Source organism: Enterococcus sp. DIV0240d (assembly GCF_051711245.1).
GTDB lineage: Bacteria > Bacillota > Bacilli > Lactobacillales > Enterococcaceae > Enterococcus_D > Enterococcus_D casseliflavus.
This window is the reverse complement of record NZ_JBIOMG010000001.1, coordinates 2,029,202-2,086,872: the sequence shown is the minus strand read 5'-3', so window position 1 is coordinate 2,086,872 and position 57,671 is coordinate 2,029,202. Positions and strand designations below refer to the sequence as shown.

Annotated in this window: 55 protein-coding genes and 1 riboswitch (1 of these 56 cut by a window edge); of the genes, 37 read left to right on the top strand and 18 right to left on the bottom strand. The window is 42.2% G+C overall.

The window, feature by feature from the left end:
• The 10 genes from ahpF to dat form a co-directional block, all read left to right on the top strand.
• A protein-coding gene (ahpF, locus tag IGJ25_RS09815) for an alkyl hydroperoxide reductase subunit F (RefSeq protein WP_438779268.1) crosses the window boundary here: on the top strand, window positions 1–179 show its 3' end. Its footprint begins 1,351 nt before the window's first position; the window shows 179 of its 1,530 coding nt (coding positions 1,352–1,530); its start codon lies beyond the left edge, outside the window; the stop codon is at window positions 177–179.
• Window positions 180–527: 348 nt separating this feature from the next.
• Entirely contained in the window at window positions 528–2,423 is a 1,896-nt protein-coding gene (locus tag IGJ25_RS09810; protein WP_225001385.1) for an endonuclease MutS2, read from the top strand.
• Window positions 2,424–2,710: 287 nt separating this feature from the next.
• A riboswitch (M-box (ykoK) riboswitch) is annotated at window positions 2,711–2,886 on the top strand.
• A 126-nt stretch (window positions 2,887–3,012) separates the two neighbouring features.
• Window positions 3,013–4,167 carry an FtsW/RodA/SpoVE family cell cycle protein gene (locus tag IGJ25_RS09805; RefSeq protein ID WP_034868647.1) on the top strand — a complete coding sequence of 385 codons (1,155 nt, stop codon included), beginning with the start codon at window positions 3,013–3,015 and terminating at the stop codon, window positions 4,165–4,167.
• Entirely contained in the window at window positions 4,145–5,338 is a 1,194-nt protein-coding gene (locus tag IGJ25_RS09800; RefSeq protein WP_225001384.1) for an FtsW/RodA/SpoVE family cell cycle protein, read from the top strand. The genes IGJ25_RS09805 and IGJ25_RS09800 overlap by 23 nt, the downstream gene beginning before the upstream one ends.
• Window positions 5,335–5,988 carry a phosphatase PAP2 family protein gene (locus IGJ25_RS09795; protein WP_225001383.1) on the top strand — a complete coding sequence of 218 codons (654 nt, stop codon included), beginning with the start codon at window positions 5,335–5,337 and terminating at the stop codon, window positions 5,986–5,988. Before IGJ25_RS09800 ends, IGJ25_RS09795 begins: the two co-directional genes overlap by 4 nt.
• Window position 5,989: 1 nt before the next feature.
• A complete protein-coding gene (locus IGJ25_RS09790) occupies window positions 5,990–6,913 on the top strand; it encodes an LCP family glycopolymer transferase (RefSeq protein WP_225001382.1) in 924 nt (307 codons plus the stop codon).
• Between the two features lie 211 nt (window positions 6,914–7,124).
• Window positions 7,125–7,541 carry a GNAT family N-acetyltransferase gene (locus IGJ25_RS09785; RefSeq protein WP_016609237.1) on the top strand — a complete coding sequence of 139 codons (417 nt, stop codon included), beginning with the start codon at window positions 7,125–7,127 and terminating at the stop codon, window positions 7,539–7,541.
• 76 nt (window positions 7,542–7,617) lie between these two features.
• Window positions 7,618–8,046 carry a hypothetical protein gene (locus tag IGJ25_RS09780; RefSeq protein ID WP_010748436.1) on the top strand — a complete coding sequence of 143 codons (429 nt, stop codon included), beginning with the start codon at window positions 7,618–7,620 and terminating at the stop codon, window positions 8,044–8,046.
• A 162-nt stretch (window positions 8,047–8,208) separates the two neighbouring features.
• Window positions 8,209–9,309, top strand: coding sequence for an AI-2E family transporter (locus IGJ25_RS09775; protein WP_010748435.1), 1,101 nt, complete (start codon window positions 8,209–8,211; stop codon window positions 9,307–9,309).
• Window positions 9,310–9,430: 121 nt separating this feature from the next.
• Window positions 9,431–10,288, top strand: coding sequence for a D-amino-acid transaminase (gene dat, locus IGJ25_RS09770; RefSeq protein ID WP_225001381.1), 858 nt, complete (start codon window positions 9,431–9,433; stop codon window positions 10,286–10,288).
• Window positions 10,289–10,384: 96 nt separating this feature from the next.
• On the opposite strand, the gene IGJ25_RS09765 is transcribed toward dat, so the two are convergent.
• Window positions 10,385–10,558, bottom strand: coding sequence for a hypothetical protein (locus tag IGJ25_RS09765; protein WP_005226215.1), 174 nt, complete (start codon window positions 10,556–10,558; stop codon window positions 10,385–10,387).
• A complete protein-coding gene (locus tag IGJ25_RS09760; RefSeq protein WP_167827418.1) occupies window positions 10,558–11,223 on the bottom strand; it encodes an NAD(P)H-dependent oxidoreductase in 666 nt (221 codons plus the stop codon). Before IGJ25_RS09760 ends, IGJ25_RS09765 begins: the two co-directional genes overlap by 1 nt.
• A 165-nt stretch (window positions 11,224–11,388) precedes the next feature.
• Here IGJ25_RS09760 and IGJ25_RS09755 point away from each other — a divergent pair, with 165 nt between their 5' ends.
• The 4 genes from IGJ25_RS09755 (at window position 11,389) to IGJ25_RS09740 (ending at window position 15,385) form a co-directional block, all read left to right on the top strand.
• Window positions 11,389–11,571 (top strand): hypothetical protein, encoded by a 183-nt coding sequence (locus IGJ25_RS09755; RefSeq protein ID WP_060791980.1) that lies wholly within the window; start codon window positions 11,389–11,391, stop codon window positions 11,569–11,571.
• Between the two features lie 171 nt (window positions 11,572–11,742).
• Window positions 11,743–12,528 (top strand): MurR/RpiR family transcriptional regulator, encoded by a 786-nt coding sequence (locus tag IGJ25_RS09750; protein WP_087627553.1) that lies wholly within the window; start codon window positions 11,743–11,745, stop codon window positions 12,526–12,528.
• Window positions 12,529–12,631: 103 nt separating this feature from the next.
• Complete coding sequence (gene malX / locus IGJ25_RS09745; protein WP_438779267.1) at window positions 12,632–14,194, top strand: maltose/glucose-specific PTS transporter subunit IIBC; 1,563 nt, start codon at window positions 12,632–12,634, stop codon at window positions 14,192–14,194.
• 30 nt (window positions 14,195–14,224) lie between these two features.
• Complete coding sequence (locus IGJ25_RS09740) at window positions 14,225–15,385, top strand: MalY/PatB family protein (protein ID WP_225001379.1); 1,161 nt, start codon at window positions 14,225–14,227, stop codon at window positions 15,383–15,385.
• A gap of 59 nt (window positions 15,386–15,444) precedes the next feature.
• On the opposite strand, the gene IGJ25_RS09735 is transcribed toward IGJ25_RS09740, so the two are convergent.
• Window positions 15,445–15,615 (bottom strand): hypothetical protein, encoded by a 171-nt coding sequence (locus tag IGJ25_RS09735; protein WP_010748430.1) that lies wholly within the window; start codon window positions 15,613–15,615, stop codon window positions 15,445–15,447.
• Window positions 15,616–15,800: 185 nt separating this feature from the next.
• A complete protein-coding gene (locus IGJ25_RS09730) occupies window positions 15,801–17,201 on the bottom strand; it encodes a C69 family dipeptidase (protein ID WP_225001378.1) in 1,401 nt (466 codons plus the stop codon).
• 165 nt (window positions 17,202–17,366) lie between these two features.
• Here IGJ25_RS09730 and IGJ25_RS09725 point away from each other — a divergent pair, with 165 nt between their 5' ends.
• From IGJ25_RS09725 to IGJ25_RS09715, 3 genes are all read left to right on the top strand, one after another.
• Window positions 17,367–17,786, top strand: coding sequence for a DUF4430 domain-containing protein (locus IGJ25_RS09725; protein ID WP_225001377.1), 420 nt, complete (start codon window positions 17,367–17,369; stop codon window positions 17,784–17,786).
• Window positions 17,770–18,315, top strand: a complete 546-nt coding sequence (locus tag IGJ25_RS09720) for a metal ABC transporter permease (protein WP_015509784.1) — start codon at window positions 17,770–17,772, stop codon at window positions 18,313–18,315. Before IGJ25_RS09725 ends, IGJ25_RS09720 begins: the two co-directional genes overlap by 17 nt.
• A gap of 169 nt (window positions 18,316–18,484) precedes the next feature.
• Complete coding sequence (locus IGJ25_RS09715; RefSeq protein WP_005226207.1) at window positions 18,485–18,856, top strand: hypothetical protein; 372 nt, start codon at window positions 18,485–18,487, stop codon at window positions 18,854–18,856.
• A gap of 88 nt (window positions 18,857–18,944) precedes the next feature.
• On the opposite strand, the gene IGJ25_RS09710 is transcribed toward IGJ25_RS09715, so the two are convergent.
• Both IGJ25_RS09710 and IGJ25_RS09705 read right to left on the bottom strand, forming a co-directional pair.
• Entirely contained in the window at window positions 18,945–19,217 is a 273-nt protein-coding gene (locus tag IGJ25_RS09710) for a hypothetical protein (protein ID WP_005226206.1), read from the bottom strand.
• A gap of 246 nt (window positions 19,218–19,463) precedes the next feature.
• On the bottom strand, window positions 19,464–20,651 hold the full coding sequence (locus IGJ25_RS09705; protein WP_438779266.1) for an IS110 family transposase: 1,188 nt from the start codon (window positions 20,649–20,651) through the stop codon (window positions 19,464–19,466).
• A gap of 321 nt (window positions 20,652–20,972) precedes the next feature.
• Between IGJ25_RS09705 and IGJ25_RS09700 the strand changes: the two genes are divergently transcribed.
• Entirely contained in the window at window positions 20,973–21,170 is a 198-nt protein-coding gene (locus tag IGJ25_RS09700; protein ID WP_185939950.1) for a hypothetical protein, read from the top strand.
• 36 nt (window positions 21,171–21,206) lie between these two features.
• On the opposite strand, the gene IGJ25_RS09695 is transcribed toward IGJ25_RS09700, so the two are convergent.
• Genes IGJ25_RS09695 through rsxC form a run of 3 tightly spaced genes read right to left on the bottom strand, consistent with a single transcriptional unit; the run spans window position 21,207 to window position 24,204 of the window.
• Window positions 21,207–21,779 (bottom strand): hypothetical protein, encoded by a 573-nt coding sequence (locus IGJ25_RS09695; protein WP_195961600.1) that lies wholly within the window; start codon window positions 21,777–21,779, stop codon window positions 21,207–21,209.
• Between the two features lie 24 nt (window positions 21,780–21,803).
• Window positions 21,804–22,874, bottom strand: coding sequence for an RnfABCDGE type electron transport complex subunit D (locus IGJ25_RS09690; protein WP_015509781.1), 1,071 nt, complete (start codon window positions 22,872–22,874; stop codon window positions 21,804–21,806).
• Complete coding sequence (gene rsxC / locus IGJ25_RS09685; protein WP_034857394.1) at window positions 22,867–24,204, bottom strand: electron transport complex subunit RsxC; 1,338 nt, start codon at window positions 24,202–24,204, stop codon at window positions 22,867–22,869. The genes IGJ25_RS09690 and rsxC overlap by 8 nt, the downstream gene beginning before the upstream one ends.
• Before the next feature lie 185 nt (window positions 24,205–24,389).
• Here rsxC and IGJ25_RS09680 point away from each other — a divergent pair, with 185 nt between their 5' ends.
• Complete coding sequence (locus IGJ25_RS09680; RefSeq protein WP_375359965.1) at window positions 24,390–26,324, top strand: heavy metal translocating P-type ATPase; 1,935 nt, start codon at window positions 24,390–24,392, stop codon at window positions 26,322–26,324.
• A 32-nt stretch (window positions 26,325–26,356) separates the two neighbouring features.
• Here IGJ25_RS09680 and IGJ25_RS09675 read toward each other — a convergent pair whose 3' ends face one another.
• On the bottom strand, window positions 26,357–26,800 hold the full coding sequence (locus IGJ25_RS09675; protein ID WP_016609260.1) for a hypothetical protein: 444 nt from the start codon (window positions 26,798–26,800) through the stop codon (window positions 26,357–26,359).
• 120 nt (window positions 26,801–26,920) lie between these two features.
• The gene (locus IGJ25_RS09670; RefSeq protein WP_005226199.1) at window positions 26,921–27,448 is read right to left on the bottom strand and encodes an HdeD family acid-resistance protein; all 528 of its coding nucleotides are present in this window, start codon (window positions 27,446–27,448) and stop codon (window positions 26,921–26,923) included.
• A gap of 137 nt (window positions 27,449–27,585) precedes the next feature.
• On the opposite strand from IGJ25_RS09670, the gene IGJ25_RS09665 reads away from it, so the two are divergent.
• Window positions 27,586–28,080: a hypothetical protein gene (locus tag IGJ25_RS09665; protein WP_005226198.1), complete on the top strand. Its 495-nt coding sequence runs from the start codon at window positions 27,586–27,588 to the stop codon at window positions 28,078–28,080.
• A 63-nt stretch (window positions 28,081–28,143) separates the two neighbouring features.
• Here IGJ25_RS09665 and IGJ25_RS09660 read toward each other — a convergent pair whose 3' ends face one another.
• Both IGJ25_RS09660 and IGJ25_RS09655 read right to left on the bottom strand, forming a co-directional pair.
• On the bottom strand, window positions 28,144–28,740 hold the full coding sequence (locus tag IGJ25_RS09660; protein ID WP_060791971.1) for a nitroreductase family protein: 597 nt from the start codon (window positions 28,738–28,740) through the stop codon (window positions 28,144–28,146).
• 112 nt (window positions 28,741–28,852) lie between these two features.
• Window positions 28,853–30,304 (bottom strand): NAD-dependent succinate-semialdehyde dehydrogenase, encoded by a 1,452-nt coding sequence (locus IGJ25_RS09655; RefSeq protein ID WP_225000875.1) that lies wholly within the window; start codon window positions 30,302–30,304, stop codon window positions 28,853–28,855.
• Between the two features lie 214 nt (window positions 30,305–30,518).
• Here IGJ25_RS09655 and lepB point away from each other — a divergent pair, with 214 nt between their 5' ends.
• The 6 genes from lepB to pheT all read left to right on the top strand — a co-directional run bounded on the left by lepB (window position 30,519) and on the right by pheT (window position 42,683).
• Window positions 30,519–31,067, top strand: coding sequence for a signal peptidase I (gene lepB, locus IGJ25_RS09650; RefSeq protein WP_005226195.1), 549 nt, complete (start codon window positions 30,519–30,521; stop codon window positions 31,065–31,067).
• A 120-nt stretch (window positions 31,068–31,187) separates the two neighbouring features.
• Window positions 31,188–34,805, top strand: coding sequence for a PD-(D/E)XK nuclease family protein (locus IGJ25_RS09645; RefSeq protein ID WP_225000874.1), 3,618 nt, complete (start codon window positions 31,188–31,190; stop codon window positions 34,803–34,805).
• Window positions 34,798–38,475 (top strand): helicase-exonuclease AddAB subunit AddA, encoded by a 3,678-nt coding sequence (gene addA / locus IGJ25_RS09640; RefSeq protein ID WP_249850214.1) that lies wholly within the window; start codon window positions 34,798–34,800, stop codon window positions 38,473–38,475. The genes IGJ25_RS09645 and addA overlap by 8 nt, the downstream gene beginning before the upstream one ends.
• Window positions 38,476–38,542: 67 nt before the next feature.
• Complete coding sequence (locus tag IGJ25_RS09635) at window positions 38,543–38,863, top strand: winged helix-turn-helix transcriptional regulator (protein ID WP_005226192.1); 321 nt, start codon at window positions 38,543–38,545, stop codon at window positions 38,861–38,863.
• Window positions 38,864–39,215: 352 nt separating this feature from the next.
• A complete protein-coding gene (gene pheS, locus IGJ25_RS09630; protein WP_005226191.1) occupies window positions 39,216–40,262 on the top strand; it encodes a phenylalanine--tRNA ligase subunit alpha in 1,047 nt (348 codons plus the stop codon).
• Window positions 40,263–42,683 carry a phenylalanine--tRNA ligase subunit beta gene (gene pheT / locus IGJ25_RS09625; protein WP_225000872.1) on the top strand — a complete coding sequence of 807 codons (2,421 nt, stop codon included), beginning with the start codon at window positions 40,263–40,265 and terminating at the stop codon, window positions 42,681–42,683.
• A gap of 402 nt (window positions 42,684–43,085) precedes the next feature.
• On the opposite strand, the gene trpS is transcribed toward pheT, so the two are convergent.
• The gene (gene trpS, locus IGJ25_RS09620) at window positions 43,086–44,093 is read right to left on the bottom strand and encodes a tryptophan--tRNA ligase (protein WP_005236112.1); all 1,008 of its coding nucleotides are present in this window, start codon (window positions 44,091–44,093) and stop codon (window positions 43,086–43,088) included.
• Between the two features lie 267 nt (window positions 44,094–44,360).
• Here trpS and IGJ25_RS09615 point away from each other — a divergent pair, with 267 nt between their 5' ends.
• The 8 genes from IGJ25_RS09615 (at window position 44,361) to cbpB (ending at window position 50,780) form a co-directional block, all read left to right on the top strand.
• On the top strand, window positions 44,361–45,098 hold the full coding sequence (locus tag IGJ25_RS09615; protein WP_005226188.1) for an amino acid ABC transporter ATP-binding protein: 738 nt from the start codon (window positions 44,361–44,363) through the stop codon (window positions 45,096–45,098).
• Between the two features lie 18 nt (window positions 45,099–45,116).
• Window positions 45,117–45,926, top strand: coding sequence for a transporter substrate-binding domain-containing protein (locus IGJ25_RS09610; protein ID WP_005226187.1), 810 nt, complete (start codon window positions 45,117–45,119; stop codon window positions 45,924–45,926).
• Between the two features lie 11 nt (window positions 45,927–45,937).
• Window positions 45,938–46,585: an amino acid ABC transporter permease gene (locus IGJ25_RS09605; RefSeq protein WP_005226186.1), complete on the top strand. Its 648-nt coding sequence runs from the start codon at window positions 45,938–45,940 to the stop codon at window positions 46,583–46,585.
• Between the two features lie 17 nt (window positions 46,586–46,602).
• Window positions 46,603–47,259, top strand: a complete 657-nt coding sequence (locus IGJ25_RS09600) for an amino acid ABC transporter permease (protein ID WP_005226185.1) — start codon at window positions 46,603–46,605, stop codon at window positions 47,257–47,259.
• Between the two features lie 230 nt (window positions 47,260–47,489).
• On the top strand, window positions 47,490–48,305 hold the full coding sequence (gene racE / locus IGJ25_RS09595; RefSeq protein ID WP_010748417.1) for a glutamate racemase: 816 nt from the start codon (window positions 47,490–47,492) through the stop codon (window positions 48,303–48,305).
• Window positions 48,306–49,658, top strand: a complete 1,353-nt coding sequence (gene rph / locus IGJ25_RS09590) for a ribonuclease PH (protein WP_010748416.1) — start codon at window positions 48,306–48,308, stop codon at window positions 49,656–49,658.
• Window positions 49,655–50,167 (top strand): metallophosphoesterase, encoded by a 513-nt coding sequence (locus IGJ25_RS09585; protein ID WP_005226182.1) that lies wholly within the window; start codon window positions 49,655–49,657, stop codon window positions 50,165–50,167. The genes rph and IGJ25_RS09585 overlap by 4 nt, the downstream gene beginning before the upstream one ends.
• Before the next feature lie 109 nt (window positions 50,168–50,276).
• Window positions 50,277–50,780, top strand: a complete 504-nt coding sequence (gene cbpB / locus IGJ25_RS09580; RefSeq protein WP_010748415.1) for a cyclic-di-AMP-binding protein CbpB — start codon at window positions 50,277–50,279, stop codon at window positions 50,778–50,780.
• 35 nt (window positions 50,781–50,815) lie between these two features.
• On the opposite strand, the gene IGJ25_RS09575 is transcribed toward cbpB, so the two are convergent.
• Together IGJ25_RS09575 and fabI are read right to left on the bottom strand one after the other, a co-directional pair.
• Window positions 50,816–51,733, bottom strand: coding sequence for a mechanosensitive ion channel family protein (locus tag IGJ25_RS09575; RefSeq protein WP_438779265.1), 918 nt, complete (start codon window positions 51,731–51,733; stop codon window positions 50,816–50,818).
• Between the two features lie 147 nt (window positions 51,734–51,880).
• On the bottom strand, window positions 51,881–52,636 hold the full coding sequence (fabI, locus tag IGJ25_RS09570; RefSeq protein WP_005226179.1) for an enoyl-ACP reductase FabI: 756 nt from the start codon (window positions 52,634–52,636) through the stop codon (window positions 51,881–51,883).
• Between the two features lie 206 nt (window positions 52,637–52,842).
• On the opposite strand from fabI, the gene fabZ reads away from it, so the two are divergent.
• On the top strand, window positions 52,843–53,283 hold the full coding sequence (gene fabZ / locus IGJ25_RS09565) for a 3-hydroxyacyl-ACP dehydratase FabZ (protein WP_005226178.1): 441 nt from the start codon (window positions 52,843–52,845) through the stop codon (window positions 53,281–53,283).
• 50 nt (window positions 53,284–53,333) lie between these two features.
• Here fabZ and IGJ25_RS09560 read toward each other — a convergent pair whose 3' ends face one another.
• On the bottom strand, window positions 53,334–54,083 hold the full coding sequence (locus IGJ25_RS09560; RefSeq protein WP_225000869.1) for a peptidylprolyl isomerase: 750 nt from the start codon (window positions 54,081–54,083) through the stop codon (window positions 53,334–53,336).
• A gap of 182 nt (window positions 54,084–54,265) precedes the next feature.
• On the opposite strand from IGJ25_RS09560, the gene IGJ25_RS09555 reads away from it, so the two are divergent.
• Together IGJ25_RS09555 and IGJ25_RS09550 are read left to right on the top strand one after the other, a co-directional pair.
• Window positions 54,266–55,357 (top strand): DUF871 domain-containing protein, encoded by a 1,092-nt coding sequence (locus IGJ25_RS09555; RefSeq protein WP_060791964.1) that lies wholly within the window; start codon window positions 54,266–54,268, stop codon window positions 55,355–55,357.
• A 178-nt stretch (window positions 55,358–55,535) separates the two neighbouring features.
• The gene (locus tag IGJ25_RS09550; RefSeq protein WP_010748411.1) at window positions 55,536–56,486 is read left to right on the top strand and encodes an alpha/beta hydrolase; all 951 of its coding nucleotides are present in this window, start codon (window positions 55,536–55,538) and stop codon (window positions 56,484–56,486) included.
• Between the two features lie 50 nt (window positions 56,487–56,536).
• Here the strand turns inward: IGJ25_RS09550 and gap are convergent, their stop codons facing one another.
• On the bottom strand, window positions 56,537–57,547 hold the full coding sequence (gene gap, locus IGJ25_RS09545) for a type I glyceraldehyde-3-phosphate dehydrogenase (protein WP_005226174.1): 1,011 nt from the start codon (window positions 57,545–57,547) through the stop codon (window positions 56,537–56,539).
• Between the last annotated feature and the right edge of the window lie 124 nt (window positions 57,548–57,671).

Sequence of the window (57,671 nt, the reverse complement as noted above, 5' to 3'; positions counted from 1 at the left end):
ATCGCATCGTTTTAAACGAACGCAATGAGATCGTCGTAGACAAACACGGCGCAACCAATATTGAAGGGGTCTTTGCAGCAGGGGATTGTACCGATAGTGTATACAAACAGATCATCACTTCAATGGGTTCAGGTGCGACTGCAGCATTAGGTGCCTTTGATCACCTGATTCGCTCGTAAGCGCCTTGCATCATTTAAAATCAAAAAACGTCTCAGGGGCTTCTAGGAGCTGCTGAGCGTTTTTTCTTTTTGTAAGGGCAGTTTGGGTGCAGTTGACAGAAGGACAGCTTCTATATTACAATGAAAAAAACTCGTTCAAAAAAGAAAGAGGTATATTGATGAGTGTCGTAGGTATCTAATCAGCCAATTAAAACAAATAAGCAAAAACAGACTGTTTATTTGTTGTGCCTGTAGATACCGATAAAAATCGTTATTGATGAATCAGGTGATGGGAGACTATCGCTTTTTTTGTACACTTTTTTGGACGGGGATCTGATCGGAATCCTCAGGCACAAGAAAGGATAACTCATGAAGATACCTCAAGCAACTGAATTTGAACAAATTAAAGAACAAGTAAGTAAAAAAATAATCAGCGATTACGGCAAGGCGCGCTTTGCGAATGAAAAACCAGCAGCGACGATCCACTCTGCCCAAAAACGAGTGACAGAGACCACTGAAGCGATGGCGCTATTAGCCGCTGGTCGTCAAGTGCCTTTTATGGGGCTGCAGCATGTCTTACACCATACGGAGAAAATTGAAAAAGGATTTGTTTTAGAACCACAGGAACTTATCGAATATGGAGACTTTTTACGGTCTTTTCGAATCATCCGTCAATTGTTCGAAAAGAATCAATCGATTGCCCCAAGATTACATCAATATGCACAAGGGTTAGAAGACTTTTCTGAAATCGCCGAAATGATTTTCCAAAAGATTCGCAATGGTCAGGTTGATAGTAATGCCAGCCGAGAATTGCGGAAAATTCGCGGTACGATCGAAAAATATGAAGCTGATCTGAAAAAAGTTTTTGCAAAGTTTTTTAAGGAAAGTCGCTATTTACAAGAAAATCGTGTCATCAAAAAGAACGACCGATATACGTTACCTGTGCGTGCTGAATTTCAACAGCAATTTAACGGAACGATCATCGAACGTTCCAATAAACGAGCGACTGTCTTTATTGAACCGGAGGCAGCTGCCCGTTTAAATGATCGATTGATCTTGGCACAAGCAGAAGAAACAGCCGCTCAATACCAAGTGTTGTCAGAGTTGACAGGGGCGATCGCCGAACAAATGAACGCCGTGTTTGCCTGTCTTGACATTTTAGTTGTGCTGGATATTATTTTTGCTCGGGGAAAATATTGTCGAGAAATTAATGGGCAGCCGATAACTATGACTGAGAAAGAAGTTTTGCTTCTTGATCAAGTCCGCCATCCTTTGCTGGGGCGTGATGCGGTTCCTCTTTCTTTAAAACTTGGCGAAGAAAACCGCTGCATGGTCATCACTGGACCCAATGCTGGAGGCAAGACCGTCGTCTTAAAAACCGTTGGACTTGTTTGCGCCATGGCTCATTATGGCTTATTTCCAGCGCACAATGGCAAAAGCATTGTTCCGTTTTTAAAAAGTCTTTGGATGGATATTGGCGATCAACAAAGTCTAGAAAATTCTTTAAGTACCTTCTCTGGGCACATGTCGAACATTGCTCAGATTATGAAGAATGCTACCCGACACAGTATTGTTTTATTGGATGAAATCGGCAGCGGCACTGAGCCTAATGAAGGGGCTGCTTTGGCGATCGCCATCATGGAATCCATCTATCGCTCAGGAGCTTTAATGATCGCAACAACGCATTATGGTGAAATCAAGCAGTTTGCCGTCGATCATCAAGATTTCGAAACAGCGGCAATGGCTTTTGATGCCAAAACCTTGACACCAAAATATCGTTTGCTGACGAATGCAGTCGGTGATAGTAATGCGTTTTGGATTGCCGAAAAGATGGCGATCCCCGCTGACGTAGTCCAAACAGCAAAGGAATATTTAAAGCATAAAACCTATTCTTTTGAGAAGCAGCCTTTTGAAAAGGGGAAGAAACAACCCCCTCAACAAGAAGCCAAGATAGATCTTATTTTTCAAAAAGGAGACTTGGTCTTTTCAACAGAACATAACCAGCGCGGGCTTCTTTATGAGTATCTGGAACAAGGACAAGCGAAAATTTCAATAGAGAAACAATTTTTTGTCGTTGCCGCTCGTCGCTTGCAACTCCTCACAAAGCGAGAGGTGCTCTATCCCGCAGGTTATGATCTTGATCAGCTATTCGTTGAGTTTGCGCAGCGCAAGTTTACTCGAGATATTGAACGGGGATCTAAAAAAGCGCAGAAGCAGTTACGAAAAGCAGCGCAAGAACGGCAAACCAATCGACCCGTGGATTGATAGATCAAGAAAACTTTCATTCGATAGACCAAAATCAAGCAAGCAGTCCTTTTTCAGCACCTAGAAAAAGGACTGCTTTTTTAAAATGCTCGTTTTTTTAATAACGTGTTTTATCGATGCTGTTCCTTTGTTTGGATGATTATTTTGGTTGTTTTTTCTTTATAGAGCAGAAAATATTCGAAATATCTAAATTCTTTAAGAAAAGTTAAAGAAAAATAAAAATAACAGAGAATTGGTTGTATCTTTATTCGAGGAAGGGTACCATTCATATTGGATTGAAAAATAACATATAACCTTGTTAGGTGAGGCTCCTATACAAACACAAGCTATTGCGCAGAAACGTCGAAAGACGCCAATGTGTAAAACAGGAATTGTCGGATTAAGGCTTTTCATAAAATAGCTAAGAGAGCAAATGACTTTCTTTACGTTGTATAGTGCTAAAACTCGGACGATGAGATTGCTGCTAAAGTCTGACGTCCTAAGAGAAGTGAGACTTTTTTGCTTTTCTTTCTGATGGATGACGAAGCTCATAGTGCAAAATAACTGGTACCGTCTGAACACCTACTCCAAGGCAAGAGGAGTGGAAGCAATGATAGAAAAAAAGAAGATCGATTGGCTGCTGATCATAGCTTATTTGCTATTGAGCCTTATCGGTCTTTTAATGATTTATAGTGCAAGTTCATACCGTTTATTAACGAGAGATCAACCACCAGCGTCGCTATTTATCCGTCAATTGGTCTTTTTGTTACTTAGCTGGGTTCTTTTATTCATTATTCAGCGGACGCGAAGAGAGATTTTGCTTAGCAAATACTTAGCGATCGGTCTGCTAGCATTTGGGATCTTTACCTTGCTCTTAGCTCGTTTGCCCTTTTTCGGTGTCTCTGTTAATGGGGCACAACGCTGGGTCTCGATCGCAGGGATTCAATTTCAACCATCAGAGATTGTGAATGTAGGGATGGTCTTGTACCTTGCTCATTACTTTCAAACTGCAAAAACCACCTTGCAGGAAATGAAACGTCCGCTTTTCGTTTTGTTTTTGTGCTGTGTGTTGATCCTGTTTCAACCGAAAATAGCCGGTGTGATGATTTTGCTTTTTTTAGCATTTGTCATGATAACTACGGTACAAGTCCCCGTGAAGCTGACGGCTCTTTTATTTGGTGGCTTAGTGATCAGTCTATTCTTGGCTGCCCTGTTGATCATGTTTTTAGGCGACAATGATTTATTGCCTCATATTTTTATGCACGTATATAACCGAATTCGCCTAGTAGGTGATCCATTCTCCGACCCTTACAATCAGGGGTTCCAAATGATCCATTCTTACTATGCTTTATTTAATGGAGGGCTTACTGGTCTCGGTTTAGGAAACAGTATTACGAAAAAAGGCTTTTTACCAGTTGCGGAAACCGATTTTATTTTTTCCGTTTTAGTAGAAGAGCTTGGCTTGCTTTTCGGGATTTTTGTTATTGGCTTATTATTCGTAATCATCTTACGTTTATTTATTCGTTCCGCAGCTATTGAAAACCCTCAGATTGGATTGATATTGCTAGGAACAAGTACATTACTTTTGTTGCAAACAAGTATCAATATAGCCAGTATTTTAGGGTTGATGCCGATGACGGGGGTACCGTTGCCATTTATCAGCTATGGTGGCTCCAGTTACTTTATTCTTTCATTTGCCTTTAGTATGTGCCTGAAATTAGAGCGAGAGGAGGGCAAACGAAATGAAGTTCCTCAAACGACATGATGCAAACTATGCCTTGCTGCTACCCGTTTTTTTGCTTTTTTTGCTAAGCATTTGGGTCCAGCATCAAGCTTCTGTAATGGATGGTAATGACCCTTCTGTGATCGTTTTTCGACAGATCGTTTTTTGTGTTCTATCCGCCATCGTGCTCTTCGTTACAAGTTTGATCCCAACCAATCTGCTCTTACGCTTTTCGGGTCTTTTGTATGTATTGGCGCTAGGTTTGATGGCTTCTCTTCATTGGTTCTACGATCAAACGATGTTTGAGCAGACTTCTACCAAACGCTGGATCAGAATCGGCGACTTTACCATTCAGCCCTCAGAGTTTATGAAAGTGGCCTTTATGCTTTTTATGGTCTATCTCACCTTAGTGTATGAAAAACGAAAAGCCGAACGGACCATTAAATCTGATTTGATCTACGTCATTAAGATCTTGCTTTATAGTATACCGACATTTCTATTGATGTTTATGCAACGGGACTTTGGTACGAGTTTAGTGTTTATTGTGATGTTAGGGGCTTTATTTATTATCTCGGGTGTTCATTGGAAAATTTTGACCGTAGTGATCGGTTTGATTGCAGCCCTCGGCGCTATTTTATTGCTGCTCGTGTTTACGGAATGGGGTAATCGTGTCTTGTTTCGACTTCATTTCTCGCAGTATCAATTAGACCGAGTGCGAGCTTGGGCAGATCCCCTAGCGTACCAAGACTCTATCGCGTTCCAACAAGTTCGCAGTATGTGGGCGATTGGCTCAGGAGGCTTATTGGGAGCGCCTGACACCCATACGACAGTGTACGTGCCGGTTCGTGAATCAGATATGATTTTTACAGTTATTGGTGAAACCTATGGCTTTTTAGGAAGTACCTTAGTGATCTTCTTGTATTTTTATCTCATCTATCAAATCATCTTCGCCGCGTTAAAAACGAATAACAAGGCGTCGGTCTATATCGCCATCACGTACGTTTTTGGCTTAGTCTTTCAGATCTTTGAAAATATCGGAGCGGCGATTGGGTTGCTGCCATTAACGGGAATTCCTCTGCCGTTCTTAAGCCAAGGAGGAACCTCGTTGATTGCGATCAGTATTGCGATGGGAATTATTTTCGGGTTAGAAAAATTCCCGACTAAAGCGAAGAAACGATCGTACGCATTAAAAGAAAGTAGGGGATTAACATGAGCAAGACAGCAAAACAAGGGGTGATAGGTGGACTGCTTTGTAGCTGTTTCGCATGGTTGTTTTTCCTTGTAGCATTAGAGCCGCAGTGGTTCCAAACGCTGGATACCCTGTTTTCCCACGTGCCTCAATGGCGGACGGCTACAGTAGAAGCGATTTTTGTTCCGCTTGCTAGCACGGCAACGATCGTCCCGATAGCGGCTATTCATTTTTTATTGGCAGCAATTTTGTTTCTTCGGAAGAAACGGATCGAGAGTTTTTGGTTGATGGGAAATATGATCATAATCAGTGGTGTTGGCCAAGTGATCAAGAAATTCGTTGATCGCCCAAGACCGGAGTTTGCTGACAGTATGGAACGGGCGTCCGCCAGTTTTCCAAGTGGCCATACACTATTAGCGACCACGCTAATTATTTCTCTCCTCTTTTTCTTCGCACAAACAGCGCCTGGCCAAAGAGGCAAACGTCTTATTAGCCAAAAACTAGCTATGTTTTTGGGATTGGTTTATTTACTGCTTATTATGATGAGCCGCTTGCTATTTGGGGTTCACTATCCTAGTGACTTGTTAGCGAGTATCTTGTTGGCAAGTGGAATCAGTTTTATCACATCTGCTTTTGTATTTTCGTTCAAAAAAAGTGTGCGTAGGGGGAAGTAAAATGAGTACAGCGAAAAAACTGATAATTGTCTTCTTAGTACTGTTGATGGGCATCGTATCCGCCGGAACCGCCTATGCTATTAGGGTGTATTTTCAAGTAGAGGATGTCGTGGAGTCTATCCATCGACCGATCGAAGGGCGAGAAGAGGCGGAGGTTATCGAAAACGCCGAGCCCTTAAGTCTTCTCTTGTTAGGGATCGCCAATGACTCTCGTCGCAAAACGGATTACCGGGCAAACACGATCATGGTAGCGACGTTGAATCCTGCTACACGCAAAACGACCCTCACAAGTATTCCTCGAGATGCTTATGTGGAGATCGTTGGGCAAGGTTATCAGGATAAGATCAATCATGCCCATTCATTCGGTGGCGCAAAAATGATGATCGAAACTGTCGAACAATACTTGGATATACCGATTCATCATTATTTCTCCTTAAACATGGATGGGATGGCAGATCTTGTCGATGCGATTGGTGGAATCACGGTTGAAAATGAGTTTGCTTTTACGGCAGAAAAAATCGATTATCCAGAGGGAACGCTCGAATTAGATGGCTGGGAGGCACTTCAATATACTCGTATGCGCAAAGATGACCCCGAAGGTGACTATGGACGCCAACGTCGTCAGCGAGAAGTGACAGAGATTTTGGCGAATGAATTAGTTTCTCTATCAAGCGTGATGCAGATTCAGGATCTGTTAACGATTATTGGGGAAAATGGTGAAACAGATTTAACGTTTTCTCAGATGAGTCAACTATTCACCCAATATCAATCGGCACTCGTTACTGTCGAATCTTACCAAATGGCGGGTACTGGGTTCACTGGCGATGGCTTTAGAGGTGAATACGGTATCTCTTATCAAGAAGTGTCGCCTGAAGAACAACAAGCGACGAGTCAGCGTTTAAAAAGCGAATTAATGCTTGATTAAGTAATCCTTAGGTTTAATTAGTAACAACACCACTTCCTCTTTGTTCCTCTAGTAAATCGTGATTAGAGTTGACAGCTGCTTTTCCTCAGGATACTCTTTAGTCAAGCAAAGCAATTCGGCTTGAAGGGTAGCAAGAGCCTGTTCGGAAAAGGACTGTTAACTCTTTATTTGTTGCTGCATCGTTTGGGTAAAAGTAACGAGGAGGAAAAGAATGACTATCATCTTTAAAGATCAATTACCAGAGGATTCAAATCAGATTCTCGCTTTATATAAATGTGTTGGCTGGGTCGCCTATACGAAAGAGCCAGAGCGACTATTAAACGGCCTAGCTCAGTCACAGGTGATCACTGCCTATGTTGAAGAGCAGCTAGTCGGACTTATTCGATGTATAACCGATGGACAAACCATTCTTTATATTCAGGATCTATTAGTAGCGCCAGCGTTCCAACGTCAAAAAATTGGCCAGCGATTGCTCAAAAAAATGCTGGCGAGATATCCATCGATTCGACAAAAGGTTTTGATCACGGACAACACAGAGAAAACGCGCCGTTTTTATGAGTCTTGCGGCTTTTCCTCTGTAGAAACACAGCAAATTGCAGCATTTATTTATTCACCTAAAAACGAGTGAATAGCCAGAAACCCCATAGCTAGTTGAAAATGGTCAATTTATTAACGGTTTTATGTTTGATGAAGGAGTGGGAGAAATGAAGCTGCGATTTGCGTTATTTGTGTTAAGTTTAGTGATAGGTGTTGGCGCATGTGGAGGAAGCATGCTGGCGTTTATGAGTATTGAGCCATTAAGGAAAGGACAGTCATTTGCTGGGTTGGAATCGTCCATGCTCCAAGGAACGCCATTTACAACATTTTTGATTCCCGGGGTGTTTTTGCTAATTGTGTTAGGACTGGGCAATTTATTGGCAGCTATCCGATTGTGGCGCAACCAAGGGTATCATGGCGAATTGCTTTTAGGCATCTGTTTAATTATCTGGATCATTGTTCAAGTGATTTTATTAAGGGGCGGGAATGTTTTGCATCTGATTTTCTTAGTGTTAGGTTTACTCCAGCTCGGTGTGGCAGCTTACTGTATCAAACACTTGCAACTCTCGGTTCCTTTTTCTGCTCATCAAAATTGATTAGGCAGAAGGGTTTTATGGGGGAAATAATTAAATTACTCAAAAGTTTCCTATGAAAAACGTGGATTTTTGAAAAAATATTCGCAAAAGGATCATTCGCTTAAAAAATTATGATAAACTGAAAGAAGTGAACGTATTTTCTAGAATCAGGAGGATCAATTATTGGAGTTTCTTAAAAAATCAAAAATTTTTGCAGGTCTGGTGATCGTCTGCCTTTTAGGGATCGCCGTCTGGATCTATTCAAATATACTGTTTGTTTTTCGACCATTAGAAGCAATCTTTTCTAGTGTCTTTTTACCTGTACTGATATCCATTTTTATTTTTTATATCTTTTTGCCTTTCTTTAATTGGGTAAAAAGAAGGACGAAAAAGAAAAGCATTGCGCTGTATGCGACACTGTTGTTGATCGTTTTTGCAGCCTATTTGATCATTCAGGTGATTGGACCCGCATTAGCCTATGAGATGGGACGCTTTATCAATCAAATACCCGTTATCATCAATTTGGTGATCGATAACATCGATCATTCCTATTTGGAGGAACTTTTCGGTCCTTTCATTGATTCGATCGATATTTCGCAAGCGAGCAATTTCGCCTTGCAGTTTATTACAGGGGCAACGAATAGTCTAACGAGTTTGATCTCCATCGTTTCTCACTCAGCGATCGTCTTGTTTACGATCCCACTGCTCTTAGTCTATATGTTTAAAGACGGTGAGAAAGTGCCAGACTTTTTAGCAAACAAAACACCGAAAAAGTACCAAGGTTTGATGCGTCAGTTATGCAGTGATTTCCACCAAGCAGCGTCTGCTTATATTGGCGGGAAATTGCTTGTATGTTCGTACGTTGCCGTTTCCAGTTATTTGATTTTTTCTTTGCTAGGTTTGCAGAATGCGTTGCTTTTAGGCCTGATTTGCGGTGTCTTGGATATCATCCCATACTTCGGACCATTTATCGGAGCGGCACCCGCATTTCTATTTGCTTTAAGTTTAGATATCCGTACTGCCATTTTATTGGTAGTGGGCATCACGATCATTCAATTGGGTGAATCGTATCTAGTTTCACCTCTAGTAATGAATAAAGTGTTGCATATCCATCCGATTATTGCGGTGTTCTTATTATTGATCGCAGGCAACTTGCTGGGATTTGTTGGTATGATCGTTGCACTTCCAGTGTATTCGATCATAATGGCGATGTCTGGCACGCTACTCCGTTTTTTCCAGGAACGCAAACTAGAACGTTCTGTGATCGATAAGGAGTCATTGTAACAATAAAACTTGCTGTTGAAGAAATCTTCATCAGCAAGTTTTTTGTTTTAGATGACACATAGCACGGTACAAAGACTCATGCTATACTGATTGAAACGAAAACGACGATAGGAGTGAGGAAATGAAGGTTTTGTGGAATGATCAGATCGTTGATCGAGAGGTAGTGAGAATTGATATCGAAGACCGTGGCTATCAGTATGGTGATGGGATCTATGAAGTTATCCGAATATATAATGGCCACTGTTTTATGTTAGCGGAGCATATGGCTCGATTGGAAAGCAGTGCACAAAAAATTAAGCTAACGTTACCCTATTCGATTCCCCAATTGACTGAAAACCTAAAGTTACTCATAAAGACTGAAGGAATCACAGAAGGAGAAATCTATCTTCAGATCACCCGAGGAATCGCTTCTCCGAGAAATCACGAGTTTCCACCAGCTGGATCGGTCAAAGGGGTGGTGACGGCAAATGTGATCCCCTTTGAACGACCAGATGAAATGCAGCAATCAGGGCTTTCGGCAACCGTTCTTCCTGATGAACGCTGGTTGCATTGTGATATCAAATCATTGAGTTTGTTAGGGAATCTTTTGGCGCTGGATCAAGCGATCGAAGCTGGCTTCGATGATGCGATACTGCAACGAGATGGCTTTTTTACAGAAGCATCTGCATCCAATCTCTGGTTTATCATTGATGGGATCGTCTATACTCATCCGGATGGGCGTTTGGTGTTACCGGGAATCACGAAATTGAAGGTCCTTCAGTTGTGTCGCCAATTAGAAATTCCCTATCGAGAAGAACCCGTCCCGATTGAGGCACTACGCAACACGCAAGAGTGTTTCTTGACCAACTCAGTTTGGGAAATCGTTCCGATCGTTGCCATTGATGGGAAACCCGTTGGCACTGGCGTATTGGGTTCAATCACGAAACAATTGCAAGCAGCGTATATCGCTGCCACAAAGAATAAAAGCGATTCATTGTGATTATGCAATAGAAACCACCTAAAAAAGCTTTGGCAACACCCAGTATTTTTAAGGCTGGGTGGGACCAAAGCTTTTTCTTGCGTTGAAAATTATTTCTTACCATTCACTAGGGTTCCACAACTTCCCGTCAAGTTCTCCTTGTTTCAATTCGATGCGGGTTTCTTGCTGCTGCAACAACTGTCCCAGCTCTTGCAAAAATGCTTTTTCATGGTAATCAGTGGTTTCTTGAATGGATTGTTCTATCAGCGGTGTTAGCCAATCATGCCCCATCAAAGCACCTCCAATTCAGCTAAAGCATCTTCTAATTCGTTCAATGTTTCATGGTTTTCCTGCAACAGGGATAGCAAAGGAGAAAGCTGCGGTTTTTTAGAAACCAAATGTGCCAGTTTCTCAGCAAACCATTGTTGCTTTTGGTCAAACGTAAAGGGAGCGGGCATCGATAATAATTGCTGATAGGCAATGACAAAGGCACGCTTTTCTTTTTCCGTTTTATACATCAGTTGGTCAAGGACAACGATGGGTAACACGGTCATTTGGTGTTTTTTTGCCATCAGTACGAGTGGATGCAAAATTTCGTTAAAGGTCGTATTTTCTCGACCACCTAACTGAAATTCTTTGGCAGCAACACCAGTAGAAACGGCGAAACTGATTTCTTTTCCCATCAAAGCAGGCGCGCAATTTTCCCAAACCGTATCGATCCAAGCTTTCATTTTTGCTGGAACACTGTACCAATATAAGGGGAATTGTAAAACCAAACGGTCACAGTTTTGCAGCAGCGCCTGTTCATCGGCAAGGGAAAAGTCAGAAAAATCATCAAGAAAGTGTATGGTGACATTAGAAAGTTTGGCACTTTCACTGAAAAAACGTTGGGAAAGAGAGTTGTGGAAATCTGGGTGGCTAGCCACCACTAAGGTTTTTATCATGAGATTGATCATCCTTTCCTACTACATGTACCATATTTTACCAGAAAGGGAAACTAGTCTGCTTTGCTTTTCGTAGTGTTGGTCCTCTTTTAGTTTGATTTAAGGTACCTCGTCTATATTCATTGTTAAGGAAGTGTCAGTAACAACTTACACGTGAAGGAAATGGGGGAATAGAGGATGGAACCAAACGATCCCTTGATCAAAGGTCTAGCAAATGTAGTAATGTTCGCCGCCAATACAATGGAATATGTCGAAAATAAACTTGTCAGTTGCCGACAACGAATATCTGGAAAGCAACCCTCAAAAGAAAGTGACTATGGCAATGGGCAAGAGTTTACAGAATTGACTGCGCAAAAATGATAGATAGAGAGAAAATAGAAGAAGTGGCTCACCTTTTACCTGGTGAGTCACTTTTTTGCTGTCAAGTTCTTCATCATCAGTTGGTACTTTTCTTGATGGAAGGTATAATGAGTAAATGAAGCATAGTGGAGAGGAGAAGAATAAAGAAACAGTAGAGAGGAGAAGCAGGTGATGAACCATTTATACAAACGAATCCAATACAAAATCCCTGAGCTAAACCGAGTAGAACGAACCGTCCTTAACTATTGTTTGAGAGCGCCTGAGAAAGTTTCGGAAATGACGGCCGATGAGTTAGCTTCTCAAACCTATACTAGTCAAGCAACGATCAGTCGAATGGCGAAAAAGCTTGGCTTTACGGGTTTTCAAGAATTCAAATTTTCATTGAAAAGTTATCAAAGCCTTGAAAGAAACGAGTCTGCTACCCAAGCCTCTCTTGGCTTATCCCCACTGATCAAGCAAATGATTGACCAGCTGACGACATCCTTATCAATGATTGAAGAAGCTGACTTTCAGCGTGCCGTGGAAATGCTGCAGCAAGCACAACGAATCGAATTTTTCGCTTTAGGGCAAAGTGCGCCGGTCGCATTATCTGCAAGTCGAAAATTGCGTTTTTTAGGTAAAACAGTGGGTGCATCAACGGATTGGGATGAATTGACAACCATCGCGAACCAACTATCAAAAAATGATTTAGCTCTTTTTATTAGTCATAGTGGAGAAACGATCGGGATGCTAAATTATGCTACTCGTTTGAAACAAAGAGGCGTGCCGATTTTAGCCTGTATTGGTCAACCAAAAAGCACGTTAGAAAAGCTTGCCACCTTCTCTTTTCCTGTTGAAATGACAGCGATTTATCATCATGAAGTCGATTTGAGCCCGCGGATCTCCTTAGCGGCGTTACTGGATATTTTAATTATTCAATACGCCAATCAAATCGAAGCAGGACTTGATCCTGAATGACCATTCCATTTTGTGAATGGTCATTCTTCTTTGGGGAACTGTATTGTAAGCCTTCTTGATATCGTTTACATTTTAAGAGATAAAAGTGTTAGGAGGAAATGATATGCAAAAAGGAAAGAAAGCAAGCTGGATGGAAATTTTTCAAGGACTTGGGAAAACATTTATGTTGCCAGTCGCTTTACTCGCATTCATGGGTTTATTTTTAGGGATTGGTAGTTCATTTTCATCTTCTTCAACGATCGACGTTTTCCCATTTTTAGGTGCCCCTTGGCTCCAAGTGGTTTTTCGTTTCATGTCAACGATCGGTGGGTTTGCCTTTAGTTACTTACCCGTCATGTTTGCGATGGCGATTCCTTTAGGTCTAGCAAGAAAAGAGAAGGGAGTTGCGGCATTTTCAGGCTTTGTGGGCTATGTCGTGATGCATTTATCCATCAATTTTTATTTGCAAGAAACGAATCAATTAGCTGCTGCAGATCAACTACGAGAAGCAGGGCAAGAGATCGTTTTTGGCATTCAAACATTATCAATGGGTGTTCTAGGAGGTATTATCGCAGGATTGATCGTTTATAAATTGCATATGCGCTTCTACCATTTTCAATTGCCAGATAGTTTTGCATTCTTTTCAGGAGCACGTTTTGTTCCAATCATCACCTCGCTTACTTTAGCTATGGTCGGGGTGATCATTCCGATGATTTGGCCGTTGTTTGCTATGATCATCACAGGAATCGGACATTTGATCCAACAAGCTGGTCCTTTCGGTCCGTTCTTATTTGGTTCAGGTGAGCGCTTGTTACTGCCATTTGGATTACACCATATTTTGGTTTCCAAGATTCGCTTTACCGAAGCCGGGGGAAGTCAGCTGATCGATGGTCAGCAAGTCTTTGGGGCGTTGAATATTTTTTATGCGGAATTACAAAACGGCTTGAGCATCTCACCAAGTGCAACTGCGTTCTTGTCTCAAGGGAAGATGCCAACCTTCATGTTTGGCTTACCGGCAGCAGCATTAGCTATGTACCACACGGCAAAACCTGAGAATCGTTCAAAAATAAAAGGTTTATTGATTTCAGGCGTCATTGCAACTTTTGTGACAGGAATTACTGAACCAATCGAATTTTTATTCTTATTCATCAGCCCTTTATTATGGATTTTTCATGTCATCATGACAGGTGCTGGATTTATGGTAATGAGTCTATTAGGTGTCACGATTGGAAATACCGATGGGGGCGTGCTTGATTTTCTTATCTTTGGCGTGATGCAAGGCGCATATACAAAATGGTGGCTCGTTCTGATTGTAGGAGCTTGCTGGTTTGCCCTTTATTACTTTGTTTTTAAAACAGTAATCCTTCGCAAGAACTTGAAGACACCTGGTAGAGAAGAGAACAGTGATCAAACGAATGAGTTGCAAGAGGAAATGACCTATTCTGGAAAGAGTGGCTATGATGCCCATGGTATTTTGGCAGCATTAGGGGGAGCAAGCAATATTGATTCTTTAGACAATTGCATTACACGGCTATGCCTCGTTCTAAACGATGGTACATTGGTTGATGATGAACGGCTGAAAAAACTAGGTGCGCTTGGGGTCGTTCACTTAGATGATACTAACGTTCAATTAATCATTGGAACGAAAGTAACAACAGTCAGAAATCAACTTGATGCGATTCTTTAGCAAAATTGTCAAGTAGTAGGAGTGAAGAAAATGTTTTTTGATGAACCAATCAATCGTAAAGGAACCCAGTGTACTCAATGGGATTATGTTGAAGACCGTTTTGGTGAAAAAAACTTGTTGCCATTTACGATTTCCGATACGGATTTCAAGGTGCCAGCTGCAGTTGAAGCGGCACTTATCAAGCGGATGCAGCACCCGGTTTTTGGGTATACACGTTGGAATCATAATGAATTCAAGCAAGCGGTCTGCAAATGGTATTCTGAACGTTTTAACAGCATGATCAAAAGCGATTGGCTGGTCTACAGTCCTTCCGTTATGTATAGCGTTAAACAGCTCGTCACCCTACTCAGTGAACCAGGAGATGGGATCATTGTTCAGACACCAGCGTATGATGCGTTTTATAAAATGATCAAAGAGAACAAAAGAAAAATCGTACCTAATACACTCATCTATGATGCTAAGTCGTATCGCATTGATTTCGAAGAGCTAACAAGATTGATGGCACAGCCTGAAAATAAAGTTCTTCTCCTCTGTAGTCCTCATAACCCAACTGGGAGAGTCTGGCAAAAGGATGAGTTGCAACGAATCATCGAATTGGCGAAAACCCATGATGTATTTATCATCTCTGATGAGATCCATATGGACATTGTAAGAAAAGGACAAAGGCATCAACCGATCATTGATTTGTTGCAAGAAAATGTAGCCCTTGTTACTTCGGGAAGTAAAACGTTTAATTTCCCAGGGTTGATTTATTCTTATGGAATCATTCCTGATCCCAAGTTGCGTGAGCGCTTCTTAACTCAGTTAAAAGAAGCCGATGGGTTGAGCTCCACCAGTATTTTTGGCATGATCGCAACGATTGCTGCCTACGATAATGAAAGTAAGTGGGTGGATCAGCTCAATGACTATCTTGATGGTAACATTGCTTATGTGATCGCTTATTTACAGGAACATCACCCAGAACTCGTGGTCACGAAAAGCGAAGCCACGTATCTTATGTGGATTGATTGTACAGCACTGGGTTTAACGATGGCGGAATTGCAGCAACGAATGATTCGAAAGGGGAAAGTCGCGATTATGTCAGGAGAGATCTATGGGAAAGAGGGGAGAAACTTTTTGCGCCTAAACATTGGCTGTTCGCGAGAAAAACTCATTGATGGCTTGAAGCGATTCACATTAAGTTTGACATAAAAAAGAACCCACTGAGCGATCAGAAAGATCCTGTATTCTTTCTGATCGCCAGTGGTTTTTTAGTCTTTCGTCGTGCGGGGAGTCATTGCAGTAGTAACGGGGATTGGTTCAACGACATGGAAATAACCTTCTTTGTCTTGAATGATCAGCATATCTTGCTGACTCTTGCTCTTGATGATCTCACCTTTAACAATTTCGTTGGTGACAGTCCGATAAATGCTTGTAGTCATGTTCATTCCTCCCAACGGTTTTTACCAATTGATCTTCAATAGGGGGACTAGTACAAATCAATTGCTTGATTTGTACCAGCAAGGAAAAAGAAAACGAATTGGTATCTTTAGTATAGGAGAGCAATGTTTAGATTGCTGCAATTCCATGTAAAGTTTTTGTTAATCCTTTTATTTTCAGCGATTGACTAATCGGCTAAAGAAAAACGCAAGGCCATTTTATTACTGCCAGACTCCACCATTTTTCCTAGTAACGTTGTTGCATTTTTTAAATACAGTTCGGCCATCTCAGCGTTGGCTTCTTCAAGCAGACGAGTAGGCTGCTTGTCAACGGAAGCTTTACGATCAGTTTCTTGTTGGATGCGGCGACAAGCCGCCATCGTTTCCATTTCAAAACGGTTGGCAAGATCACTATAGCGATCGTAGTCGCTGTCTCCAATCAACGCCAAGGTGCGTCCTAACCAATAGCTATTTGATGGATCGTAGGTCTTTGTCGTATCACAATAGCCAAGTGGGGTCTTAGTGATAGCTGCATAAAAGGGCACAACGCCATTGAAAGTATTGGGGCCAAAGGCAAGCCAATGAATGCCAGCGATTGCTGCGGGCACGTGGTTGCGGATCTGTAAAATATGGACTTGCTGGTTGCGATTGAGAGCAATCGATCGGAATTGTGTTTTTTGTGTCTCGCTCCCTGTACCGTAAGGGTCAAAAGGCGTATTTTGGAAGTGGGAGCTCAATGCCCATTTTACATCTTCCACGGATAGCTTTTGTTTTGGGTAGCATACAAACGGGAGCTCTTGATCGATCGGTTCAGCGGCTGTTCCGCTAAAGTGTTTTTGAATGTACCATGCCCGCGGGTTATTGTAACGGGTATCTTTTTCTGAGGAACTCCCAAAAATATGGCGTAGATTAATGCCTTCAAAATCAGGATTTAATTGATAGTCTTCAATCAACTGTTCGAGATCTTGCGAACACAACGTCATTTCTGAGGCGAAATCGAAGTGATCAATGTTTAAGCGATTTGGTGCCACGACATAGGCATCATCTGGTATGCGAACAGCTGCCCAGTGATGTCCACCGATGGTTTCCATATACCAGATTTCCTCGGCATCAGAAAAAGCGATCCCGTTGGCTTCATAGGTCCCATAGGTTTCTATGAGTTCCCCTAAGCGTAAAACACCTTCTTTAGCGGAATGGATGTAAGGCAGTACGATGCTGACGAAATCAGCTTCCCCGATACCATCTTCCACATATGGATCAATAGCCAAAATGCGTGAATTGGTTGTGATCGTTTCTGTTGCAGTCATGGCGATATTTTCTTCATTGATTCCTGAAGCTGCCCAAACTCCTTGCGATTCATCTGCTTCAGGGGTTGAAGTATAGCGTAATGATTTTGCTGGCAAACTGATTCGACAGTCGCTTAAAACGGCGTAAAATTCATTTCCTTGCTGTTCTGGAGTGATGACGACGAATTTTTGCGGTTCCGAACCGCTTCCAGAATCTTCATTGCGGGCAATCATGGTCGAGCCGTCGATCGATGCTTTTTTTCCTACTAGTAAAGTGGTACAGGACGCTTTTTTTCTATCCATCTTTCCAACACTCCTTCATTTCTTCTTACGAATGATTGAAGCTAGTATACCCATAGTCTCATGGTTTTACAATGCTTTCTATAGAGAGGAACAAAAAAATTTCGCCTTTTTTATTAATTTTTAGTAGAATAAGGTGTTGTAAAAAAAATCAAAGGAGCCATTATTATGAAGAAAACAGTTGTTTTTAGTTATATTTTTTTACTAAGTCTGGTTTTTGCCGGCTGTGCCAAACCATCGATGGATGGGGGAAACTCCTCCAGTGAATCTTCATCAGTCAAACAAAACGCCGAAGAGCGCACTGCCCAAATCAGCTTCAATAATAAAAGTGAAGAGCAAGACCAGGAGATCGAAACCAAAACGGTCACTTTTAAAGAAGGGGTTTCTTTGATGACTATCATGAAAGAGAACTTTGACTTGGAAGAAAATCAAGGGATGATCACCAGCATTGACGGTTTAGCGCAAGATGAAAAAGCTGGCTATTATTGGACATATACGATCAATGATGAAATGATTACAACTGGGGCAGATGATACCTTTTTAGGAAACAACGATAAAGTGGTTTTCACCTATGAAAAATTCGAATAAACCACTTGCATTTGCTGGAAAAGAAATTGCTTATTTAGGGCTGCTTGTGGCAGCGGCCGTCGTCGGCAGGTCACTTTTTCAACCCTTACCCAATGTTCAACCAATGACGGTGATCTTTTTATTAGTAACCATCCATTTAGGTCTTAGTCGTGGATTGATCGTTTGTCTGCTCTCGATGCTGATTACCAATTTTTACATGGGAATGGGAATATGGACGATTGCTCAATTAGTTAGCTATGCAATCATTATTTTGGGGATGTATCTGTTGTCAAAAAGCAAGCTGTTTATGAAACGGTTGCTTTTACAAGTCAGCTACAGTGTATTTGCAGGGTTTGCTTATGGCTTTGTGATATCTTGGATCAGTGTCAAACTTTATGGGTTTCCTAGCTTTTGGGCTTATTATTTTCAAGGATTGAGCTTTGATGCCCTCCACGCAATAGGCAATGGCATTTTTTATCTGTTACTAGCACCGATCTTTCTGCGGCTTTTCCAACACTACTATCCAAAGAACAACAGCGAAGGGCACTAAGCGCTTCGCTTTTTTTGTTGAGTTAGCTAGTGTCGGGCAAAACGTCCATGACTAGAGGAAAAAGTCTTTGACGATCAAATGAGGTGAAAGGGGTTATGTGAGGAAACAAGCAGGCATATTGTTGTGCAAAAGCGGTTTCTGCAGGTATCCTTAAGGTATCTAAGGAAGGATGTGGCTTTTGATGAAATGGATCGTGAAAAAAGATGATTTAGAAAGCTACCGTGCGAAGTTCCATGGAAAACTGGCTGGTTATGCCGAGGAAGCCAAAATGATTGCCCTGCCAACACCAAAGTATTTTATCGTGGTGGTTGACGAAGAAAAAATCCACTTGATTCAGTTAGATCTGCAATTTCATGAAAAAGGGATGCAGACAATTATGATCCATGAGATCACAAAATTACAACTAGGCGGTGTGGTAAATAAAAAAGTCCAGATTCAGACACCTTCGACCACTGTCAAACTAATGATCAAACCGTTGGCGATCGGTATCAAAGAGGAGCAAAAAGCCTTGATCGATCGGTTTACTAGAATGTCGCGATAAACATCGGAGGAACACGCGGGAAAAATCAGCTGGATTTTTTCAAAAAAAAGCAAGCGCAGTAGCCTGCACTTGCTTTTCGTGAGTCCTGTTATTCTGGTGTACCGACGATTTTAATAAACTCATCGATATTCTTGATTTTCATATGCTTGATCACTAGCTGTTCCCGCTTGTTCCATTTTCCTTCGACTTCTAATTGGTATTTATTTAAAGGAAGGCGTAAGACATAACTGGCTAAGTAGCGATCCTTAATAATGCAATTCACGATTTTGTGGTCTTCTAAAAGTTGAATACCTGTTAGCATCATTGGCGTTTCTTGAAAAACACGGCTATTGACTAACAATCCAGTGTGGGTTTCGTTCATGGGATCTTCCTTTCTGATAAACCTGGGATAAATCATCTTTCTGTCTGTTATGTTACCTGATTTGCATCAGAAAGGCAATTCCTATAATAAATCCTCGTTATTATGTGCCACGTAAAAAGAAAGACTAACTATATAGAGTCAAGTGAAAATTAGCTAAATCAAAAAAATATTTTATAACAGTTAAGTCCAAAAAATGAGTACAACAAATAGACCTTTCACTATTAGATTTTTTTGATTGTTCAATAGCTAATCGGAAACAATCTTATAAGGTTCATTTTTAGTTAAAATAGCATGAATCACATAACAAAGCATACGAGAAACAGCACCTAAGGCCGTCAGATGATGCTTTCCCTCAGAAATTTTTTTCTGATAAAACGCGCGAAAAACAGGATCACATTGAGAAGCAACTAGAGCAGCTGAAAACAAGGCTTTTCGTAAGTATGGAGATCCACGCTTGCTCATAACATTATGTGTTGCTTCGTATTGCCCAGATTGGGACACAGACGCGTCTATGCCAGCATAAGCAACCAGTTTTTTCGGATTAGAAAATTTGCGAATGTCTCCAATTTCACCAAGAATTGTCGCGCCATTTATAGGGCCGATTCCAGGGATTGTGAGAATAACAGAGTCTAAATTACTCATTATGCGCTTAATTTCTTTTTCAGTTTCTTTTACTTGGCTTTCGATGAATTTCAATTGTTCAATCATGGAGCGTAATTGAAATGTAAAAGCTTCTTGAGCAAATTTCACTCCAAAGGAGTTAGAAGCTGCTTGCTTCAATTGATCTGCTTTCTCTGGCTTTATTCGGTTCCTGCTTAACTCAGCTAAGTATTGAGCCAACGTTTCTGCCGAAATTTCTTCTAGCTCTATAGGAGAACTAAACTCAAGCAATAACTCTTTAGACGCTTTTCCGAAAATACCTTGTTTAGAAAAAATTGATGCATATTCAGGAAACACTTGATCTAGTACAGCTATGATTTTTCGTTTGAAGTCGCTTGCGGTACCTACTAAATAGGTTCGGTAACGTGAAAGTTGTTTTAACGAAAAAACATTTTCATCAGACAATACTGTTTCTACAAAGGAACCATAACGCATCAAGTCAGCAATCAAAACAGAATCAATAATATCATTTTTTCGTTTTCTGATTTCTGTTCCTTTGCGCCAGCCATCGGTTTGAAGAGGATTCACAACGTGAATCAAAAAGTCTGATTCGTGGAGGTATGAAAAGATGGAGAGCCAATAATGACCCGTAGCTTCCATTCCGACAATAAAGTCAGCGGGAGTCTCTGAATATTTTGAAAGCCGCTCAATCAGGGAATCAGCTCCTTCAGTAGTGTTAGGGAAAGAAAAACCTTTTAGGATCACTTTACCTTCTTCACTCATTAAAGAAGCCACGTGAGTTCGCTTGCCGATATCAATTCCTAAGAAGTACATACATTTGACCTTTCTAAAAAAATATTTTGGATTGAAACCCGCTCAACTGAAAAGCGTCACTACCTTGTACGAGATACGGAGTAAAGCAAAAACTTTCAACATCTAACTCATACGTAATCCACTTATCAGAGAGAGGTGCCAGTCTTTCGATTACGAGCTTCAAAACTCAAGGAGGCAACGGCATAGCCTCTCAATCCAATAAATATATTATCTCAAAATGAATGAGTTAATACCAAATTAAAATAACGATGGTTCATAGGGTTATCCAATCAAAACCGGAAGGTTAAAACCCTAACTCTAATATACAAGGAGGCAAAAGGAATGGTTGGGTATAACCGTTTCTCAAAAGAGTTTCAAAAGGCTTCAAAAGAACTCCGTGAAGGGAAGAAGTCCAAAAATGCCAATAAAGGGCTGCGAACACGACAAAAAATCGCTGCTGAAAAAGAACAAAAAGCACAAAATGCTTTTTCGACTGGTTTTTTGATCGGTTCCTTCAGAGAAATGTTCCGCAAGAAATAAGCAAGTTCCGCTGCCAAAGCGGGACTTGCTTTTTGTTTAGAATAAATAGTTGAAGAAGACACCGTTGAGAAAGGAAAAGCTCAGATAAAATAGAAAAAGTGTCACGATGTCCAGGGGTAAGCCTTTCAGAATTGGCGGAATTGCGGCAATTTGATTTCGTGTATGAACCCCTGACAAAGCACAGGAAAAGAGAAAATACATGCCTACAGCAACAAATAAATTGGTTAAATAATCGGTATAGGGAAATTGGGTCACAGTGGCGATCGTCAGCAAGATGACACTGACTAGGGTCGTCTTTTTTAGATCATTCGTCAAGAAACGGTTTTTTGCTGGAACGATCAGTAAGCATAGACTGGCGGCAATCAGGGCGATGATGGCAGCACTTACCAAATTGGTGACCACTTGATTGCCATAGACAAAGCGATTTTGAAGCAAAAGATAAAAACTTAAACCGCTCAACAAGTATGCGACTGCAATGATCCCTGACAGGAAAACCACCCGTGTCGTCACGTTCGGTTTTTTTTCTTTGACGGTCGGCGCCAAATTTTGACAGGCGTAATTTGTGAGTAGAATGACTAGGAAGACCACTAGTCGATTGGCGATCATCATATGAGAACGCTCCTTTCTTGCGTTTTAGCTCATGATTTTAAGGTTGAACGGGGTCTTTTTTCCTTCCCCTAAAATGCGAAGGCGTAAGAAGCGATCGATGAGTGGAGTAAAACAATTCATGATCAAGATGGCATAGCTCATGCCTTCGTTTGTGAAACCAAAGAAACGGAAGAGGACAACGAGAAGCCCCACGCCTAAGGCAAAAAGATTTTCTCCTGCTTTTGTTCCTGGAGTCGAAGAATAGTCAGTCGCCATATAGATCGCACCCAACATGGCACCACCGCTGATGATATGCCCAATCACCGTTTGCCAACTGCCAGTAAAAAGCCCTTCTGGACCAAGGATAAAAGCAAAGAGCCCGATCGTTGCAAAAATAATCAGTGGGATACGAGGGGAGATGATTTTCTTGTAAACGAGAAAAATTCCACCCAGCAGTAAAAGCAGGGCACTGGTTTCACCGATTCGTCCCCCAGTAAATCCTAAAAAAGCATCCAACAGATCAGAACCGCTTAAGGTGTCCCCGGCCTTCATGACAGCTAACGGCGTAGCACCGGAAACGACATCGTTCGCCGTAGCTTGCGAAACCACATCAGGAGCGATGCTGCCAAAAGGTGGATCTGGCCAACTGATCAAAAACATCTGGTTATAAAACAAGCCAATCAACAAGGCGCGACCGCCAAGGGCTGGATTTAAAAAGTTATAGCCGATACCGCCAAAAAATTCTTTGACGATGATCACGGCAAACGCCACCCCGATCACTGGGAAATACCAAGGTGCGGTCGGTGGAAGATTCATCGTTAAAAGCAATGCCGTCACAACGATGCTTAGATCGAAACGAAATGGCCGTTTGATGAGGTAGGACCAAATTCCGTCGGCGGCAAACGCCGTGGCTAACGCAATGAAAAACAACCCATATACCTTGAGCCCGAAAAGGTAGCCCGAGAATAAAACTGCTGGTAGTAAGGCTAGCACTACACAGCCCATGATTTTGACTGTTTCGTCATTGCTGCGAATATGGGGGCTTGGTGGTGTTTCTTGGTTTTTTCGTTGCTGAAAGAGGCGCTCGCTATCGGAATCCTTGTAGTAATCAGGCACTTTCCTTCGCCTCCTTCTGCAGCTGTGCAACCTTGCCTTTTGCGGCAGTGATATTGGCAGCTAAGGAACGTTTGGCTGGACAGACAAAGGTGCAAGCACCACAATTGATACACGCTTCTGCCAGCAATTCTTCACATTTTTGATAATCGCCTGCTCGATAGAATTGATCGATCTCCATCGGCATCAGGCGCATCGGACAAGCTTCGACACATTTATTGCAGCGAATGCAGGGGTTTTCGGCATATAGCCAATCGGTTTCTTCATTAAAAACAACGATCCCGTTGCTGCCTTTGGTGACCGGAACCTTTAATGTTTTGACGGATTTCCCCATCATGGGGCCGCCAAGAATCAGCTTGCTGGGCGCACCTTGAAAGCCGCCAGCAAAATCGATCAACTCTCCTGCGAGTGTTCCTAAAGGATTTTTGACGATGCGTGGATGTTGAACATCACCAGTCACGGTTGTATAGCGTTCAATCAGCGGTTTGTCATAACAGACCGCTTCAGCGATGGCAAAGCTGGTGGCAACATTGATCAATACGATCCCAATATCGGCAGTCAAGCCGCCTAAAGGTACCTCCTGATCGGTCAATAACTCTACTAACTGCTTTTCACCACCGGTTGGATAAACAGTTGGGACAGTAACGACTTCTATCGTGTCATCCTCTGCACTTGCGGCTTGCATCGCTGAAATGGCTAGCGGTTTATCATCCTCGATGCCAATGATGATTTTTGGATCAGCTAACAATTTTTGGGCAATTTTTGCCCCTTGGATGATTTTTTGGGCTTCTTTTTGCATTAAGAAGGCATCACTGCGCAAAAAGGGCTCACATTCAGATCCGTTTAAGATCAAGGTATGGATTTTTTTATTTTCATCAATACTGAATTTGACATGGGTGGGAAACGTTGCACCGCCTTTGCCGGCGATACCGCCTTGACGGATTTTTTTGAGGATCGTTTCGTTAGCAGCAGATTGCCAGTTGAATGGGGTGGACAAAAAATCATTATCGAAGGCATAATCGTTTTCAATGATGATGGTTTTTCCTTCTTCATTGTTTTGATTTGGCCAATCGACAATATCGACGATTTTGCCCGAAACAGATGCATGGACTTTCGCAGATACAAAGGCATCTGCTTCAGCGATCACTTGCCCTTGCTTGACGTACTCACCAACGGAAACCGTCGGTTCGACAGGGGCACCAATATGTTGTGCCAAAGGGATAAAGACCATCGTGGGTGAAAAGGTAAGGATTTCATCTTGTTCGATCATTAATTTTTCTTTTAACATTTGTAACGGGGGACTTAGTGAAATTCCACCAGTAAATGTTCTCATAGCCAACACTCCTTTTTTCTCCTAACTTTATTCTAGCATGCCATCCGCATTCTCAAAACCATAAACGCTTACATTTCACAAGAAAAACTTATTTCGGTTGACATATGATTGTTTGTTCATATATAATCAGGGTATAAACATGATTGATCGTTCATATGTTCGATGGAATAGAGGAGGTTTTGATGATGGCTGAACATACTTGTCAACACGAGCACACAAAAACAAAGGGACATACGCATACCCATGATCATGGGACGTTTCCTCGTAAGGTTTACTTCGCGGGGGTAATCTTCTTTATAGTGGCGCTGTTTATTTCGAATCAATGGGTAAAAGACGGGGTTTATTTTGCTGCAGTTTTATTAGCGGGCTACCACATTTCGTGGGAAGGGATCGAGGATACCGTAAAAAGCACAAGAATCAATCGGCGCTTTACGCCAAATGTACATCTATTGATGTTATTAGCAGCGATAGGGTCAATGATCATAGGCAATTTTAATGAGGCAGCCTTACTGATTTTGATTTTTGCTGGTGCTCACTTTTTAGAAGAATACGCGGAAGGGCAAAGCCGACGAGAAATCACCAATCTTCTCAAATTGAATCCAACGGAAGCACGTTTGATGGGCCCAGATGGGAAAGCCAAAAAAATTGCTGCTTCAGAGATAAAAAAAGGAGATATTTTACAAGTTTTGCCTGGCGATCAGTTAGCAACAGATGGGGTGATTCTTTCTGGCACGAGTGCTATCAACGAAGCTTCCATCAATGGCGAGAGTATACCGCGAGAGAAAACAGCGGGAGACGAAGTTTATGGCAGTACCATCAATGGCAATGGAACATTTTTAATGGAAGTCACAAAAGACAGCTCGGAAACGGTCTTTGCCAAAATTCTTTCAGTCGTTGAAGCGGCACAGTCGAATCAATCACCAACAGAAACACGAATCAAAAAAATCGAACCAATCTATGTAACCATTGTTTTCATTGCAGTCCCTTTGTTCATCTTAACAGCACCGTTTCTACTTGGTTGGGATTGGTATACCAGTTTTTATCGCGGGATCGTGATGATGATTGCAGCGTCTCCTTGTGCGTTAGCGGCAAGTGCCGTACCTGCTAGTTTATCTGCGATTTCAAATCTAGCGAAAAAAGGGATTCTTTTTAAAGGCAGCAACTACTTAACGAATTTTGCTCAGATCAAAGCGGTGGCATTTGACAAAACGGGCACGTTGACCGTCGGAAAACCAACGGTCACGGATGTCATTTTCGCTGAAGCCATCGATCAAGCAGAGGCCGCTTCCATCATCGTTTCGCTGGAAAAACAAGCCAATCATCCATTGGCAGATGCGATCGTTACTTATTTTGAGAAGAACAATAAAGGGCTGCAAAGCGAACAGCTGACGGTTACGAATGAGATTGGTTCCGGTTTAGTAGCCGTCTCAGGGACAAAAACCTATCGATTAGGAAAAAGAACCGAAAATTCCCAGTTAACAGGTTCGTTGGAGCAACAGTACCGTCACCTGGAGGCGCAAGGAAAAACGATGGTCGTTTTTTCCATTAATGAAGAGGTTGTCGCAATCATCGCTTTGATGGATGAGCCGAACGAACAGGCAGCTTCTGTGATTCGTTATTTAAAAAATGAAGGGATCCATACCGTTATGATCACCGGAGATAGTGCGTCTGCTGGGGAAGCCATCGGAAAGCGGCTAAACGTTGATCAAGTGGCGGCTAATGTGTTGCCTGAGAACAAAGCGGAAGCGGTTCGAGCACTCCAAGAAGCCTACGGACAAACCGCCATGGTGGGGGATGGCATCAATGATGCGCCCGCACTTGTTCAGGCAGACATCGGTTTTGCGATGGGGGAAGGGTCAGATGTTGCTATCGAAGTGGGGGACGCCGTGATCATGAAAAATGATCTTTCACGCTTCGCGTATGCCTATCGCTTAGCGAAGAAAATGGATCGAATCATTTGGCAAAATATTTTCTTCTCCATGTTTATCGTCGCATTATTAGTCGGGTTGAATCTATTTGGAAAAATGAATATTGGGCTGGGGGTATTTGCCCATGAAGGAAGTACGTTGATTGTATTGTTTAACGGGTTGCGCCTTTTGCGCAAACTGCCAGATGCATAAAAAAAAGCGGCTATCGAAGGATAGCTGCTTTTTTAATGACTGAATTGTGTCGAAGTTGGAAAATCAAAGGCATCAATTTTTTGCAATCGATTTTCGATCCTTCTTAAAATCCCTTCAGAGGAATCCAACGGTTTGATTGCATGATAAGCAGTCAGTAACAGGTCTTTTTCTTTAGCGGGACGGTTTTCGATGCGGTAGATATTTGCTAGTCGTTCCACGTATTCATAATGACTATAGTCTGTTTTGTTGATCAAGAAATGCAAAAGATCTTTTGCTTTTGCGTAGTCTTCTTGAAGATAGAAACTGATTGCTTCACGATACAATTTGATATCAAGTTCTTCGATCTGGTCAGGGGTTGCTTTAAGCGCACGCCACTCATTGATCGAGATTTTTCGTACGACTTTGCCAGTTGCATCGGTCAAAAAAATTACCGGTACATCGTTCGGATGTTTTGCTGCTTGCTTGATTTTTTTCATGTCGCACCTCCCGCGTGTCAATGGACTGACTGTTTGATATCTCCTATTTTAAAAGGAATAGCGGGAAAAGTCTACATGTAGATGTTAGATTCGTAGGAAATTTTAAAACATTCTCATTTATTAGGCTCTTTTTCGTTGAAAATGGTTGACCGCATCGGAGGCACCCATGAAAATCAAGATCCCACCAAAAATCTGGAAGAATAACAACCAAGTGGCGAAGGGATTCAATACTAGGATGATCCCTGCAGCAATGATCAATAGACTGATGATCAAGCTAGTGATATAAGGTAAACCAATGCGTTTTTGGTTAAAGCTTGCCATCAATCGGGTGCAACCGCTGATGGTGATCATGATTCCTAAGAAAAATGGCACGATGGCAAGTAATCCTTTGGCAAAAACTAAAATCGCAGCTGCCGCAATCAACAGTAAGATACCAGAGACGGATTGCACATTGCGATAGCCCTTTTGTTTTTCTTTGTAGCTCGTATACAAGCTAATGATCCCTAAACATGCAATATACCCGGCAACAAGATAAACGATCGTGTTGAAGACAGATCGTGGTGCAATCAAGATGATGAAGCCAAAGACGATATATACGACGGCACGAAGTAAATCATAGCGTTGTAATTTATCAAAAAATGCATTCATGATAATTCCTCCTTTTTTTCCTATTGTACCGAATTCTTGTTAAAATAGATATCAAAAAACCTACGAAATAGGCTAAGCCTTTTGTATCAGATGGTTTTTTGGTAAAATAAGGAAAAGAAAACAGAACGGAGAGTATTATGAGTGGGTTAACGCTAGTGATGTGTGCCTTTACGATCGTTTTATACCTTTATTTATTCGTGGTACGGAAAGACATTCAATTTCTTGCTGTGGAGCGCAAACTAAGCAAGGTCGCCATTACGATTTTTTCAGTAATGATTATCCTATCTATGGTGATGATGGAAGAGGCACTTGATAATCGGGTGCGAGGGATCGTTTCGGGTTTGGTCTTTTTGAGCTTTGTTTTAGATAGCCGCGGCTTAGCACTTGATCGAATCATTGTCCATCCAATGAGTATCAAAGGGGTACTATACCAAGAGATCGATCGAGTCGTTTTATTTCAAGAAAAGGAAGGGCAGCCCATCAAGATGAACTATTTTCGAAGAGGGATGAGAGGCCCATTGATGAAATTCAAGCAGCCATTAGCAGAATTGGTTGTTTTCTTGTCAGAACACTTGAATGAAGGGACACCGATCGATATTTTAGTCGATCATGATCAAGGAACAAAGGACTAAAAGACCCTCGATTACTGCCAGTTTAAGGCGTAATCAAGGGTCTTTTTTTAGGTCGAAAATTGATTAATGGAACACGCGGAAGCGCTCATCGTCACTTAGAAATTCTTTTTCGTTCGGTTCGCTTTCTTTTGAACCAAAGACTAGTTGCGCCCGTAGTTGCCAATTTTCAGGAATTGACCATTCAGCTGCAACAGCGTCATCGATGACAGGGTTGTAATGCTGTAAGTTGGCACCTAATCCAGCTTCTTCTAAAGCGGTCCAAGCGTTCGCTTGAGCGATCCCATTCGATTGTTCTGCCCAAACGGGAAAGTTCTCTGCATATAGAGCAAATTGCTCTTGCAAATTTTTCACGGTATCCGTGTGAATAAAGAATAGAACGGTTCCGTAACCCGCTTTAAAACCAGCAAGTTTTTGTTTTGTCGCTTCAAACGCTTCGGGTGGTGTCAATGGTTCTATCGCAGCCTCTGTTAATGTCCACAATTTTTCGTGGGCTTCGCCAAATAAAATCACGGCTCTTGGTGATTGTGCGTTAAACGCAGTTGGACTATTTTTCACTGCTTCTTTCACAATGTCTTCGATTTCAGTGTCGGAAAGAGCCACATTTTTACCTAGCCCATAGATTGAGCGGCGCTGTTTGATTGTCTCAAGAAATTTTGTCATCGTATTCCCACCTTTTCTATTGTCATAGAGTGAAGTATACATTCTTACTTAATGTTAGTAAAAGAAAATGCTTGGGACGTCAAAAAGTCAGGCAAACGCACCTGACTTTTTCTTATTGGGCATCGATAGCAATGAATTTAACGGTCACGTATTCTTCAGGGCCATATTTGCCGTTTTCACGACCAAAACCGGAATGCTTGACGCCGCCGAAGGGAGCCGCCGGATTTGAGATCGCAATGTCATTGACCCCAACCATCCCATATTGGAGGTTTTGGGCTACATTCGAGATCGTTTGCAAATTCGTTGAAAAGAAGTAGGAAGCTAGTCCAAATTCCGTATCATTTGCCGCAGCGATGACTGCTTGTCGATCCGTAAATGAGATCAATGGTATCACAGGTCCAAAGGTTTCTTCATAGTAGATAGCCATCTCAGAAGTAATCCCATCGATGACCGTTGGTGCGAAGAAGTTGCCTTTTTCGTATTCACCTTCAGTAAGCTTTTTACCACCGAGTAAAACTTTAGCTCCTTTATTTACCGCATCTTCCAACTGCTCGATGACTTTTTCAACGCCTGCTTGGTTGATCAAAGGACCAACAGTAGGGTTTTCCAGACCATTGCCGACCGTTACGGTTTCCATTTTCGCTAGTAATGTTTTGGTAAAGGCGTCTTTGACGGACTCTTCGACAAAAATTCGATTGGGGGATGTACAGACCTGACCGTTGTTGCGGAATTTTGCTGCAATTAATTTTTCAGCAGCTAAATCTAAATCAGCATCAGCAAAAACAAGAAACGGGGCATGACCACCTAACTCCAATGAAACTTTTTTCAGAGTTGGTGCTGCTTGTTCATATAATTTCATCCCAACTTTCGTGGAGCCGGTAAAGGTGATTTTCTTGACTTGTTCATTTTCGGTCAATTCTTTCCCAATCTCAGAAGAATCACCTAAGATGATATTGACGACCCCGTCTGGAAGTCCTGCTTGTTGAAAAAGCTCGCCTAAAGCTAATGCGGATAGTGGGGTTTCTTTTGATGGTTTCATAACAAGGGTACAGCCAACGGCCATAGCAGGTGCAATTTTTCTTGCAATCATGTTAGAAGGAAAGTTCCAAGGTGTGATCGCGCCAACAACCCCGATCGCTTCTTTGCGTACCAGCCAATGATTGTGTTCAGGGGCTGGAATCACTTCGCCATAGACCCGTTGTGCTTCAGCTGCATTCCAACGGAAATTGTCAACGTTGGATTGGATTTCTGCCTCCGCTTCTTTTAATGGTTTTCCTTGTTCCATACTCATGATTTTTGCTAAACGATCGCTTTCTTCCTCCATCAAATCAGCAATGACGTTCATCAAATCGGCACGTTCTCGAGGGGAGCGTTTTGACCATTCGGGAAAAGCAATCGCTGCAGCATCGATTGCTTGCTTGGTTTCCTCGATCCCTCCTTGACTGACTTTTACGAGTTCTTCATTAGTGGCAGGATTGGTAACCGAAACCGACTCTTTTGTTCCTTCAAGCCATTTTCCGTTAATCAATAACTTTGTTGGTACTTGTGGTAACTGTTGGTTCATCTTGGCACTTCCTTTCAATAATGGGTTCTTATTTAACCCTAGCACGGATCAGAAAGGATGACAATTCATATGCAAGTCTCTTGATTCTCCAAATTTTTGTAAAGAACCAAAGGGGAAATGTCCTGCTCCTATCATTTTATGGTAGAATAGAAAAATAAGAATGTTTGTTCGATTCTTGGAAAATATAGTAAAATATTCAAGGAGTGAGGGACGCGTGCAACAAGTAAAAGAGCTTTTAAAAACAGTAGGATTTGTCGTGATCTTCACTTTATTCCTCTTGTTATTAAGACAGTATGTCTTTACTCCTGTGATCGTAAAAGGAGATTCGATGGACCCCACATTACATGATGGTGAGCGGGTGATTGCTTTGAAAAATACCGAGATCGAACGTTTCGATATCATAACGTTTGAAGCACCGGATGAAGCAGGCAAAAACTATATCAAACGCGTGATCGGTTTACCTGGCGATCAGGTTTCCTATCAAAACGATACCCTTTATATCAATGGACAAGCATATGATGAACCCTACTTGGATGAATTCAAAGCAGCTGTCACAGATGGCTTTCCATTGACCAGTGATTTTGATATGGGGTTATTTGGTGTTGAAGTCATTCCTGAAGGTCAAATTTTAGTGTTAGGGGATAACCGCCGAATTTCCAAAGATAGTCGTCAATTAGGTCTGATCGATGAAGCAACGATTTTGGGTGATGTAAAATTTGTATTCTGGCCAATTGCCGATTTTGGTATGCTAGGCAAAGAGTGAAATTCTGCGACCGTTTTTTTGTTTTTAAGGAGATTCTTTTAAAACAAAGACGCATTTGAAGAAGCGTGTCGCTGATTTTTAGTGTTTTTTTAAAAGACGATGGAGAGAAGGAGTCCTTTCATGAGTTTACGATTTATCCTTGGCGATGGACGTTGTCGTCATGATCAAGCAGTGATAGAAAATGCAAAAAGTTGGTTAGAAAAAGACCATCAAGAAGTATTTTTTCTGGTACCTAACTACAACAAATTTGAACGAGAGCGCGAGATCCTTCAATTACTGAAAGAGGATCGCGTAGAAGATTTTGCTTCTATTCGCGCGCAAGTGTATAGTTTTCACCGTTTGGCTTGGTTTTATCTGCAGCAAACCGGCTTGCTTTCTCAAAATGCCATCACTGAAAATGGTGCCTCCATGATCATGCGTAAGCTGCTTTTGGAACTAGAAGAAGAACTCGTCTTATACCGTGGTGAGATCAACAAAGCGGGTTTTATCCAGCAATTGTTGGCGTTCTATCAAGAAATGCATACAAGTCGATTGGGGATCGAAGATTTATTGGCAGGTGGTGCTGCACCAAGCGCAACCCAAGACGAGGAGAAAAAATACAGTGAATTAGCGAAAATATTTCAACGATTTGAACAAGAACTTCTGGAGCGTGCATTACAAGTCGAACAACCGATCACCTTGTTGACACGCTTTCTTGAAGGTTCCTTGCTGGATGATTCTCCAGTGGAGCAAGCAATGCCTAACGCGGTGTCAATGAACAAAGCACCAGATCTTTCCCATACCTTATTTATTATCAGTGGGTTTTCCGCTTTTTCAACACAGGAACAGCAGCTGATTCAAGTGTTGATGAAAAAAAGTCATGTCATTATTGATCTTTTTCTGGATCGTGGGTATCCACAAGAGCTGCCTTCACCGTTAAATTTGTTTTATGAAGCAGGGCGAACCTATTATCAATTGTTCAGTTTTGCCCGAGAAAATCAAGTGCCGATTTATTTGGATCAGAAACTTTCGGTCAACCAAGAGGTAGACAAGGAAGCAAAGGGATCGATGCAACAGGCGTATAATGAAATTGAAACTTTTTGGCGGCAGACTCAGTCACAAGTCAACTATCAGCAACAGTCCTCTGTGAAGGACTTTCTGGCAATTTGGAAAGTTGGGAATCCAGAAGAAGAGATCCGTCAGATTGCAGCGTCGATCCGTGGGATGATGAGCGATAAGAAACGGTACCCAGCATTACGATACCGAGAGATCCAATTATTGATCGCCGAACCAGAAATCTATCATCAATATATCCCTAAAATTTTTACTGAGTTTGAGATTCCTTTTTATATCGATGAAGAGCAGATGATGGCGCAACATCCATTGGTTGAGTTTTTGAATGCTTTTTTTGCTTGTCAATCCTATGGCTTTCGCTTAAATGATATTTTACGGTTGCTTAGAACGGAACTTTACTTACCGGCAGCCTATCGCTCCGAAGCAGATTGGCTCGTTGGGCGTGACCAGTTTCGTAAGTTGGTGGATATTACCGAGAACAAAGCGTTGGCTCATGATTTCCAAGGAGCGAGTTGGACGAGAAACGAAGATTGGGAACTGATCGAGTATTTACAATCGGAAGAAGAGCAGACGGATAAAGTGGATTTGACAGCGTATACCAACCAGTTGCGCAGGGCCTTTAAACAAGATGTTGCTGATACTCTAGACTGGCTGACGGCTGCTAGAACGAACCGCGATGCGGTCGAACTGCTGTATCGCTTTTTACTGAATGCCGGTGTTGAAGAACAACTGCGGCATTGGCGAGATCAAGCGATCCAGCAAGGGAAGTTGGATCAAGCCCGTAATCATGAACAAGCATGGCAAGCCTTGATGGATTTGCTGGATGAATATGCTGCGATCTATGGGGAAGAGTCCTTTGATTTTGCGCTCTTTGAGGATGTCTTATTGACTGGCTTAGAAAATGTCACATTCGGGAAGATCCCAACAGCGATCGACCAAGTCAACATCAATCGTCTTGATCTGGCACGTCCAAAGCAAGCAAAGATCACATTTGCACCGGGATTGAATGAAACGGCGTTGCCAAGAAAAATAGAGAACAAAACGTTGTTGACGAATGAAGAACGTCAGCATTTCAATCAGTTGTTCAATGGTGAAAAATACCTTAGAGATACAGTGGTGGAAGGCAGTGTCAAGGAGCCATTTGCCTTTTATTCCGTCTTGCTCTCAGCAACGGAACACTTATCACTGTCCTATGCCGTTAATTTTGATACCCAGCAAAACATCAAAATGTCGCCTTATTTAGATCGCGTGGTCAAACGTTTGGATGTCCCACTGCAAGAGCGAGGGATTTTGACGCTAGTCAGCGATCCAAGAAACTATGTCGGCAGTTACCGTGGCCTGATCTATCAAATCAATAACCTCAGTCAGCAAGCGCAAAAAAACAAAGAGAATTTGCCTAGGGTTTGGGAGCAGCTGAAACAAGCGCTGCTGCGTTCGGAATGGACAGATTTAGCTGCCCAAGTATTTGAAAGCCAAACTCATCAAAATATTCCGATTCCTTTGTCTCAAGCACAAGCAGCGGCACTATATGGACCATCGATCTACAGTTCCATTTCTCAGATGGAGACGTTCTATCAGTGTGAATACAAGTATTTCGTCAGCTACGGATTACGGTTAAAAGAACGGGAAGTTTATGGCTTAAATCCAGCAATGACCGGTGAGTTTTTCCATGATGCGTTGGACCGCTTTGTCAAAGTCCTGATTGCTGAAAATATTTCCTTGACCCAGTTAACTGCTGACCAACGCGTGCAATTTGTGGAAGTCGTTTTGCAGGAAATTTTTGGCGAAAGCCGTTATCGCTTACTGACGAGCTCTGCTCGGATGAATTTTATTCGGTATCAATTAGGCAAGACGATTCAGCGAGTAGCGTGGGCATTAGCGAAACAAGGACAAAAAATGCATTTTAGTCCTGAAAAGACGGAGGTGCTATTCGGTCAGATTGCTGGCTCAAATGGAATCAATGGGATCGAATTGCCATTAAGTTCTGGCGGGAAACTGCATGTGCGGGGGAAGATCGATCGTGTCGATACGGCGAAAACGGAAGAAGAACAATGGCTTTCTGTTGTTGACTATAAATCTAGCAGCCGAGATTTTGACCTTTCTGAAGCATACTACGGACTTGCGATGCAGTTGATCACCTATCTCGATGTCGCATTGACGGATGCTGTCCAACTGGTTGGTTCGCCAAATGTGCGACCAGCGGGGGCTTATTATCTGCATGTGCATAATCCGCTTTTGGACGGACAAGAAGCCAGTGAAGAAGAACGTTTAAAACGTTTCAAGTATGATGGGTTGTTTATTGACGAACCGGCTGTTTTCCCGTTGCTAGATGAGGATGTTGAAGCCAGCAAAAATTCACCGATATTCCCTGTTCGAAAAGACAAAAACGGCAATTATCAAAAAACAACGCAGGCGAAAAACAAGTTTTATACAGAAGAAGAGCTTGAACTGTTAAGAAAACACAATCGTAAAAACATGCAGCAAAGCGGTGAGAAGCTGTTGAGCGGTGAAATCGCCTTAAACCCGTCTTATAAAATAAAAGACAAAAAACGGGCGTGTGAATTTTGTCCGTTTCGCAGCATCTGTGACTTTGATGTATTGTTGAAAGAAAATGAGTACCACCGTTTAGAAAACTTATCTAAAGATGAGATTATCCATCGCTTAAGGGAGGAAGAAGATGAGTAAGATCCCTTTAAAACCGCAAAATGAAACCTTTACGGATACCCAATGGCAAGCCATTTTTGATAAAGGGGATAATATCCTCGTTTCCGCTTCAGCGGGTTCAGGCAAAACCACCGTTTTGGTTCGGCGAGTGATCGAAAAGCTAAAAGCAGGAACGACGATCGATTCTTTACTGATCGTAACCTTTACCGAAGCAGCTGCTCGAGAAATGAAAGAACGGATTCAAGTGGCATTGCAACAGGCCATCAATCAAGAAAGTGACGAGCAAAAGCGCCAGCACTTCGTTCGTCAGCTGCAGCTGTTGCCGACAGCTAACATTTCTACCTTGCATGCGTTTTGTTTAACTGTGATTCGGCGTTTTTATTATTTGATCGATTTAGATCCCAATTTCCGCATGATGACCGATGAAACCGAAATTTTATTGATGAAAGAAGAAATATGGACACAGCTGAGAGATCAACAATATGAAGCCAATGATGAAGCCTTCTTTCGTTTGACGGAAAATTTTTCAAGTGATCGTTCTGATGAAGGCGTCGGGGATCTGATCCTGTCTCTTTATGACTTTGCCCGAGCCAATCCAGATCCAGTCAACTGGTTAGCCCATCTAAGTGATCACTATATCGGCAAAGAAACCTTTGCTGAAAATATCCTGTATCAATCGCAAATCAAACCGAGTTTGCAAGAAAATTTGAAGACAGCGGCGCATTTGCTGCAGGCGGCGCAAGACTATGCCCGTTCTGATGAAGCGATGGAAAAAGCGGCACAGTTGATCGATACCGAATTGGGCATGGTGGAAACCTTAAAGGCTCTGCTGGATGCAGACGATGTCGATGGCTTCTATGAGCAGATCCAAACATTGCGTTTTGGTCGTTACCCAGCTTTTCGCAAACCAGAACAAAAGGAATTGTCCCAAGAAATCAAGCCCTTACGCGATGATGCGAAAAAATTGGTCGAGCAATTGAAAGCCACCTTCCCGTATCCACCAGCTGAAATGATGGAGCTGCTTCATCGATCAGCACCTGTCGTTGAAAAAATGGCAGCGATGACCGAAGCATTTATGAAAGCATTTCAAGAAAGAAAGCTTTCAAAAGGCCGTTTAGACTTTAATGATTTGGAACATTTCACCTTGCAGATTTTACAAGGAGATGGCAGTGGAAGTGAGGCGTCGACCTATTATCGTGATCGCTTTGAAGAAGTTTTAGTCGATGAATACCAAGACGTCAATCGGCTGCAAGAGGCAATTTTATATTGGGTCAGACAAGTCGATCATAACCCTGGCAATATGTTTATGGTGGGGGATGTGAAGCAGTCGATCTATTCGTTTCGACTAGCAGATCCGACGCTATTTATCGAAAAATACTTGGCATTTGAAACAGAGAATGGTGGGCGAAGAATCGTCTTAGCAGAAAATTTCCGTTCTCGTTCCGATGTATTGGATTTTACGAATCTAGTTTTTCAACAACTGATGGATGAAAGGGTTGGACAAATCCCTTACGATGAGGCGGCAGCCTTGATTACCGGTTTTCCTGATTTTCCAGAAAGCGAGGCCTTTGCCACAGAGCTCTTGTTATATGAAAAAGAGCATGAATCCGAAGAACAATTGATCGATGACAAAACAGAAGGTGAAATGCAGATCACTGCCTTGAAGATTCGAGAGTTGATTGAATCAAAATTCATGATCTATGACAAAAAAGCCAAAACAAATCGACCAATCACTTACAATGACATCGTCTTATTGACCCCCACACGTAAAAACAATCTTGTCATTTTAGATGTCTTTAAGCAGTTTGGGATTCCGATGGCGGTCAATGATGCTCAAAACTATTTTCAGGCAACGGAGATCCAAACCGTCGTTTCTTTGCTGCAGATCATTGATAACCCGTACCAAGATATCCCACTTGTGGCCGTTTTGCGTTCGCCAATCGTCGGCCTAACAGAAGATCAATTGGCTGAGATCCGTTTAGCGAATCGTTCCAGCGACTACTACGATGCAGTATTGGATTACCATGGGCAACAAGAAGCGTCACCCTTGTGGCAAACGGTGGATGGATTTTTAACAAAACTGGAACAATGGCGAGAGGAAGCACGACGATTACCAATCCCAACCTTGCTTTGGCAAATCTATGAAGATACTGCCTATTTGGATTATGTCGTGGGACTGCCTGCAGGTCAGCAGCGCTATGCCAATTTAGCGGCATTGGTCCACAGAGCGGAGAAATACGAAAAGAGCAGTTTCCGTGGGTTGTACCAATTCATTCGCTTCATCGAAAAGATGCAAGAAAAAAACAAGGACTTGGCAGAGCCATTAGCTACACCAGTAGAAGATGCAGTTCGTGTGATGACCGTCCATGCAAGTAAAGGTTTGGAATTTCCTGTAGTCTTCTTATTGGATACAACAAAATTCTTTAATTACCAAGATTTTCAAAAACGCTATATCTTTGAAGAACAGCTGGGGGCTGGGATCCAATATGTGGAACCCGCAGAAAACCTTAAATTTGAAACACTGCCGTTTCAAGCCATCAAGCAAGTTCGTTTGAAAAAAGCCTTGTCAGAAGAGATGCGAAAATTATACGTAGCATTGACACGAGCAGAGCAGAAGCTTTTCTTAGTAGGCTCCTATAAAAATCAAGCGGATGCCTTCAAGACATGGCAATCTGGCTTGACACAATCCGAGATGGTTCTTGATCCAGCGTTGCGCCTTGTTGCTCGGGGGAGCTTGATGGATTGGGTCGGACGGACCCTGATGCGCCATCCAGATATGGAAGCAGTATTCTCCGAAGCGTCAGAGCGCAAGCGGACGATCGATCATCCTGCTCATTTTCGTCTATCATGGTGGAATCAAGAAACGATCACGCAAGAAGTCCAAGAGACCCTTGCGCCAGTCGAGAAGCCTAAACGATTGATTGCGCCAGATAGCAATATCGATGATCTTTTGAAACGCCTAGCCTATCGCTATCCTTATCAAAAAGCGACCCAAACGACTAGTTATCAATCTGTTTCAGAATTGAAAAGACTCTATAACGATCCTGATGATCAACAGACCACTTTGTTGGAATGGCGGTCGGTTTCCGAGAAGACGAATCCTCAGCAATATCGCTACGTACAAGATGAATTGGCGAAACCCAAATTTCTGCAAGAAACGAAGCCACTTGCCAGCAGTATCGGAACCGCAACACATACGGTTTTGCAAATGATCCCCTTAGGAATGAAGCCAACACAAGATACTTTGGCGCTCCTGATTGCTGAACTCGTGAAAAAGCAATTTTTTTCTGAAGAAATCGCCAAAAAAATTGACCGATCGAGTATTTTGTGGTTTTATCAAACTGAACTAGGTGAACTGCTGAACCAATTCTCTGATGTGGTGAAGCGGGAGCAGCCGTTTTCGATGCTAAAAGAGGCCGATACGATCTTTGAAGGGTTTGACGAACCAGATGCGCCACTTTTGATCCATGGTATTATTGACGGCTATATTGAATTGGCGGATGAAATCATTTTGTATGACTTTAAAACAGATGATGTGTTCGGCAGTCAGGCTCAGATTGAACAGAAAATGCGCGAACGATATTATGGTCAATTAAAACTCTATTGCCAAGCATTGGAGAAAGCATTGAACAAACCAGTGAAGCAGACCTATTTAGTGCTGTTAAAACCTAAGATGATCGTGGCATTCTAGCTGATCGATCCTAGTTTCTTACATTTCGTAAGTCATATGCTATAATAGGTAAAAGAGGTGATGGAGAATGATAAAAGTAGAATCGGATTATGCCCTTTGTCCTAAATTTGAAAAAGCTTTTTCTATTTTAGGCAAAAAGTGGAACGGCTTGATCATTGATGTCCTTCTTGAAGACGGCAAACAAAGATTTGTTGAGTTAGCAAACAAGATTCCTCAAGTGAGTGATCGGGTGTTAGTCGAACGCTTGAAAGAATTAGAGCGGGAAGAAATTGTCTGCAAAGAAAACAATCTTTACTGCTTGACGCCAAGAGGTATTGCTCTTGAAAAGAGTATGATGAGTGTGAAGCGTTGGGCAGAAACCTGGGTACGTGAGGAAGAATGCAGTTGATTTCTCAACGGAAATTAGGTAAACTAAGCTTAAATGAATAGTAAAAAAAGCGTTGATAGAAACTAGTAATTTGGCTGGATCAGAAAAAGGGAGACTTGTCACAGACTGAAAGCAAGTCCTGTATTCGAAAAATGAATTTCACTTCTGGAGCTTGCTGAGAACAATCAGTCGGCAGTGTTGCTGTCGTTAGCCGAAGTGAGTGCGCGGAACTTTCCGCGAATGAGGATGGTAACACGAGACGTCGTTCCTTTTTTTAGGGATGACGTCTTTTTTTGTCTTTTTATCAAAATATCGTCACTTTTTCCAGTCAAATCGTTTTTTACACTATTCACTGTATAGAAGGAGGAAACACATGTCTTTACAAGAAAAATTAGAAGCATTGAAGGAAACGACATTGCTTAAAATCAAAGAAAGTCCAACCATGAATGACTTGAATCAGATTCGAGTGGAAGTGCTTGGAAAAAAAGGTCCCATTACTGAAGTTCTACGGGGGATGAAAGATCTTTCTGCGGAAGAACGGCCGAAGGTGGGGAGCTATGCCAACGAGATTCGTGATATCTTGACAGAAGCGATCGAAGAAGCAAAATCGTCTATCGAAGCAGCAAACTTGGAAAAAGCCCTTGCTGAAGAATCCATCGACGTGACTTTGCCTGGTAAAAAGATGGACCGAGGAACACGCCATGTGCTAACGCAAATCATGGAAGAAATCGAAGATATCTTTGTTGGTATGGGCTACCAAGTAGTTGAAGGCTACGAAGTGGAAAAAGATCATTACAACTTCGAACGGATGAATCTGCCAAAAGATCATCCAGCCAGAGACATGCAGGATACTTTTTATATTTCAGAGGAAGTGCTGATTCGGACCCATACGTCACCAGTGCAAGCGCGAACAATGGAGACTCATGATTTTTCTAAAGGGCCGCTGCGGATGATCTCACCAGGGAAAGTTTTCCGTCGTGACACAGATGATGCGACCCATAGCCACCAATTCCATCAAATTGAAGGCTTGGTGATCGATAAAAATATTACGATGGGTGACTTAAAAGGAACCTTAGAAGTCATGATGCAAAAAATGTTTGGTGAAGATCGCCAAATTCGCTTGCGACCAAGCTATTTCCCTTTCACAGAACCATCGGTCGAAGTTGATGTCAGCTGCTTCAAGTGCGGTGGGGCGGGTTGTAACGTTTGTAAACAAACTGGCTGGATCGAGATCCTCGGTGCTGGAATGGTGCATCCTAACGTCTTAGAAATGTCAGGGATCGATCCAACCCAATATTCAGGATTTGCTTTTGGTTTAGGTCCTGATCGAGTGGCAATGCTGCGCTACGGCGTAAACGACATTCGCCAATTCTATCAAAATGATGTGCGTTTCATTCGCCAGTTCAAGGGGGAACAATAAATGTTAGTATCGTACAAATGGTTAAATGAATACCTTGATCTGTCTGAGATCACACCAAAAGAGCTGGCGGACAAAATGTCAGTGACCGGGATCGAAGTAGAAGGTATTGACGTGCCTGAAGAGGGTTTAAAAAAAATCGTTGTCGGAGAAGTGACCGACTGCCGACCACATCCAGATTCTGATCATCTATCGATTTGCCAAGTAAATATTGGTGAGGAAGAAGACACGCAAATCGTTTGTGGGGCACCAAATGTCAAAAGCGGCATCAAAGTCATCGTGGCATTACCAGGCTCTCGAATCGCGGGCAATGTAAAAATCAAAAAGGGCAAGATGCGGGGAGAAGTTTCGAACGGCATGATTTGTTCATTGCAAGAATTGGGATATGCTGATAGTGTAATCCCCAAAGAATACGCAGAAGGAATCTATTATTTACCAGCAGAAGCAGAAGTAGGAGCACCGGTTTTTCCTTATCTCGATATGGATGATCACATTATCGAATTATCGATCACTCCGAACCGCGCGGATGCGTTGAGCATGCGGGGGGTTGCTTATGAAGTCGGTGCCATCTATCGGCAAACACCGAAGTTTCCTGAAATTGCGCTTAATGAAAGTGAAGTAGCTGCTGCCGATAAAATTCAGGTGAAGGTCACGGAAGCAACCGATGCACCCGCCTACCAAATTCGAATCATTGATGGTGTAACGATCGCCCCAAGTCCACAATGGCTGCAAAATCGCTTGATGAATGAAGGCATTCGTCCAATCAACAATGTCGTGGACGTGACAAATTATATCTTACTATTATTTGGCCAACCTTTGCATGTTTTTGATTATCAAAAGCTAGACAGCAAGGAAATACTGGTACGTCGCGGCAAAGAAAATGAAAGCCTGGTTACCTTAGATGGAGAAACACGTCAGCTTTCATCAGAAGACATCGTTATCACCAACGGAACGACACCCGTTGCGCTCGCAGGCGTCATGGGAGGGCTTGATTCTGAAATCACGGAAACAACGACCACAGTCGCTTTAGAAGCGGCGTTGTTCGATCCATTAGCGATTCGTTTAACCTCAAAGAAATTCAATTTAAGAAGTGAGTCCTCTGCTCGTTTTGAAAAAGGGATCAACCAAGCAACGGTTGCAAAAGCTTGTGATGCAGCAGCAGCACTGATTGCAAAACTTGCTGGCGGAACGGTCTTAAAAGGGGCGGTAGTAGGTTCCCAAGTAGCTGTAGAACCTGTGGAGGTTACAATCACTTTAGCTCGAATCAATAGCTATTTAGGCACAGAAATCACTGATGAAGAAGTGCAAGAAATCTTTGATGCATTAGGCTTTGGTCATCGTCAAGAAGCAGACAGCTATATTGTTTCTGTCCCACCTCGTCGTTGGGATATTACGATCGAAGCAGATATCATTGAAGAAGTGGCGCGTATTTACGGTTATGATCGTTTGCCATCGACTTTACCGCAAGGAGAAACGGTTGCCGGTCATCTAACCAAAACTCAACGTCTGACTAGAGAAGTTCGGACGCTATTGGAAGGCAACGGGGTCAGTGAAGCCATCAGCTATGCTTTGACCACTGAAGAGAAGGCACAACAATTTACGGATAAATCGAGCCAAGTGACTCGATTGGATTGGCCAATGACCGAAGAGCGTGCCGTCTTGCGGTTGAATCTGATTTCAGGCTTGTTAGACGACGTTGCGTACAACTTGGCACGTAAAAACAATCGTGTTGCTTTGTATGAAATTGGTCGCGTCTTCTATCAAACAGGCGACAGTAAGCACGAGCTGCCAACAGAAGTCAATCACTTAGGGCTAGCTTTGACAGGAAATATCCATGAGAAAGACTGGCAAACCCAAGCTCAAAAAGTTGATTTCTTCCATTTGAAAGGCATTTTAGAAAATCTATTTGATTCGTTGGCATTAACCGACCGTATTCGTTATCAAAAAACGGCAGCCCTCAAAGAGATGCATCCTGGCCGTACGGCAATGATCTTGCTAGATGACCAAGAAATCGGCTTCTTGGGACAAGTCCACCCATCGATCGCCAAAGATTATGAAGTGAGTGAAACCTATGTTGCTGAATTGAACTTAGATCAACTGTTAGCAGCGAAAACAGAACAATTGGTCTATCAACCAGTTTCTAAGTTCCCATCAGTAACGCGGGATATGGCACTCTTGCTTGATGAAACGATCGATAACCAGTCCGTGATGGAGATCATTCGCGAAAGTGCCGGTCGCTTCTTAAGTGCGATTCGTTTATTCGATGTTTATCAAGGGAAAAACATCGAAGCAGGCAAAAAATCATTAGGGTACAGCCTTACCTTTAGCAATCCAGAAGCTACCCTGACGGATGAAGAGATTAATCAAGCAATAGCGAAAATTACTCGTAACTTAGAAGAAAAAGTTCAAGCAGAAATCCGCTAATCAAATAAGTAGAAAAACGTTCTCCACCATACAAAGAAGTTGGGTGGGGAACGTTTTCTACTATTATAATAGATGCTCAGATGACACAAGAATGTGAGGAGTTGAGTGAAAGCCGTAAAAGATTTCTCTATAGAAGGCAATCCAGTTTTTTTGGTACAACCTTTTTTAAACACTGGCAAGGCTGAAAAAATGCATTTTCTAATCCACATTTTACGAAGATATTTTTTAGGACAGCTCTCTTGGTTTTTGTGCAAGAAACAGCATCAAATCAAATTACACAAAGTGTCAGTCTGGGGAGGAAGGGTTCTCGTGAAATCTAACACATAGTTGGCACATAGGTTTTGTATGAAAGAATTCATTCCGATTTGTAAACAAAAAAACAAGCCGTAAAGGCTTGTTTTTTTAGGCGAAGTAATTGATGCCCATTGCATTTTTGACTTCAGCTAACGTTTGGGCGGCAACTTGTTCTGCTTTTTCACTACCAAGTTTTAATAAGTTCATCACTTCACCGGGATCTTTTGCAAAAGCTTCACGGCGTTCACGAATCGGTGCAAATTCGGCTTCTAGAACATCGATCAAATAGCGTTTGATTTTGACATCGCCTAATCCACCACGGGTGTAATGTTCTTTTAATTCAGCAATTTTTTCTTTTTCAGTGCCAAATACATCAAGATACGTAAAGACCATATTGCCTTCAACTTGTCCAGGATCGTTGACATGAATGTGATTTGGGTCCGTGTACATGCTCATCACTTTCTTTTGTAATACATCGGCTGGATCAGCTAAGTAAATACCATTGTTCAGTGATTTGCTCATTTTCCCGTTGCCATCGATCCCCGCTAAACGTCCCATGCCTTTTGGCGGTAAAACCGCTTTTGGTTCGACTAATACTTCACTATACGTAGAATTAAAACTATGCACGATTTCTTGCGTTTGTTCCAGCATTGGTTTTTGATCTTCTCCAACGGGGACTAAATTTGCTTTAAAAGCGGTGATATCCGCTGCTTGAGAGACAGGATAGATGAAGAACCCTGAAGGGACGCCTTCGCCAAATTTTTTTTGTTCAATTTCGGCTTTAACGGTTGGATTTCGTCGTACTCGAGCAACACTGACTAGATTGAGATAATACATCGTCAATTCAGAGAGCTGAGGGATTTGCGATTGAATAAACATCGTTGTTTTTGCTGGATCCAATCCAACGGCTAAATAATCCAAAGCAACTTCTAAAATATTCGCTGAGACCTTCTCAGGTGTTTTCGCGTTATCTGTTAGTGCCTGCATGTCAGCGACCATGATATAAAGCTGATTTTCAGGGTCAGCTTGCATTTCGACACGTTTTTTTAAAGACCCCACATAATGGCCAAGATGCAATTTGCCAGTTGGGCGGTCGCCAGTTAAAATCGTATTCACTTTTTTTCCACCTTTTCCTTTGTTATATGGTTTATCTTACCTTTTTTTAGCAAAAGAAACAACCGGTTCTCCTTGTGATCTGATGGGGTGAGAAAAATTTTCATGGACAAAAACCTCACATCAAAGTAAAATAGCACTTGTCTTTTCAGAAATAAGGGGGGAACATTGGAAAAGCACCTTTACAAATGAAAAAAGATTGAGCTATAATATGAATCAAATCTTTCCAATTACTCATTTAATTTTAAAAAAAGCTAGGAGTGTGAATCAATGGCAATGATCGAATTTAAGAACGTAGAGAAATATTACGGAAAGTTCCATGCATTAAAAAACATCAACCTTGAATTTGAAAAAGGTGAGGTCGTTGTTGTTATCGGACCTTCAGGATCTGGCAAAAGTACAATGCTCCGTACGATTAATGGTCTAGAAACCATTTCAGGTGGTCAATTATTGGTCAATGGCAAGAACTTGTTTGACAAAGATGTCAAAATGACAGAAATTAGAAAAAACATCGGCATGGTGTTTCAACATTTCAATTTGTATCCAAATAAAACCGTGTTAGAAAACATTACGTTGGCACCGATCAAAGTATTAAAACAAAATGAGCAAGAAGCCATCAATTTGGCGGAAAAGCTTCTTGATCGGGTAGGGATGTTAGATAAAAAAGATTCCTATCCTTCCATGTTATCTGGCGGACAACAGCAGCGGGTCGCTATTGCCAGAGGGCTTGCGATGAAACCAGAAATGCTGCTTTTTGATGAGCCAACGTCAGCATTGGATCCAGAAATGATTGGTGATGTCTTGGATGTCATGAAAAAAATCGCCAGTGAAGGCATGTCCATGATCGTTGTTACCCATGAAATGAGCTTTGCCCGTGAAGTAGCAGATCGAATCGTCTTTATGGCGGAAGGACAAGTCCTAGAAGATCGGCGCGATGTCGATGGATTCTTTGATGCACCAAGAGACGAACGTGCAAAACAATTCTTGAGCAAAGTCAGCAATCATTAAGCAATAGGAGGAACCCTTATGAGAAAGAAAATATTTTCCTTTCTAGTCTTAGCCTTTGCCCTTGTGACTTTCTCAGGTTGTAAAGGACAAAGTGCCGCAGAGATCGATATTTTAGAAAACAGCAAAGAGACGAATCAGATCGTTTGGGGCGTAAAAAACGATACCCGTCTTTTTGGATTAATGGATATCGCGACCAGAGAAGTACGAGGATTCGATATTGATATCGCTCGTGCAATCACTGAGAAAATTTTAGGTCGTGATGGCAATGCCATCTTTGTTGAAGTAACCTCAAAAACCCGGATTCCTCTTTTGAAAAACGGCAACATCGATGCAATCATCGCCACGATGACTATCACGGAAGAACGTAAAAAACAGGTCGATTTTTCCGATGTCTACTTTGATGCAGGCCAATCGTTATTAGTTGCCAAAGACAGTCCTATTCAAGGGATCGAAGATTTGACCGCAGATACCACTGTATTGGTCGTGAAAGGCTCTACTTCCGCTGTGAACATTCGTGAAGCAGCACCAGAAGCGCAAATTTTGGAACTTGAGAATTATGCGGAAGCCTTTACCGCTTTACAATCTGGTCAAGGGGATGCTATGACCACGGATAATGCGATCTTATTAGGAATGGCGAGTGAAAATCCCAATTACCATTTAGTTGGCGAAACTTTTACAGAAGAACCTTATGGGATTGCCATCAATAAAGGACAAAAGCCGTTTCTTGATGCAGTGAATCAAGCCTTGCGGGAAATGCGTGAAGATGGAACCTATGATGAGATTTACAACAAGTGGTTCCCTGAAGACGAATCAGGAAAAGTAGAGTAGGAGGAAACTGAATGGTTGAATTATTTCAAACGTATACCGGTCAGTTTATTGAAGGCTTTAAATACACAGTCATGGCGAGTTTGATCGCACTGTTTTTTAGTCTTTTGATCGGAACCTTAATGGCAATTTTTCAGTTGTCAGACAATCGCCTCATCAAAGGGATTGCCAAAGCGTATGTTGAGTTTTTTAGAAATATTCCCTTATTGATCATCGTGATGTTCTTTTATGTCGTTGTGCCAATGTATTGGGTTTCTTTTGACGGCTTTCAAGCAGGAACGATCGGCTTAACGATCTATACATCGGCATTTATCGCTGAGACGATCCGTTCAGGGATTCAAACGGTCCCTAAAGGCCAGATGGAAGCTTCCTTGTCTTCTGGTTTTACTTACAGCCAAGCGATGCGCTACATTATTTTGCCTCAAGCATTTAAGATCGTCGTACCGCCGTTAGGCAATCAATTTATCAATCTTGTCAAAAATTCATCAATTTTGGCGATGGTCGCAGGATTAGATATTATGTATCAAGGCGATTTGATCGCAAGTGAGACCTTCAATACATTTGATACGTATATCATTGTTGGTCTTTTCTATTTGATCATTACCCTACCATTGTCTTATTTGATGGTTTACTTGGAACGGCGTTGGGCTGTCCGCTCATAGAAAGGAGCTAACGAACTATGGACTTTTTTGAAGCTTTTTCAGCGATTAACATTCGCTTCTTGATCGATGGCTTGCGGGTAACAGTTGAAGTGTCGATCCTATCGATTTTATTTAGCTTTATTATCGGAGGGATCGCCGGCATTTTGCGCTTCAGCTCGATCCCAGTCTTTTCTAAAGTATTAGGTGTCGTGATCGATGTTATTCGTAACTTGCCTTTGCTCTTGATCATCTTTTTCACTTACTTTGCATTGCCGCAGATCGGTATCCGCTTTAATATTTTTTGGTCAGCGGTTGTAGCGTTGACGATTTTTGAATCAGCGATGCTTTCTGAAATCTTTCGTGCTGGTTTGAATTCTGTGCCAAAAGGACAGATGGAGGCTGGTTTATCTACAGGGCTAAGCTATGTCGAAGTATTGCGGAGCATCGTCGTGCCGCAGGCATTTAAAGCGATGCTGCCAGCGATCGTCAGTCAGTTGATCTCTTTGATCAAAGATACGTCATTAGCTGTGATTATTTCTTTACCAGAGCTGACTCATCATGCTCGAATCATTTATGGCCAAAATACAAACTATGTTTTGCCTATGTTTTTGGCAATGACTGTTTTATACTTTTTGGTTTGTTATGCCTTGTCATTGCTTTCTGGCTTTTTGGAAAAACGTCAGTACGATTACTAAAAAGAATAATCAACAAAAACATCCCCACGATCGGTCTTTTACCCATGCAAGTGCAACTTGTGGGGTGTAAGCCAATCGTGGGGGCTTTTTTCTTTTTGACCGTTTCGTGCTTTTTGGGAATGCTTTTTTAGCAAACGAAAGGAATACTTGAAAAATAGTCAAAAAAAGTCCAAAATGAATAAGAGAGAAAAATGCACCAAACTCTTTCTTTCATGTAAAGGATGGAAACTATGACAAACAACAGACCAATTGGTTTTATCGATTCTGGTGTTGGTGGGTTGACGGTCGTCAAAGAAGCAATCAAGCAATTACCCAACGAATCGATTCTTTATCTGGGAGATACAGCCAGATGCCCGTATGGTCCGAGACCTGCTGAGCAAGTCATCGAGTATACGTGGCAAATGACCCGTTTTTTATTAGAAAAAAATATTAAAATGTTGGTGATCGCTTGTAATACAGCGACAGCGGTCGCCCTTGAAGAAATCAAAGAACAACTAACGATCCCAGTGATCGGCGTGATCCTGCCTGGCAGTCGAGCAGCAGTCAAAGCAAGCAAAAACCAACGAATCGGTGTCATCGGGACAAACGGAACGATCAAAAGTGACTCTTACAAGCGCGCGCTTCATGGCAAAGCGCCCCATGCGTCCGTCGTCAGTTTGGCTTGCCCGAAGTTTGTGCCGATCGTAGAAAGCAAACAATACCATAGCTCGGTCGCCAAGAAAATCGTGGCAGAAACGTTGCGTCCATTGAAAAACAAACGGCTAGATACAGTGATTTTGGGTTGTACCCATTATCCTTTATTGCGTCCTTTGATCCAAAATGAATTGGGCGCTCATATCCAGCTGATTGATTCAGGGGCAGAAACGGTGGGGGAAGTCAGTACCTTGTTGGACTATTTTTCCATTGCTGCAACGAGTCAGGACGATCCGCATCCGCAACATGCATTTTTTACTACTGGTTCACCGAAAATGTTTGATGAGATTGCCAATGATTGGCTTGATTTAGACACGATCTCATCGATTCACACTGATTTAGGAGGCTTTTAAATGCGACATGATGGCAGAAAAGAAACAATGTTAAGACCAGTTAAAATTCAAACCAACGTCTACAAACACCCCGAAGGATCGGTTGTGATCTCTTTTGGTGACACAACCGTGATCTGTTCGGCAACGATTGAAGAGCGGGTCCCTCCGTTTTTACGAGATACGGGAAAAGGCTGGGTCACAGCCGAATACAGTATGCTCCCACGAGCGACCAACACTCGTAATCGTCGAGAAAGTGCCAAAGGCAAGCTTTCTGGTCGGACGATGGAGATCCAACGGCTGATCGCTCGTTCCTTGCGGGCAGTAGTCGATTTAGAAAAATTAGGGGAGCGCAGTATCGTGGTCGATTGTGATGTCGTTCAAGCAGATGGCGGTACCCGAACAGCTAGTATTACCGGCGCATTTGTCGCGTTGCGTTTAGCTATCGATACCTTGTTGCGTGACAAAGCGTTGACGGAAGATCCAATCAAGGAGCATTTGGCAGCAATTAGTGTCGGGATCTTACCAGATGGCACCTGTGTGACCGATCTCGATTATCAAGAAGATTCTTCAGCTGCTGTTGACATGAATTTGGTGATGACGGAATCTGGTCGATTTGTCGAATTGCAAGGAACTGGGGAAGAAGCGACCTTTGATGGTCAGCAGTTGAATGAGATGCTGATCTACGGAAAAACAGCTATCGAAGAATTGATCGCCTATCAAAAAGAGGCACTGTTTTTACCAGATGAACCCCCTTATGAGATTCCCGAAAAAACGATCGTCATTGCTACAGGCAATCCAGGAAAAGCCAAGGAATTTAAAGCCGTATTTGGCGCAGCAGGTTACGATGTCCGTACCTTAAAAGACTATCCTTCCTTACCAGATGTTGAAGAAACCGGCACCACCTTTGAAGAAAATGCCCGCCTTAAAGCGGAAACCATCGCCAGAATTTTGGGAAGACCGGTGTTAGCTGATGACTCAGGACTGAAAGTCGATGCACTAGGGGGACGACCAGGGGTGTACTCTGCTCGATTTGCTGGTGAGCAAAAAAGTGACGCTGCCAATAATGCAAAATTGCTCTATGAATTGACGGATGTCGAAGATGACAAACGCAGTGCCCAATTTCACTGTACGTTAGTTTTCGCAGCACCAGGAAAAGAGAGTTTGGTGGTTGAAGCTCAATGGCCGGGGAGAATCGGCCGCATCCCTCGTGGAGAAAATGGGTTCGGCTACGATCCATTGTTTATTCCTGATGGTTCAGAGCAAAGTGCAGCCCAAATGAGTCAAGAAGAGAAGAACCGAGTGAGCCACCGTGGTCTAGCAATCAAAAAACTGCAGGAACAGTGGCGGGAGTGGTTAGAAGGAGAAAATGTATGAAATACTTAGTTGTCAGTGACAATCATTCAGATCGTGAGATTCTTGTTGATCTTAAAAATGAATTCGAAAATCAAGTCGATTTGTTCCTTCACTGTGGGGATTCAGAACTTCCTGAAACGGATCCTTTATGGGAAACATTCCAAGTCGTTTGTGGCAATTGCGATTACGGTGGTGGTTTTCCGAATGAACGTATCGTTAAAACGCCACTGGATACCATCTATATGACCCATGGCCATTTGGCGGATGTTCGTTTTGGCGTAACCAAATTAGGCTTAAAAGCGCAACAAGCAGATGCTTCGATCGCTTTGTTTGGTCATACGCATCAAATTGCTTGTGAGAAAGTCGGGAATCGACTTTTCTTGAATCCTGGCAGTATTTCTCAACCGCGAGGGCAAATCCAAATCAAAAGTTTTGCGATTATTGAAAGTACACCAGAACAATGGGCAATCCAATACTATGATCGTTCCTTTCATAAAGTCCCAGAGCTAGCTTTCGTTTTCACACGTTAAGTAAGCGGAATCAAAAAGTAAAAATTTCATTATAATTTTGCAGGTTTCTACTTTCTATTCTCATTTTCAAGTAAAATAGAAGAGTAGCTGTGAAATGGAGGCAATTAGATTGATAGGACAGACCGTAGAAAAAATATTACTCGAGAATCAAGAAAATTTCTTGGTGCCGGCAGAGAATGTGGCATCGGTATTTTATAACCACCCTTTGAGTCACGCATTGCTTGTTTTATCAAAAGTGGGCTATTCAAAGATCCCAGTACTAGATAGTGAGGACCATTTAGTCGGCTTAATCAGCCTCTCAAACATCGTAGAACGAATGATGGATCTCACTGGCTTCAGTATGGAAAATATTGAAGGGCTGGCTGTGGCAGATGTCATGGAAGTCAATGTGAATTGCATCAAAGAAAACGATGAGTTGGAAAGTATGCTGCATCTGTTAGTGGATCAAGCATTCTTGCCGATCGTTGATGATGACAATGTCTTTGTTGGGATTATCACCCGCAAAGAGATTTTAAAATCCGTCAATCATTTGGCGCATGAAATCGAAAGACGCTATTTGCTGATTTCGAAAGAAGATGCCCCAAAGATGACAGATGAACTGCATGTGGTATAGAAAAAAGGTTATCCCAGTTTCGGGATAACCTTTTTTTAAATACCGACGATCGGCGCATTGGGGATCGTATAGCCTTTGGCAGTTAATGCATCAATCGATGCGGCCAAAAATTCCTCTTTGATTTTCCATTGCGTACCGTTGGTCACATACATGGTCGTGCGAATTGCAAAGTTGTTGTTTCCTAGATCCACCAGACCGAAGACCGTAGGGGCCGTTTGAATCTCTTCTTCGTGCTGCTGAGCAATCTGTTCATTGACTTCTTCAATGATGGCACGTATTTCATCTAAGCCTTCAGATGGTAGGATACGTACGTCTACCACGACTTGCATATTGGCTCTTGATGTATTACTGATGGTTGTGATGTTACGATTTGGGATATAATGAACGGTTCCATCAACGGATTTTAATTGAACAGTCCGAATACCGACGGCCGTCACCGTACCCTCAAGCGTCAGATTGGTCAAGCGGACGTAATCACCAACGTTGATTTGTTGTTCGGTAATAATAAAGAAGCCAGTAATCAAGTCATTCATAAAGCCTTGGGCACCGAGACCGAGGGCGACACCGACGACTCCGGCACCGGCTAGTAGCGAGCCTACAGGTACGCCGATGGTTGAAAGGAGTGCATAGACAAAAAAGAAGCCTAATGTGTAATGAACCGTATTGCGGATCAGGGTATGGATCGTGTTGATTCGACTCACATTGAAGGTGGCTTTTTTTTCATAGGACCGATAGATCCGGTCAATGATCATGTTGCTTATTTTTAATAAAATTCCGAATAAGATACACAAAAAAAGCAGCATCAGTGCTTTTTGGATCAGTAGGCCAATGATCGATTCCCAGTCGATCGATGCCCACCATTTTTGTAATGCATTGAACTGAGCAGCTGCTGGTTCGGTAATGCTGGAACCACTTGAATCGGTCGTGCTAGCTGCAATTAGCAGTTGTTTCATAAAATCCCTCCAAGTCTTACTGCATCTATTTTAACGAAGATAAAATAGAAATGCAAAGGAGGTTTTCTGAAATATCTGTTTTTTTCAGAAAAAGCCTGCTTAGCCAACGGAGAGGCAAATAGCAGACTTTTCTATGACAATCATTGATTAAGATAAATGAACGCCTTTATCAACGAAAATCACTTCGCCGATAATCCCGCTTGATAATGGACTGATCAAGAAGGCACAAGTATTGCCCACTTCTTCAATCGTCACACCAATATGATCAGGTGTTCGATCCTCTGACAATTGGATCAGTTTTTGATAGTCTTTTACACCAGTTACTGCCAGCGTCTTGATGGCACCAGCTGAAATCGCATTGACGCGGATTTTTTGCGGTGAAAGTTCGGCAGCTAAATAGCGAACGCTTGATTCTAAAGCGGCTTTTGCAATCCCCATCATATTGTAGTTCGGTACTGCCCGTTCGGCACCTAAGTAGGAAAGGGTAACGATTCCAGCATTTTCAGCTAAGATTGGTTTGGCATATTTGGTGACGGCAATCAATGAATAACTGCTGATGTCTTGCGCCAAAGCATAACCGTCACGAGAAATATTTAAAATATCGCCAGATAGATCTTCTTTATTGGCATAAGCAACGGCATGGACAACACCGTGGATCTCACCTGCATATTCTTTGATCGTTTCAAAGGCGGAAGCAATGCTTTCGTCATTGGCGACGTCACATTCCACTACAAATTCATCAGATTCCAATAAGCGCTCTAAAGGCTTTTTCATGCGGTCGTTTTGATACGTGTAGATCACTTCGGCTCCTTGTGCTTTTAATGCTTGTGCACAGCCCCAAGCGATACTGCGTTTGTTAGCAACGCCCATGACGACAACTTTTTTACCGGTTAAAAAACTCATAATTCCACTCCTTAATAAATTCAACAATAATAAAATACGTATAATGACAAATAGTAAATCAAACTATCTTGATTTCTAATTATTAAGCATAATTGTTTGATTGTCAAACTATTTTTTTCTTAATAAATATTTAGTTGCGAATTTCGCTGAACTATGATACTTTGATAATCAAACTATAATAAATTCTTAAGCAAGGAAGGGAAACCATGAAAAAACTATTGACTGAAACAGAAGTCATGGATTTGATTCCAAATCGCTACCCAATTATATATATTGATTACGTCGATGAAATCGAGTCTGGCAAAAAGATTATCGCAACGAAAAATGTCACCATCAACGAAGACTTTTTCCAAGGACATTTCCCAGGAAATCCAGTAATGCCAGGTGCCTTGATTTTAGAAACATTGGCACAAGCAGGATCGATCCTGATCTTGAAATCCGAGGAATTCCAAGGTAGAACGGCGTATATCGGCGGCATCAACAAAGCCAAATTCCGTCAAAAAGTTGTTCCGGGAGATACCATGAAACTTGTTTTCGAGATCACTAAAATCAAAGGCTCTGTAGGAACTGCTGATGCGGTCGCTACAGTGGACGGCAAAAAAGCTGCGGAATGCGAATTCACCTTTATCGTTGGCGACCAAAAATAAAAGAAAACCGCTGAAATTCCCGATTAACGGAGACTTCAGCGGTTTTTTATTTATTCTTTGGCTTCTTGCAAGACCTTGATCGTTTCGATCTTCACTGGCTCAACCGGTTGAGAATTCTCACCATTGCCAGAGTCTTGGGTTTCTGCTTGCGCAATTTTATCTACGACATCCATGCCTTCGATCACTTGACCAAATACGGTATAGCTACCGTCCAATCGTGGTGTTCCACCATTTTTGTAGGCTTCGATGATTTTTTCAGGATAGTGTTGGATCGCTAGACCGTCAGATACATCCTGATCATTTTGAACGATGTAGAATTGACTGCCTTGGCTGTTTGGCGCACTTGATTTTGCCATTGCTAATGCGCCTCGCAAGTGATAAAGCTGGTTGGAGTATTCTTCGCCGAATCCTTCGCCCCAAATGCTTTCTCCGCCAGTGCCATCACCATTAGGGTCGCCCCCTTGGATCATAAACTCTTCTACGACACGATGGAAAGTCAAGCCGTCATAATACCCATCTTTGGCATGGGTCAAAAAGTTTTCGACTGCTTTGGGCGCGATCTCTGGGAAAAGTTTGATTTTGATCGAGCCTTCTTCCGTTACCATTTCAACTAAAGCTTCATTCTCTTGCACATCCGTTGATAATTGCGGCAATTCCAGGGCATTCAAGTCAACAGATTCTGAGGTTGACGTGCTTTCTGCCGAATTGTTTGATGAGGGATCGGTGGTACTTGAACCTGTACAAGCAGCTAATAATAAAAGGCTAGCAGCTGCTGTCAGTGTGAATAGGATTTTTTTCATTCTTTCATTCCTTCCAGTTTTCTTAATGATAATCATAACAAAAAAGAGACATAGAAGAAAGCGCAGATTTTGTGGAATGAGAAAGAAACAGACGGAAAGGTGTAGACCACTTTTTAGATGTTTGCTATAATGAAAGAGGATTCATTATAATAAACGGATAGAATTTACAGGAGGTTTTTTTGATGGGAAAATTAGGGATATCGATTTATCCAGAGCGCTCAACGTTTGAAAAGGACAAAGCGTATCTAGACTTGGCACACAAATACGGCTTTAAACGGGTATTTACCAGTTTGCTGCAAATCAACGATGACAAAGAAAAAGTCTTGGCAGACTTTAAGCAAGTCGTGGATTATGCCAATCAGTTAGGAATGGAAGTCATGGTAGATATCAATCCTGGTTTATTCGAACAGTTAGGTATTTCTTATGATGATTTATCCTTCTTTGATGAGATGGGGGCTTACGGTGTTCGGTTAGATATTGGTTTCACTGGTTCAGAAGAAGCCAAAATGACCCGTAATCCTTACGGGATCAAAATCGAAATCAATATGAGCAGCGGCACGAGCTACGTGGATAACATCATGAGTTATTCACCTAATACTGAAAATTTACTCGGTTCGCATAACTTCTATCCTCATCGCTATTCAGGGTTAGGCTATGACCATTTTGTTTTTTGTTCGGAAAAATTCCGCAAATACAATTTAAATACGATGGCTTTCGTGAATTCTCACGAAGCTGATTTCGGTCCATGGCCAACACAAGATGGTTTATGCTCTTTGGAAGACCATCGTGATCTGCCACTAGCTACACAAGTCAAACATTTAGTGTTGACTGGTTTGATCGATGATATCTCTATTGGCAATGCCTATGCTTCAGAAGCAGAATTGGCAGCAATGGCTGAAGCGTTTCATGCTGATTATCCGACATTAAGAGTCGATGTCGTTGACGGAATCACTGAAGATGAACGAATTTGTCTCTTCGATAATCTGCACAGCTATCGAGGAGATCGCTCAGAGTACATCTTGCGTTCAACGATGACGCGGATCTATTATAAAGACAAGGAATTTCCACCTCATGATACCCGTGATATGGTAAGAGGGGATGTCTTGATCGATAATGCTGGCTATGGACAATACAAAGGTGAGACGCAAATCGCCTTGAAAGCAATGAAAAATGACGGTCGTGTCAATGTCGTTGGTAAGATCGCTGATGAGGAACTATTCTTATTAGAATTTTTGAAACCTTGGTCAAGTTTTAAATTGGTCGAAAATAACTAATTATCACGAAAAATCAACCATTGCCAACAAAGCGTGTTGGCAATGGTTTTCTTTTTGGGCGCTTGCAATTGACAAACACGAGCAAAAAACGGTAATTTATGTAGTGGGTTCTTTCCATGAAGAACGATGAAACCATAATAATATTATGTAAACTATATAACAAGAGGACGTGACAAGTGTGAAATTGCGCTGGAAGATTGCCATCGGAGTGGCTGTATTAGCAATTGCAGGATTAGGGTATGCAGGAAACTATTTTTACGATTATGCGGTGGTTCCTTCAGAAAAAGATTTTTTGGAAGGAGATACCCCTGGTACGGATGAAAATCAGACAGGAAATGAATCGCAAAATTGGTTTACAGATCCCGCAAATCGTGAGATGTGGCAGCTGACATCTGAAGATGATTTAAAATTATCCGCCATTTATCTACCGGCGGAGGAGAAGAATCGAGGAAAAACGGCGATCATCGCGCATGGCTACATGGGGAATGCAGAAACGATGGCGGACTATGCTAAGATGTATCATGATTTAGGCTATAATGTCTTGGTTCCAGACGCTCGAGGGCATGGTCAAAGCGAAGGAGATTATATTGGTTTTGGGTGGCACGAACGTAAGGATTATCTGCAATGGATCGATGAAGTACTCGCAAAAAATGGTCCTGAAGAAACGATCACTTTGTATGGCATCAGTATGGGGGCTGCCACGGTAATGATGACCAGTGGGGAAGACTTGCCGAAAAATGTCACTTCTATCATTGAAGATTGTGGGTATACCAACGTCAATGAAGAATTGGGTTATCAACTCGATCAATTGTTTGGTCTACCTGCCTTTCCATTGATGAATGTCACTAGCCTTGTCACAAAAATCCGAGCGGGGTATTTCTTTGGTGAAGCAGATGCAGTCAAACAACTGCAAAAGAATACGCGTCCAATCTTTTTTATCCATGGCGATGCGGATACGTTTGTTCCTTATTCGATGCTGGAAATTTTGTATAACGCGACCGATGCACCAAAAGAAAAGTGGGTTGTTTCAGGTGCCGAGCATGCGAAAAGCTACAAAACAGATCCAGACCTTTATAAAGAAAAAATTGCAGCTTTTTTGGACAAATACGATCACCCAGCAAGTGAATAAAAAAGTGCCGGTTCAAAAAAAGAACCGGCACTTTTTGCTTGACCCTTGGCTTATAAACGAGCAAATTCTTCTAGCAAACGAATCATTTGGCAAGTAAAGCCATATTCATTATCATACCAAGCGACGGTTTTCACCAGTTGGAAATCGCCAGCCGTGGTTACTTCTGTTTGTGTCGGATCAAAGATAGAACCTTGAGTGGTACCAATCACATCTCCAGAGACGATCTCACGGTCATCGTAACCGAATGACGGATTATCGACGGTGTGTTTTCTGATCGCTTCATTGACTTCATCGGCGGTTACTTTGGTTTTCAAAATTGAGACTAATTCTGTTAAAGAACCATCGACGACAGGAACCCGTTGGGCGTGTCCTTGTAATTTGCCATTTAATTCTGGGATAACTAGACCGATCGCTTTAGCAGCACCCGTCGAGTGAGGGATCGTGTTATCTGCAGCGGACCGAGCGGCTCTTAAGTTTCCGCCTTTTACCGGACCATCCAATAGCATTTGTGTAGAAGTATAGGCATGTACCGTCGTCATCGTACCAACTTCGATCCCGAATTCCTCATTTAAGAAGTAGGCCATCGGAGCTAAGCAGTTGGTCGTACAAGAACCTGCGGATATGATAGTATCCTCTGGTGTTAACGTGTCGGAGTTGACATTGTAAACGATCGTTTTCATATTACCAGCTGGTGCGGAGATAACGACTCGTTTGACACCCGCATCAAGATGGGCTTGTGCTTTTTCTGCGGAAGTGTAAAAACCCGTGCATTCTAAAACGATATCGACGCCATTTTCTTTTGCCCAAGGGATTTTGCTTGCGTCTGGTTCAGCGTACACACGGGTCTCTTTGCCATCGACAACGATAGCATTATCCGTTGCAGTAACAGTTCCAGGGTACGTGCCGTGGGTCGAGTCAAATTGCAATAAGTGTGCTAACATGACTGGACTCGTTAAATCATTGATTGCCACAACTTCAATATCGGCAGAAACTTCTTTGATCCTACGAAAAGCCAAACGTCCAATTCGTCCAAAACCATTGATTCCAACTTTTACTGTCATTTCTTGTCTCCTCCTTTGATTGTGTCTGGTACACTTAAAAGTTTGCTACGATTTCAAGTGACTGTCAAAGAATAACCCTTAAGAATTCGCGATTTCTTACGGAAACCCATGAGAAAAGATAGAC

Excerpts from the sequence above, each read along its gene's own strand:
- IGJ25_RS09610 (WP_005226187.1), top strand. The coding sequence starts at position 45,117 with ATGAGAAAGAAAATATTTTCCTTTCTAGTCTTAGCCTTTGCCCTTGTG.
- IGJ25_RS09660 (WP_060791971.1), bottom strand. The coding sequence starts at position 28,740 with ATGACAAAATTTCTTGAGACAATCAAACAGCGCCGCTCAATCTATGGG.
- racE (WP_010748417.1), top strand. The coding sequence starts at position 47,490 with ATGACAAACAACAGACCAATTGGTTTTATCGATTCTGGTGTTGGTGGG.
- IGJ25_RS09655 (WP_225000875.1), bottom strand. The coding sequence starts at position 30,304 with ATGAACCAACAGTTACCACAAGTACCAACAAAGTTATTGATTAACGGA.
- IGJ25_RS09760 (WP_167827418.1), bottom strand. The coding sequence starts at position 11,223 with ATGATCAATCTCATGATAAAAACCTTAGTGGTGGCTAGCCACCCAGAT.
- IGJ25_RS09715 (WP_005226207.1), top strand. The coding sequence starts at position 18,485 with ATGTGGCTTTTGATGAAATGGATCGTGAAAAAAGATGATTTAGAAAGC.
- IGJ25_RS09790 (WP_225001382.1), top strand. The coding sequence starts at position 5,990 with ATGAGTACAGCGAAAAAACTGATAATTGTCTTCTTAGTACTGTTGATG.
- IGJ25_RS09765 (WP_005226215.1), bottom strand. The coding sequence starts at position 10,558 with ATGGGGCATGATTGGCTAACACCGCTGATAGAACAATCCATTCAAGAA.
- IGJ25_RS09680 (WP_375359965.1), top strand. The coding sequence starts at position 24,390 with ATGGCTGAACATACTTGTCAACACGAGCACACAAAAACAAAGGGACAT.
- rph (WP_010748416.1), top strand. The coding sequence starts at position 48,306 with ATGCGACATGATGGCAGAAAAGAAACAATGTTAAGACCAGTTAAAATT.
- addA (WP_249850214.1), top strand. The coding sequence starts at position 34,798 with ATGAGTAAGATCCCTTTAAAACCGCAAAATGAAACCTTTACGGATACC.
- fabI (WP_005226179.1), bottom strand. The coding sequence starts at position 52,636 with ATGAGTTTTTTAACCGGTAAAAAAGTTGTCGTCATGGGCGTTGCTAAC.
- IGJ25_RS09555 (WP_060791964.1), top strand. The coding sequence starts at position 54,266 with ATGGGAAAATTAGGGATATCGATTTATCCAGAGCGCTCAACGTTTGAA.
- IGJ25_RS09710 (WP_005226206.1), bottom strand. The coding sequence starts at position 19,217 with ATGAACGAAACCCACACTGGATTGTTAGTCAATAGCCGTGTTTTTCAA.
- rsxC (WP_034857394.1), bottom strand. The coding sequence starts at position 24,204 with ATGAGAACATTTACTGGTGGAATTTCACTAAGTCCCCCGTTACAAATG.
- IGJ25_RS09605 (WP_005226186.1), top strand. The coding sequence starts at position 45,938 with ATGGTTGAATTATTTCAAACGTATACCGGTCAGTTTATTGAAGGCTTT.
- IGJ25_RS09585 (WP_005226182.1), top strand. The coding sequence starts at position 49,655 with ATGAAATACTTAGTTGTCAGTGACAATCATTCAGATCGTGAGATTCTT.
- IGJ25_RS09805 (WP_034868647.1), top strand. The coding sequence starts at position 3,013 with ATGATAGAAAAAAAGAAGATCGATTGGCTGCTGATCATAGCTTATTTG.
- IGJ25_RS09560 (WP_225000869.1), bottom strand. The coding sequence starts at position 54,083 with ATGAAAAAAATCCTATTCACACTGACAGCAGCTGCTAGCCTTTTATTA.
- gap (WP_005226174.1), bottom strand. The coding sequence starts at position 57,547 with ATGACAGTAAAAGTTGGAATCAATGGTTTTGGACGAATTGGACGTTTG.
- IGJ25_RS09800 (WP_225001384.1), top strand. The coding sequence starts at position 4,145 with ATGAAGTTCCTCAAACGACATGATGCAAACTATGCCTTGCTGCTACCC.
- IGJ25_RS09720 (WP_015509784.1), top strand. The coding sequence starts at position 17,770 with ATGAAAAATTCGAATAAACCACTTGCATTTGCTGGAAAAGAAATTGCT.
- IGJ25_RS09755 (WP_060791980.1), top strand. The coding sequence starts at position 11,389 with ATGGAACCAAACGATCCCTTGATCAAAGGTCTAGCAAATGTAGTAATG.
- IGJ25_RS09795 (WP_225001383.1), top strand. The coding sequence starts at position 5,335 with ATGAGCAAGACAGCAAAACAAGGGGTGATAGGTGGACTGCTTTGTAGC.
- malX (WP_438779267.1), top strand. The coding sequence starts at position 12,632 with ATGCAAAAAGGAAAGAAAGCAAGCTGGATGGAAATTTTTCAAGGACTT.
- IGJ25_RS09600 (WP_005226185.1), top strand. The coding sequence starts at position 46,603 with ATGGACTTTTTTGAAGCTTTTTCAGCGATTAACATTCGCTTCTTGATC.
- IGJ25_RS09700 (WP_185939950.1), top strand. The coding sequence starts at position 20,973 with ATGGTTGGGTATAACCGTTTCTCAAAAGAGTTTCAAAAGGCTTCAAAA.
- IGJ25_RS09575 (WP_438779265.1), bottom strand. The coding sequence starts at position 51,733 with ATGAAACAACTGCTAATTGCAGCTAGCACGACCGATTCAAGTGGTTCC.
- pheT (WP_225000872.1), top strand. The coding sequence starts at position 40,263 with ATGTTAGTATCGTACAAATGGTTAAATGAATACCTTGATCTGTCTGAG.
- IGJ25_RS09725 (WP_225001377.1), top strand. The coding sequence starts at position 17,367 with ATGAAGAAAACAGTTGTTTTTAGTTATATTTTTTTACTAAGTCTGGTT.
- pheS (WP_005226191.1), top strand. The coding sequence starts at position 39,216 with ATGTCTTTACAAGAAAAATTAGAAGCATTGAAGGAAACGACATTGCTT.
- IGJ25_RS09810 (WP_225001385.1), top strand. The coding sequence starts at position 528 with ATGAAGATACCTCAAGCAACTGAATTTGAACAAATTAAAGAACAAGTA.
- IGJ25_RS09740 (WP_225001379.1), top strand. The coding sequence starts at position 14,225 with ATGTTTTTTGATGAACCAATCAATCGTAAAGGAACCCAGTGTACTCAA.
- IGJ25_RS09670 (WP_005226199.1), bottom strand. The coding sequence starts at position 27,448 with ATGAATGCATTTTTTGATAAATTACAACGCTATGATTTACTTCGTGCC.
- IGJ25_RS09645 (WP_225000874.1), top strand. The coding sequence starts at position 31,188 with ATGAGTTTACGATTTATCCTTGGCGATGGACGTTGTCGTCATGATCAA.
- fabZ (WP_005226178.1), top strand. The coding sequence starts at position 52,843 with ATGAAAAAACTATTGACTGAAACAGAAGTCATGGATTTGATTCCAAAT.
- IGJ25_RS09665 (WP_005226198.1), top strand. The coding sequence starts at position 27,586 with ATGAGTGGGTTAACGCTAGTGATGTGTGCCTTTACGATCGTTTTATAC.
- IGJ25_RS09635 (WP_005226192.1), top strand. The coding sequence starts at position 38,543 with ATGATAAAAGTAGAATCGGATTATGCCCTTTGTCCTAAATTTGAAAAA.
- IGJ25_RS09785 (WP_016609237.1), top strand. The coding sequence starts at position 7,125 with ATGACTATCATCTTTAAAGATCAATTACCAGAGGATTCAAATCAGATT.
- IGJ25_RS09675 (WP_016609260.1), bottom strand. The coding sequence starts at position 26,800 with ATGAAAAAAATCAAGCAAGCAGCAAAACATCCGAACGATGTACCGGTA.
- IGJ25_RS09730 (WP_225001378.1), bottom strand. The coding sequence starts at position 17,201 with ATGGATAGAAAAAAAGCGTCCTGTACCACTTTACTAGTAGGAAAAAAA.
- IGJ25_RS09705 (WP_438779266.1), bottom strand. The coding sequence starts at position 20,651 with ATGTACTTCTTAGGAATTGATATCGGCAAGCGAACTCACGTGGCTTCT.
- IGJ25_RS09750 (WP_087627553.1), top strand. The coding sequence starts at position 11,743 with ATGAACCATTTATACAAACGAATCCAATACAAAATCCCTGAGCTAAAC.
- IGJ25_RS09695 (WP_195961600.1), bottom strand. The coding sequence starts at position 21,779 with ATGATGATCGCCAATCGACTAGTGGTCTTCCTAGTCATTCTACTCACA.
- IGJ25_RS09615 (WP_005226188.1), top strand. The coding sequence starts at position 44,361 with ATGGCAATGATCGAATTTAAGAACGTAGAGAAATATTACGGAAAGTTC.
- dat (WP_225001381.1), top strand. The coding sequence starts at position 9,431 with ATGAAGGTTTTGTGGAATGATCAGATCGTTGATCGAGAGGTAGTGAGA.
- IGJ25_RS09735 (WP_010748430.1), bottom strand. The coding sequence starts at position 15,615 with ATGACTACAAGCATTTATCGGACTGTCACCAACGAAATTGTTAAAGGT.
- IGJ25_RS09780 (WP_010748436.1), top strand. The coding sequence starts at position 7,618 with ATGAAGCTGCGATTTGCGTTATTTGTGTTAAGTTTAGTGATAGGTGTT.